Below are 56267 nucleotides of genomic sequence, written 5' to 3'. Positions count from 1 at the left end.
CTGAGACTGCGGCGACGGTTCTCACCCCGACGCGCCCTCCCGCCTCAGCTCGACGGATCGTCGGCGCGGACGGGAGAATGGATGACATGTCCGCGAGATCCCGCCGGCCGCTGCTCTCGTCGGTGCGCCGCCTGCTGCACACCGATCCCTCGGCCGTCGCGCACACCGAGGCCATGCCCGTCATCGACGAGCGAACGGTGCCGCGGGTGCTCGACCTCGCGACGCGCATCGGGGAGTCGATGTTCGCCGTCGGTGCCTCTGCGCACGAGGTCACGCTCGCCATCACCCGCGTGTGCGGTGCATACGGCATGAAAGACGTGCAGGTCGACGTCACCTACAACTCGATCACGGTGTCGTTCCACTTGAGCGGCGAGGTGTGGCCGGAGACGCTGGTCCGCGTCGTGCGGGTCGCGGCCCCCGATCACGCGAAGCTGCAGCGGGTGCAGGCTCTGGTCGCCGACATCGACGACGGTCTCGACCTCGAATCCGCGCGCTCCACTTTCCGTGCCATCCGGCGCGTGCCGTTCCGCTATCAGCAGCCGGTCGTCGTCGTCGCGCGCGCACTGCTCGCCGTCGGTGTCAGCATCATGCTCGGCGCCTCACCGATCATCGTCGGTCTCACTTTCGTCGCTGCCCTGTGCGCCGCTCTGACCCAGGCCGGCCTCGCCCGCCTTCGCGTTCCGCTGTTCTTCAGTCAGATCGCCGGAGGATTCGTGACCACGGTCGTTGCCGTGGTGGTCTCCGCGCTCGGCACCGCGGGGATCGAGCCGTTCGTCGGCATCCGTCCGTCGATCATCGTCGCCTCGGGCATCGTGCTGATGCTCGCAGGCCTCACCGTGGTCGGTGCCGCGCAGGATGCGATCGACGGCTTCGCCCTCACAGCCGGCGGCCGCATCCTCGACCTCACCATGCAGACCCTCGGCGTCGTGATCGGCATCCTCGTCGGGCTGGAACTCGGCGGCGTCCTGGGGTTCACGATGGACCTCCCCGACGATCCCGCGCCGTTCGGGCCCCTCGTCAACCAGTTCGCCGGGGCGATCATCATCGCGGTCGCCGTGGCCGTGTTCAACGGCGCCGGCATCCGGATCATCCTGGTCAGCGCCCTGCTCAGCGCCGTCACCCTCGCGGGCTACTCGACATCGATCGCCCTGAACCTGCACCCCGCGGCGGCGAGCGCGATCGGCGCGCTGCTCGCGAGCTTCCTCGGCATGCTGATCGCGCGCAACCTGCATGTGCCGTCGGTCGCCGTGACGACCGCGGCCATCGTGCCCCTGGTTCCCGGCGTCGCCGTGTTCCAGGGCCTGCTCGAGATGGTCCACGCCGCCGGCACCTCCACCGGCATGCTGCTCGCCGGCGGGTCGCTCATCGACGCCGCGGTCATCGGCATCGGCCTGGCATCCGGCGCCTCGCTCGGCCTGTACCTCGGCACCCCCGTACGCGCCACCCTCGCGAGCGTCGCGAAGACCCGCGCCCGCGTCCGCCGCTGACCCACCCCACCCATCCCCTCCCACCCCCACCCTCGCCCCGCCCCACCCTCGCTGAGTGCACGGCTTGTCGCCGAATGCACCGGACGCCTGTGTCGACAAGCCGTGCGCTCGCGGACAAGCCGTGCACTCGGCGAGTCGCACAGACCCGGGGAGCCGAGAGTCGGCTGGGGATCGCGCGGCTCGAGCCCCGGCGCCGCCTAGGCTTCAGACGTGACTCCGGCCCCACGCTCCTCTCGACGCACAGTCACATGGGTCGCGGGCGGGGTGTTCGCATTCGCCACTGCCGTCGTGTTCTGGGTGGTCACGGTGTCGGCCGCATCGTCGGGGACCGCATCCGTCCTCATCGGCCCACTCGATGAGCGCAGCCTGCTGACCCTGTCCGTGTTCCTCGCGTTCGCCGCCCTCTGCGTCGGACTGTGGAGCGTCGAAGCGCCACGATGGATGCTGCCGCTGAAGGTCATCGGCATCGTCCTCGCCTCGTGCGCCGGAGCCCTCGCGGGCCTCGCCTCGGTCCTGACCGTCGAGGTGCACGTGACGCCTGTGCTGCACGGTGGATGCGACACCGGGTACGTGGTCGTCGAGCGCGCATTCCTGATGGGGTCGAGCGGCACGGTGTACCGGCAGGACAGCGCGTTCATCGTCACCCAGGTCGCGATGACGTCGGGTGACAACGCCTACCAGCCGTTCTCGATGGGCGGCTATGCCGTGACCGAGGAGCGGGGAACGCTGACCATCGACTATGCGGTCAACCGCCCCGTCGCGAGCATGGGGGTGACCGCCGGTTCGGGGACGTCGGTCTCGCTGCCCGTTCTCGACAGTCGGACGCCGCAGTGCGGGCTGCAGCCAGGAGCCGACCCCTTTGCGGATCCGATCCCGATGCGCCCTTCCGCTGAGCCGGTGACCGTGCCGACGGTCGAGAGCGACATGCGGGAGATCATCGGCGAGTCCTTCGCGGCCGCCTCGGGAGCGGTCGTCGATGCCTCGGGCGCGCCGCTGGACGCCTCCACACTGTCGATGATCTCGACGCCGTGCTCGGAGGGCCCTGGCACGCGGCGCGAGGTGCAGATCGGGTTCCGCACCGACGACAACGCCCGATCGGTCGAGCGGATCCTCGCGGTGTGGGACCAGGCCGGCTACGAGAAGGACAGGGCGATGCACGAGGACATCCGCTACAGCGAGAGCCTCCCCGTCGCACGGTTGGGCATCAAAGACACCTCGAGCATCGACGGTCTGATCCACCTCACCTCGGCCTCGGTCTGCGTTCCCGCCGGGTAGCGAGCGTCAACATGCTTGCGGCCGCGGAGGCGCTCAGCCCTGTCCCGGTTTGCCCCAGGTCTCGCCGGGGGCGAGCGAAGGACACGTCGCGGATGCGCTGAGCGCCGCGGCCTCGGCCCGTATGGCTACACCCGAGTCGAACTTCACAACCGTGTAGACGATCCCCTGCTGCGAGTCATCGGCGGGGATATAGCCGACGGCCACCCCGTCGAGGTTCGCGTCTTCCGACCGCGGCTCGGTCCCGGTCGTGATGACGAGGTCGGCGGGCGGGTTCTCCTGCAGCCAGTTAGCGACCGCCGCGACCGTCGAGTCTGCGAGGGTCCAGTACCCCTCGAGCTCGGCGACCGGCGTGCACGGCCATCCCTGATACGAGTTGAAGGAGGCGGGGCTGTCAACCACGCGCACGGCTCCCGGCGGCACGACGGCCGCGTCCAACCACGCCTGGGCCTGCTGGGCGGCGGCGTCCAGCTCCTGTGATTCCGCGGTCGGCGACGTGGTGGCCTCGCTGGTCGGAGCGGTGGATCCACCACCGGCGACCGCTGCCGATGTGCAGCCTGTCAGGAGCAGAAGGGCAGTAAGGCTGAGGACCAGAGCGAAGCGCCGTTGCATGCCCCAACTATAGGGACCGCTCGCCGGAGCCGACCTCAGGCGAGCGGGCGCCGTGCACGCCTCAGGGGCATGAGCATGACGCCGGCGAAAGCGAGCGCGATTCCGGTGGCCGCGAGAGCTGTGCCGCCCCCGCCGGAGCGTGCGAGCTCAGGAGGAAGCGCCTGGCTGCCGTGGTCGATATCGACCGGCGGGGCGGCGGCGACGTCGCTCGTGAAGGTCTGATGGTCCACCGGCACGGCGCCGCCGCGAGCGCCGGGGCTCGTGGCCTCGACGTCGACCACGATCGCGCTGCCACCAGTGATCACCAGGGCCGAGAGCGAGACGGTGACGCTCTCTCCGGGCGCGATCACGCCCGTCCAGCGCAGCACTTCACCGTCGAGCACGGCCACACCCTTGGTCGCTCCGATCGCGCGATCGATGCGCGCCGCACGCAGCAGCGACGCCAGATCGGCCGTGAGGGTCGCATCAGTCAGGGGCACGTTCCCGGTGTTCGTGAGCGTGAACTCGTAGCCGACCCGGTCGCCCGGGCGCAGCACCGTGCCCACCGCGGGTGCCACTGCCGTGTCGAGATCGAGTCCCGGCGACGCAGCCTCGGTGACGCCGATGCCGCCACTGCGTCCGGTGTACATCAGCAGAGTCGACGTCTGGGTCGATCCCGCTGGATCGTGAAGAGCATCCGACACGGCGCCGACGGTATTGAACAGGCCGACGTATCGACCCGCCTCCGGCACCGCGGGGTTGTCTCCGGGGAAATACGTCACGGCACCCGTGGCTTCCCGCGGGGACGAGAGCACGTAGAAGGCGCCGTCGACCGGATTCGGAATCGTGGCGCTCACGACCGGGATGCCATCGAGGGAGTCGTCGCAGTTCAGGATGTAGTCGGATCCGGCGACGAGAACGGTGCCGCCGTCGACGGGGATGTTCACGGGTCCGGGGTCGGCTGCGAACTCCCGCACCTGCGCGGCGGCGCAGTCAGGGGTCGATCCGCTGAACGGCGGGCTCGGATCGGCGCCCGCGGCCACCCACTGACCACCCTGCGCGGCGAGCGCGGAATCGCCCTCCGCCTTCGCCTGCACGACGAACCTGCCGGCTGAGGATGAGGTCGCGCCGTGGACCCAGTGCCCGCCGACGCGCTCGAAGAGGTCGACGGCGATCCCGTAGTGAATTTCTGCGGTGTGGCTGACACCGTCGGCGTCGAACACGGCCTGGTAGGTTCCCCCACCGCCGTCGAGGATCCCGCTGCCGACGATCTGAAGGAAGAACGTGAAGGTGCCGCTCACCTCTCGGCTGTTCGCGGCCGTCTCGGTGAAGGTTCCGGTGACCGTATCGCCGTCGAGTCCCTGCTTCGTGACGGTGATGTCCGCGAGGGCCGATCCCGCTGCATCCACGATCGATGCCCCTTCGCTCAAGACGGCTCTGGTGCCGGCCGGAGTGCGCACTTCGAAGGTGTCGCCGGCGTCGGGGAGCTCGCGCTCCACAGTGAGAGTGACGGCGAGGAAGGGCAGCGCCGCAGACGGGACCAACGGGTTCGACGCCTCGTACGGAGCCACGGTGATGTCCGTGACCGTGGGCGTGGGGTCTGCGGCGGATGCGGGGGCATCCGCGATGAACGCAGCGCCGAGGAAGACACCGACGGCGAGCGCGACAGCGAGCGCGGGTCGGCCGAGAGAACGACGGATGGCGGACCTATCCGAGCTGATCGAGGACGAGTTCTCCTCGGGCGTTGAGGTTCTCCATCATGTGCTCGATCCGCTTCGAGTCGATCTCCGGCATCTTCGAGCCTTCGTACGCGAAGATCAGCGGAATCGCCGGGTGCATCCAGATCGTGAGACGGCCGGCAGGATTCTTCACCTCCGGCAGCCACGTCATCATGAAGCTCTCGTGGCGGCGCAGCTTCGTCCCGATCACGATCTTCAGGTGCGCCAACGTCGCATCATCGACCTCGATCGGAGGTCGTGAGCTGTTGTACTCGAGAGTTCCCATGGACTGAGGCTACTCGCCTCCGCGCGCTGCACCCCCTGTCGACGCCGGGTATCGATTCGAAGTCGAAGTGCGCCGCACCGTCTTCGGACGCGGTATCAATGAGCATGTCGTCGATGAGGAGCCGCCGCACCGCTATCGCCGTCGCCCTGTCGTTCGCCGCGCTGGTCGTGACGGGCTGCGCGGGGCAGTCGTCCGGGGCGTGCGTCGCTGCGGAGGCGACCGCGTCGCCGACGTCCACCACGGCGGATCAGACCGTCACGGTCAGCGGACGGTACTGGGGCCCCTGCAACGACACCAACCACTCGTTCGATGAGCCGTGGCCGCTGGTCTCCGTCGAATGGCGGGGGCCTGACGGCACCGTCTCGCTGGGCGACATCGCGATCGTCGACCGCGCTTTCAGCGGCCAGGTCGACATTCCTGCCTCCGCCGACCCTGGAGACGCAGCGCTCTGGATCGGCGCTCACGACTATGAGGTGGAGATCCCGATGACCGTGGTCGAGGACACCCGATGAACATCGCCGTCTGGATCGTGTCCGGTCTGCTCGCCCTCCTCTACCTGTTCACGGGCGGCGCGAAGATGCTCCGCTCGAAGGCGGAGTTGGCGCAGACGATGAGCTGGACCCGCTCGGCGTCGCCCGCGATCATCAAGGTCGTCGGCACACTCGAGATCCTGGGAGCGATCGGGCTGATCCTGCCGTGGCTCACCGGCATCGCCCCGATCCTGACGCCGATCGCCGCCATAGGACTCGTACTCCTTCAGGCGGTCGCGATCGTGATCCACATCCGCATCCGCGAGGCGAAGTCCGTACCGTTCAACGCCACTCTCCTGTTGCTCGCGGCTTTCGTCGCGGTCTTCCGTTTCATGGGCTCGTAGGCGTCAAGGTCCGAACCATCCGGGATGGCGACTGACGCTCCGCCCGCGGCGGCATGCCCCAGACCTCACCCCTCCCGCGAGTCGCGTGCGGAGATCCCGAGATCCGGCGCGAACGCCCCTTCTTCGAGGCGTTCCTTGACCGTCGCGAGGAACCGCGCGGCGTCGGCGCCGTCGATGATGCGGTGATCGTAGGAGAGCGCAAGATAGGCCAGCGAGCGCACGGCGATCGCCTCCACGCCATCGGTGGAGACGACCACCGCACGCTTCACCACTGCGCCAGTGCCGAGGATCGCCGATTGGGGCAGGAAGACGACAGGAGTGTCGAAGAGCGCTCCGCGCGATCCCGTGTTCGTGAGGGTGAAGGTGCCCCCTGAGAGCTCGTCCGGCTTCAACCGCTTGTCGCGGGTGCGCGCTGCGAGGTCGGCGATCTGCGCGGTGAGCGCCGCGATGTCGAGTTCCGCAGCGTTGCGGATAACGGGGGCCATCAGGCCACGTTCCGTGTCGACGGCGATGCTCAGGTGCTCATGATCCGGGTAGATGATGTTCTCGCCGTCGACCGTGGCGTTGATGATCGGGTGAAGGCGGAGCGCCTCGACTGCGGCCATCGCGAAGAACGGCAGGAAGCCGAGCTTGTGGCCGGTCTCGCGCAGGAACTCGGTCTTGACCCGGTCACGAAGACGAGCAATCAGGGTCACATCGACCTCGACCGTGCTCGTGACCTGCGCCATCGACGTCATCGACGCGACGGAACGTTCGGCGATCACTCTGCGCAGTCGCGTCATCGGCACCGTGGTGCCGCGCACGGGGGACGCCTCTGGCAAGACGTGGACGGATTCGCTCATGTGCTCTGTCTCCTTCGCAACGGGGGGCGTTCTGCCGCGCGGACTCCGTAGTCACACCCGAGCACCCCTACCCCCTATGGGTATAGGCTACACCGCGACCGGGTCGTCCGGCACAGCTTCACAGGAGGAAAGAACATGTCCACACCCCCACCCATGTCACGAGCGAAGCGGTGGCTCGGGCTCGTCCTGATCGCCACCGCACAGTTCGTGGTCATCATGGACACCTCGATCATCGGCGTCGCCCTCCCCGACATCCAGCGCGCCCTCGGCTTCACCCCCGAGTCGCTGTCCTGGGTCTTCAACGCCTACGTCGTGGCCTTCGGCGGCCTGCTCCTGCTGGGAGGCCGCCTGTCCGACGCCTTCGGTGCGCGGAAGATCTTCGTGCTCGGCTGGCTCGTCCTGATCGCCGGGTCGATCATGGCCGGGGCTGCCGGCAACGTCGGGGTCGAGATCGCCGGTCGCGCCATCCAGGGCGCCGGATCCGCGATGATCGCCCCCGCCGCACTCACCCTGCTGATGATGCTGTTCGGAGGCACGTCCGATCTCCCCAAGGCCTTCGCCGTCTACGGAGCCGCCGCACCGATCGGCGGCACAGCCGGCGTCTTCCTCGGCGGAGTCCTGACCGAGTACGTGAGCTGGCCGTGGGTCTTCTACGTCACGGTGCCGATCGCGCTCTTCGTGCTCGCCTTCACCGCGACCGCACTCCCCCGCACCGTCCGCAAGGCGACGGGCTCCATCGACATCGGCGGAGCCATCACGGTGACGGTGGGACTGGCCGCGGTCGTCTACGCGGTCGTCAACGCCCCCGAGGTCGGCTGGCTCACCTGGTCCACCCTGGGCATGCTGGCCGCGGGCATCGTGCTGCTGGTGATCTTCTTCGTCATCCAGGCGCGCAGCCGCAACCCGCTGCTGCGCCTGAGCCTGCTCCGCGCGCCGCTCCTGGGGGCTGCGAACGCGGCACAGCTGATGCTCGGAGCGGCCTGGGTGTCGATGTGGTTCTTCCTGAACCTGTACCTGCAGCAGGTGCTCGGCGCGAGTGCCTTCGCCGCCGGCGCCGCACTCCTTCCGATGACTGGCTTGGTCGTGATCGTCATGATCGCCCTGGCACCGCGTCTGCAGGAGCGATTCGGCGCGAAGTCCCTGATCGTCAGCGGCCTCCTGCTGCTCGCGGCCGGACTAGCGTGGCTCGCCTTCGTCCGCCCGGACGGCAACTACGCGGTCGATGTCCTGCCCGCGTCCCTGCTGGCCGCGCTCGGCATGTCGCTCGCGTTCGTGCCGTCGCTCGGCACCGCCATCAATGCGGCACCGCCCGCAGAGACCGGCGTCGCCTCCGGACTGGTCAGCACCAGCTACCAGATCGGCTCTGCACTCGGACTCGCAGTACTCACCGCGATCGTCTACGGCATCGCCGGCACAGACGCCTCCCCGGTGGAGCTCACCCAGGGGTACTCCGCCGCATTCATCGGCGCAGCGATCCTCGCTCTCCTCGGGGCGATCATCACCGCGATCACCATGACGAAGCCACGGGCCTCGGCCATGCACCCCGACAACGCCATGTCGGCCTAGCGACCACGCCATCGACACGAAGGAACCACTGATGCCCTCTCCGAAACTGCTCATCGCCTACGACGGCTCCCCCAACGCGCAGAGCGCGATGCACACCGTCGCCGGCCTCTTCCCCGGCGCGACCGCGGTGCTGTTCTACGCCCGCCAACCGCTGGAAGGCTTCGCCGCACACCTCCAAGGCCATCCGGCGCTGGAGAAGCTGCAGGGCCTCGATGCCGCCGCGCTCGACGTGTCGGAGAAGATCGCCGCCGACGGCGCGCAGCTCGCCCGAGATCTGGGCCTGCAGGCCGAGCCGCTCATCTCGTCGACGATGGCCACCGCCTCGGAGGCCATCGTCGACGCCGCCGAGGAATTGAACGTCGATCTGATCGTCCTCGGCTCCCGGGGTCTGCGCGGATTCAAGGCGACACTGCTGGGGAGCACGTCGGCGAATGTGCTCCATCACGCCACGCGCCCGACCCTCGTGATCCCGTCGGATGACGTGGCGGGGGCGCGCCGGAGCCTCCGGACGGCGACACCCTCCGAGTAAGCAGCACCCACGGCGCTCTCGTCGGATCCGTCGCGCAGAGATGTGCGTCGGATCCGACGACGGGCGCCCCTCACCCCAGCCTGACGACGGTTCGACCCGAGTCGCACAGGCCGAAATCCGGTTCGCGGAATACCCCTTATGGGTATACCGTTGAGGAAGATGAGATACCCAGTACGGGTACACCCTAACGAGATGGAGACGTGATGACCACGAACGAGTACCAGGTGACCGGCATGACGTGCGGACACTGCGAGATGTCGATCCGCGAAGAAGTCGCCGAGATCCCCGGCGTCGGCGAGATCCAGGTGAGCGCGCAGACCGGCAAGCTCGTCGTCACGAGCTCCGGCGCCGTGGACGACGCACAGGTTCTGGCCGCCGTCACGGAGGCCGGGTATTCGGCGGTGCGGACGGTATGAACGCCGGCACGCGGCTCACCCTCTACGGACTCGGCCTGGTGGTGGCGTTCGGCGGGGCCTTCGGTCTCGCGAGCGCCGTCATCCCCACGAGCATTGTCAACGACTGGACGAAAGGCACGGAAATGGACAGCCACGACGGCGGTCACGACACCGGTGCGACGACGACGGACGAATCCGCCACCGTCGCGGCGGACTCACTGAAGGGGCTCGCGCTCGGCCTGGAAGGCTACGTCCTGTCGCCGGTCGAGGCGCCCGCAGGAGTGGGCATCGCCGGAGAGCTGACCTTCCGGATCCAGGACACCGAGGGCACCCCGGTCACGGAGTATGCGACCGCGCACGACAAAGACCTGCACCTCATCGTGGTGCGATCGGACGGGAGCCAGTTCCGCCACGTCCACCCGACGCTGGATGCGAGCACGGGCACCTGGTCGCTGCCGTGGGAATGGACGGAAGCCGGGACCTATCGCGTCTTCGCGGACTTCACGCCCGCCGGCGCCGACGCCCCCTCGCTCACTCTCACCCGCACCGTCCAGGTGGCGGGCGCGTTCACCCCGGTGACACCGGAGCCGACACACATCGCACAGGTCGATGGCTTCACGGTCTCGCTCGACGGCGACCTGACGGCGGGATCGGCAGAGGATCTCACGCTCACCGTGACGAAGGACGGCACACCCGTCACCGCCCTGGAGCCCTACCTGGGGGCATTCGGTCATCTCGTCGCCCTGCGTGACGGCGACCTCGCATACCTGCACGTGCATGCCATGGGGGACGAGCCCGAGGCGGGTGAGACCTCCGGTCCGGAGATCGAGTTCGCCGCCGAGGCGCCGACCGCCGGCCGGTACTTCCTGTACCTGGACTTCCAGGTGGACGGACAGGTGCACACCGCCGAATTCGTGGTCGACGCCGCTCACGGCCAGGCCGCGGCCGACGGCGGCGCGCACGACGACGGTCACTGACCGTCGGACCTCGCCTCCGCTGCAGCCGCTCGCTGCAGTCCTCAACCACAGTCAAGAGAAGGAAAAGCACATGAGTACATCAGCACCTCCGAGCGTGGGGTCAGGCGTCGAGCTGGAGATCGGCGGAATGACCTGCGCTTCCTGCGCGATGCGCATCGAGAAGAAGCTGAACAAGCTCGAGGGCGTCGTGGCGACCGTCAACTACGCGACCGAGAAGGCGAAGGTCACGGTCCCGGACGGTTATGACACGGCGGTGCTGATCGCCGAGGTGGAGAAGACCGGATACTCCGCGGCCCTGCCCGCCCCGAAGGGGAAGAAGAAGGATGCAGGGGCGGACGGAGACGCCGGCGACGCCGACCCGGAGCTGCTCTCCCTGCGCAACCGGCTGATCGGCGCGATCGTGCTGACGGTGCCCGTGATCGCCATGGCGATGATCCCTGCACTGCAGTTCACCTACTGGCAGTGGGCCTCGCTCGCCCTGGCCGCCCCCGTGATCATCTGGGCCGCCTGGCCGTTCCACAAGGCCGCGTGGACGAACCTCAAGCACGGAACCGCCACGATGGACACGCTCATCTCGATGGGCACCTCGGCCGCGTTCCTGTGGTCGCTGTACGCGCTGTTCTTCGGCACGGCGGGCACGCCGGGCATGACGCATCCCTTCGAGTTCGCGCTGGCTCCCTCCGATGGAGCGGCGAACATCTACCTCGAGGTGGGCGCGGGGGTGACGATGTTCATCCTGGCCGGACGCTACTTCGAGAAGCGGTCGAAGAAGCAGGCCGGCGCGGCCCTGCGCGCGCTCCTCGAACTCGGCGCGAAAGAGGTCGCCGTGCTGCGCGGTGGCGTGGAGACGAAGATCCCGGTCGAAGATCTCCAGGTGGGCGACGAGTTCATCGTGCGGCCAGGGGAGAAGATCGCGACCGACGGTGTCGTCGTCTCCGGGACGTCGGCCGTGGACGCATCCATGCTCACCGGCGAAGCCGTACCGGTAGAGGTCGCCGAGGGCGACACCGTCACCGGTGCCACGACGAACGTCGGCGGTCGGCTCGTGGTCCGCGCGACCCGGATCGGCGCGGACACGCAGCTGGCGCAGATGGCTCAGCTCGTCGAGGACGCGCAGACCGGGAAGGCCGAGGTCCAGCGCCTCGCCGACAGGATCTCCGGGGTGTTCGTGCCGATCGTGATCGTGATCGCGTTCGTCGCCCTCGGCGGGTGGCTGGGCGCAGGATTCCCGGTGACCGCGGCCTTCACGGCGGCGGTTGCGGTGCTCGTGATCGCCTGCCCGTGCGCGCTGGGGCTGGCCACACCGACGGCACTGCTTGTCGGCACCGGGCGCGGGGCGCAGATGGGCGTGCTCATCAAGGGCCCGGAGGTTCTGGAATCCACCCGCAAGATCGACACCGTCGTGCTGGACAAGACCGGCACGGTCACCACCGGCAAGATGACCCTCGTCGACGTCGTCGTGGAGGCCGACACCGACCGCGCGACACTGCTGCGACTGGCCGGGGCGTTGGAGGATGCCTCGGAGCACCCGATCGCGCAGGCGATCGCCAAGGGCGCGACCCAGGAGATCGGAGCGCTGCCGACGCCGGAGGACTTCGCGAACATCGAAGGCAAGGGCGTGCAGGGCGTCGTCGAGGGCCATGCCGTTCTCGTCGGCCGCGAATCGCTCCTCGCCGAGTGGTCGCAGAAGCTGAGCCGGGAACTCGCGTCGACGAAGGCCCGCGCCGAGGGCGAGGGCAAGACCGTCGTCGCGGTGGGCTGGGACGGTCGCGCGCGAGGCATCCTGGTGGTCGCGGATACCGTCAAGCCGAGCAGCGCCGAAGCGATCGCGCAGTTCAAGGCGATCGGGTTGACCCCCATCCTGCTCACCGGTGACAACGAAGCCGTGGCACGGCAGATCGCCGCAGAGGTGGGCATCGAAGAGGTCATCGCCGAAGTCCTCCCGAAGGACAAGGTCGATGTGGTCACCCGGCTGCAGCACGACGGGAAGATCGTGGCGATGATCGGCGACGGCGTCAACGACGCACCCGCCCTCGCCCAGGCCGACCTCGGGCTCGCGATGGGAACGGGCGCGGACGTCGCGATCGAGGCATCCGACATCACGCTCGTGCGGGGCGACCTGCGCAGCGCCGTCGATGCGATCCGACTCTCGCGCAAGACCCTCGGAACCATCAAGACCAACCTGTTCTGGGCATTCGCCTACAACGTCGCGGCGATCCCCGTCGCAGCGCTCGGCATGCTCAACCCGATGCTCGCCGGCGCGGCGATGGCACTGTCCAGCGTCTTCGTCGTCGGCAACAGCCTGCGCCTGCGCGGGTTCAAGAGCGTCGCCAAGTGACGACGCACGCACCATCTCCCACCACCAGGAGAAAACGAGAAAGGAATCATCCCGCATGACGAACGACACCGAGGTGACCGCCAGCTGTTGCAGCACCAGCGCAGTGAACCCTGCTGCGGCAGGAAACGGCCGCGAGAACCTGCTCGCCGGCAGCGCCGGTGATGACCTCACCACCTGCCCGGTGATGGTCGGCAGCCCCGTGAGCAAGAAGGCCGCGGAGGCTGCGGGACTCTTCCGGGACCACGAGGGCGAGCGCTACTACTTCTGCTGCGCCGGATGCGGGCCCGCCTTCGACTCCGATCCCGCCAAGTACGCCGCCAACATGGCGTGACCCCGAGGTGGGGTTCGCGGCGCTCGACTCCCGCTGCGAACCCCACCGTCCCGCGTCATCGACCGGATGATCGACGGCCATCACCCCCTGAGAAACGGAGACCGCTGCCCATGAACCCGCACCATGCCGTGATACTCGGTGCCGGAGCAGCCGGCACCGCCGCCGCGCGCGCCCTCGCGGAGCAGACGGAGATGCAGACCACCCTGATCGGCCGGACCGGCGAGACACCGTACTCGCGAATGCTCATCAAGGGCGTCGCGTACGGGTCGGTCGATTCCGAGCTCACCCGACTCCCCCTGCCGCCGGTCGACTTCCTCGCCGACACGGTCGAGACCGTCGATCCCGGAGCTCGAGTGGTCCATCTGACCTCGGGTCGAACAGTCGTCTACGACTCCCTCATCATCGCGACCGGAAGCCGACCGCGTCGCCTCGACGCCCACATCCCGGGAATGGAGACGGCGGCGCACGCGGGAACCCTGTTCACGCTGCACTCGCTGGATGACGCCGTACGGATCAGAGAGGCGGTGATCGCGTGCGGCAGGCCCGCGCGGATCGCGATCTACGGTGCGGGACTGATCGCATCGGAGACCGCATCGGCGCTGCAGCAACAGGGGCACCGGATCAGCCTGATCGCGCGTAGCACCCTCCCCGGCGTCGCCTCTTTCGGCCGGTCCGTCGCCGCGCGGATCTCCGCGGATCACCAGCTGCACGTGACGACCTACTTCGGTCGCACCATCGATCGGATCCACCTCGACGTCGATGCGACGATCATCACGCTCGATGACGGATCCGACGTCGCCGCCGACCTCGTCATCTTCGCTCTCGGCACGACGCCCGTCGCCCCGACACCATGGCATGCCGGCGTCGATGTCGACGATCGCCTGCGCGCCCCCGAGTTCCAGGCCGTGTTCGCCGCAGGAGGCACGGCCGTGCACCACGACGACGACCTCGGAGTATGGCGGGTCGACCACTGGGACGACGGCGCAGCTCAAGGGACGCACGCCGCCCAGATGCTGCTCCATTCCCTCGCCCGTGGGGACGACCCCGGACCGTATCGACCCCGCAGCGCCCACATGGCGATGATCCATGGGCGGGTCATCGCCGGGGTGGGCCTCACCGATCGTCCGGAAGACGCCCTCATCGAAGGGGTCGAGGAATTCGTCGTCCTGCACGAACACGGAGACACCGTGGTCGGAGCCAGCGGGGTCGATGCGGTCGGCGCGGTCTATCAGTGGGGACAGCGCCTCCACGAGACGTCTCCTTGACCTGGACCGAATACCCTATTGGGGTATAGGGTAGGGGCGAGCTCGCAGACAGCCCGTGGAAGGAACACTCATGACCGATCCGCACGCGCACCACGACGCTCCGGCATACCCCGCCGGCGCCGACAGCCACCACGACCAGGCTTCGCACGGCGGTCACGAGGGTCACTCCGGTCACGAGGGTCACTCCGGGCACGAGGACCACTCCGGGCACGGAGGCCACGAGGGTCACTCCGGGCACGAGGGCCACGGCGATCACGTCGGACAGTTCCGGCGCCTGTTCTGGATCAACCTCGTCATCGCCGTGCCGGTGGTCGCGTTCTCGCCGATGTTCGCGATGATCTTCGGGTACGAGGTGCCGGCCTGGGCGACGTTCATCGCGCCGGTGTTGGGCACCGTCATGTATGTGTGGGGCGGATGGCCGTTCCTCACCGGTGCCGTCAGTGAGCTCAAGACGCGCAGACCGGGGATGATGCTCCTCATCGGTCTCGCGATCACCGTGGCCTTCTTCGCGTCGTGGGGCGCGACACTCGGGCTGCTCCACCACGAGCTCGAGTTCTGGTGGGAGCTCGCGCTCCTCATCGTCATCATGCTGCTCGGCCACTGGATCGAGATGCGTTCGCTCGCACAGACGACCTCGGCGCTCGACTCGCTCGCCGCCCTGTTGCCCGATGAAGCCGAGCGGGTCGAGGGCGACCAGATCGTCAAGGTCTCCCCCGCCGATCTGGTCGTCGGCGATGTCGTCGTGGTGCGCCCGGGCGGGACCGTCCCCGCCGACGGCCGCATCATCGACGGCACCGCCGCGATGGACGAGTCGATGGTGACCGGCGAATCGCGTCCGGTCACGCGAGCCACGGGCGACACCGTCACCGCGGGCACGGTCGCCACCGACTCCGGACTCCGGGTCGAGATCACCGCGACCGGCGACGACACCGCCCTCGCCGGCATCCAGCGCCTCGTGACCGAAGCGCAGAACTCCTCGTCCCGTGCGCAGCGGATCGCCGACCGCGCCGCCGCACTCCTCTTCTGGTTCGCGCTGCTCTCCGCCGCGCTCACCGCTGTGGTGTGGACGCTGGTGGGGAATCCGGATGCCGCCGTCGTGCGCAGCATCACCGTGCTGGTCATCGCCTGCCCCCATGCACTCGGTCTCGCGATCCCGCTGGTGGTGTCGATCGCCACGGAGCGGGCAGCGCGCGGTGGCGTGCTGATCAAGGACCGACTCGCATTGGAGAGCATGCGCACGGTCGACGCGGTCCTGTTCGACAAGACCGGCACGCTGACGAAGGGCGCCCCGACGATCACGGCGATCGAGCCGACCGGCGACATGGATGCCGAGCGCCTGCTCGTCCTCGCCGCCTCCGCGGAGGCGGACAGCGAGCACCCGCTGGCTCGTGCCATCGTGCGCGCGGCACAGGAACGAGGCCTCACGCTCGCGAAGGCCTCTGGATTCACGTCGTCTCCGGCAGTGGGCGTCACGGCGACCGTCGACGACCGAGAGGTCCGCGTCGGCGGCCCGAAGCTCCTCGACGAGATCGGCGGGCGCGAGATCGCTGCCGCTGAGGAGTGGCGCGAAGAAGGCGCCATCATCCTCCACGTCGTCCTCGACGGCGAGGTGGCCGGCGGGCTCAGGCTCGCCGACGAGGTGCGTCCCGAGTCCCGGCAGGCCGTCGATGCCCTCCACCGTCTGGGCGTCGAGGTCGTCATGATCACGGGCGACGCTCAAGCCGTCGCCGAGTCGGTGGCTGCCGAACTCGGCATCGACCGGGTCTTCGCCGGCGTGCGCCCCGAGGACAAGTCCGCGAAGGTCGCCGAGCTGCAGGCCGAAGGCAAGAAGGTGGCGATGGTCGGCGACGGCGTGAACGACGCGCCCGCCCTCGCACAGGCCGACGTGGGAATCGCCATCGGTGCCGGAACCGATGTCGCCATCGCCTCGGCCGGGGTGATCCTCGCGAGCTCCGACCCGCGTTCGGTGATCTCCGTGATCGAGCTGTCCCGCGCCGCCTACCGCAAGATGAAGCAGAACCTGTGGTGGGCGGCCGGCTACAACCTGATCTCGGTCCCGCTCGCCGCCGGCGTCCTGGCCCCGATCGGGTTCATCCTGCCGATGTCGGTCGGCGCTATCCTGATGTCGCTGTCGACCATCGTCGTCGCACTGAACGCACAGCTGCTGCGCCGCATCGACCTCACACCAGACGCGAGCACGCGCGCCGTCCTCGGCCGTTGAGAGGGCCGACCACGAGATGAAGGACCTGGACATGACCTCCGATGCGACGACCGAAGAGCACACGCACGGCTACATCACCGACAAGAGCAAGTACCTGAATCGGATGCGCCGCATCGAAGGTCAGGCGCGTGGGATCACGAAGATGGTCGACGAGGAGAAGTACTGCATCGACATCCTCACCCAGATCAGCGCGTTGACCAGTGCGCTCCAGGCTGTCGCCGTCGGCCTCCTCGATGACCACCTCAAGCACTGCGTCGTCGACGCCGCGCGGATGAGCAGTGCCGATGCGGACGCGAAGATCAAGGAAGCCACCGACGCGATCTCGCGCCTCGTGCGCTCCTGAGTCGACTCTCCGACGGGGCGAGCGGGGTCGCGTCGCTTCGGGTCACTCGGCGGTGCGACACGAATCACACAGCGGACGATCCGAGCTCGTCAGGGATCCTTCGCAGCGGACGCACCGGAATCCACGGAAGATCTCGACCATAGGAGCCTTCACGGGCGGATCGAGATGAGTGTCGAAAGTCGACTCGAACTTCTCAGCAAGCATCGGAAGCCTCGGCGCTACTTCTCGGCTGTGGATACCTGCAGGAGTCCGTGGGTCCCTAGTGCGTCCTTCAGCAAGGATCTCCATCACTCCCACATAGCTTTGCCTTTTCAGCCGCAGGCCGAGGAACAGATCAGGTATGACGACAGACATCGAGAGCTCGTCGAGATCGACGACCCCGAAGTCCTTGATGTTCTCGGTGATGACCAGACGAGCACCAGCTGCGTGGGCTGCAGCCAGGTGCGGCTGATCCTTCGGATCGGTATCGACCATGCCTGCGACATCGGCCTCCGGTATCAGGACGTCCCAGCCAAAATCAGGACGTCCCAGCCAAAGCGGCGTCGAAGGTCAGAGATCTTCGCGGCACGCTCGTGCTGGTGTCGTTCTGCCTCGGCTTCACCGAACCCAGACCAGCAGACCCGGTAATCCGAGGACACGGCGCCGATGATCAGGAGACCGCGCGTGACGGAGGGAATGAGGATATTGGCGTCCAAGTAGACCAGGCTCTTCCCCGGCACTGCGACGCTCAGAAGTCTTCCGCGAATGCCTGGCCGAGGTCCCGGACATATCCTGCACGGAAACGCTCGAAGTCCGCGACTGCGATGATGTTGCGGTTACCTTGCTTCGACGCTCGCAGTGCTCCCGAGCTGATCTTGCGTAGCACGGTCGTGCGTGAGAGGCCGAGTTCCTGAGCCACCTGCTGCGGGGTCATCGTCGGCGTCTTCGTGTCGATGGTGATGATCTTCCCGGCATCCAGCTCGGCAACGATCGTTTTGAGCAACTCCTCACGCCACTCCGTCCCGGCGGGCTTCTTCTCAAGCTTCATCAAGGTGCTCATGCTCGCGCCTCCCCGGTCAGTTTGCAGCTCTATCTGACCATTCTGACACACATGGCATCTGCAATCAGCTTCCGCGCGGAGTCCTGACCCTCTGAGCGAGTCAGACCTTCGCGGCGGCGAGCTCCTCGCGAAGCAGCGCGGCGCCCGCGCTGAGCGCGTGCAGCTTGCCGCGTGCGACGTCACGTGCCAACGGCGCCAGGCCGCAGTTCGTGCTCGGGATGAGCTTGTCAGCGTCGACGAAATGAAGCGCGTTGCGGAGGGTTTCGGCGACCTCCTCTGGGGTCTCGATCACGTCGCTGGCGACGTCGATCGCTCCGAGCATGACCTTCTTGCCTCGGATGAGCTCGACGAGCTCGAGCGGAACGTGCGAGTGGTGGCTCTCCAGCGAGATGGTGTCGATGCTCGACTGCTGCAGCAGCGGGAACGACTTCTCGTACTGCCGCCACTCCGACCCGAGAGTCGCCTTCCAGTCGGTGTTCGCCTTGATCCCGTACCCATAACAGATGTGCACCACGGTCTCTGCGCGCAATCCCTCGGCCGCCCTCTCGAGCGCCGCCACACCCCAGTCCTGCACGTCGTCGAAGAACACGTTGAATGCCGGCTCATCGAATTGGATGATGTCGACCCCGGCCGCCTCGAGCTCCTTCGCCTCCTGGTTCAGGATCGTCGCGAACTCCCAGGCCAGCTTCTCGCGGCTCTTGTAGTGGCGGTCGTAGAGAGTGTCGATCATCGTCATCGGACCGGGCAGGGCCCACTTGATCGGCTGATCCGTCTGCTGACGGAGGAACTTCGCGTCCTCGACGAACACGGGCTTCTCGCGACTCACGGCGCCGACGACAGTCGGCACGCTGGCGTCGTACCGGTCGCGGATCCGCACCGTCTCGCGCTCGTCGAAATCGACGCCGGAGAGATGCTCGATGAACGTCGTGACGAAGTGCTGGCGGGTCTGCTCGCCGTCGCTGATGATGTCGAGGCCCGCCTGACGCTGCTCCTCGACGGTGATGCGCAGCGCATCCTGGGTGCCCTCGACCAGGGCATCACCCTCCAGGTTCCACGGAGCCCAGAGAGTCTCGGGGGAAGCCAGCCAGGACGGCTTGGGCAGGCTGCCGACGATCGACGTGGGAAGAAGGGTGTTCATGATCGGCGATCTTCCGTTCGTCATCCGACGGAGACCAGGGAGGCGGCGGAGCCGGCGGCCCACTGCTCGAGCAGTTCGCCGTGCGGCTTCATGAGGTGCTCGTCTGCATACTTCCCCTGTTCGGCCGCGAGCCGACTGCGCTCGTCGCGGTCGTAGGCGATCTTCGTCACCGAGTAGTCCTGCTCCTCGAGGCTCGGCTGGTAGACGCTCGCAGCGGCCGCGTTCGCGTTGTAGATCTCCGGTCGGTAGATCTTCTGGAACGTCTCCATCGTGCTGATCGTGCCGATGAGCTGGAGGTTCGTGTAGTCGCTGAGCAGATCGCCACGGAAGTAGAACGCCAGCGGGGCCACGCTGCCGCGCGGCATGAAGTACCGGACGGAGAGCCCCATCTTGCCGAAGTACTCGTCGGTCAGTGAGGGATCCTTCTGCTCGTACTCGACACCGAGGATCGGATGGTGGTTCTCGGTGCGACGGTACGTCTTGCTCGTCGAGACGCTGATACAGATCACGGGCGACACGGCGAAGCGCTCCCGGTAGGTCTCCGAGTCGAGGAAGTGCTGGAAGAGCTTGCCGTGCAGGTCGCCGAAGTCAGCCGGAACGGTGAACCGGCCCGCAGCTTCCGCGGCAGCCGGCAGCCGTACGCTGAAGTCGAAGTCGCGCACGTAGGACGAGAAGTTGTTCCCCACGATCCCGTGACTGCGCTTTCCGGTGAGACGGTCGACGATCTGGATGTCCAGAACCTCGAGCAGCGGGAACTCCTGGTCCTCGCCTTCTGCCGCGAACTGCACCGCGACCGAGACGATCTCGAGTTCGACGGTGTAGCGATCCCCGTTCGGGTTGTCCCAGCGCGCCAGATCGTTGAACCGACGGTCGATCATCGTCAGCGCGTTGCGTAGATTCTGCTGACGGTGCTCGCCCCGCGCCAGGTTGGCGAAGTTGGTGGTGATCCGGGAGTTTTCCGACGGCGAGTAGTCCTCGTCGAAGCGGGTCGTCGTGATGCGGAACGTGAAGTCGTGCGCCATGAGGTGCCAATCGGTGAGCTGATCGGCCGGGCTCGGCCTCGCGAAAGGGGATACCTCCATGGTGCGATGTGGACGGTCCTATCGAGTAATGCGCTCCGACTATGCCGTGGCATAGGCTGACACTATGGCCAAGCGCTCGAGCGGCATCACCCTGCAGCAGCTCACCTACTACATCGAGGTCGCCGCGGAAGGGTCGATCAGCGCCGCCGCCGACCTGCTCTACGTCGCCCAGCCCACGATGTCGGCGGCGATGAAAGACCTCGAGAGCCGGGTGGGGCGCGTGCTCCTCCTCCGTTCCGCTCGCGGCGTGACCCTCACCACCGACGGCGTGGAGTTCCTCGGGTACGCCAGGCAGGTCGTCGAGCAGGTGGCACTCCTCGAACAGCGATACCTCGGTCGACCGCCCTCGCGACGCCTGCTCGGGGTGTCGACGCAGCACTACTCGTTCGCTGTCGACGCACTGGTGCGGATGGTGAAGGCGACCTCGGCCGAGCAGTATGAGTTCTCCCTTCGTGAGACGCGCACGTGGGACATCATCGAAGACGTCCGCACCCTCCGCAGCGAGCTCGGCATCCTCTACCGGAACGACTTCAACGGGAACGTCATCGACAAGCTGCTCCGCGACTCCGGGCTCGCGTTCCACCCGCTCTTCGTCGCGGAGCCGCACATCTTCATCTCCCGGAAGAACCCCCTCGCCGCTCGAGATCGCGTGACCCTCGCCGATCTCGCCGATGTGCCCAGACTCACCTTCGACCAGGGCGCGAACAACTCCTTCTACTTCGCCGAGGAGATCCTCTCCACCCTCTCGACTTCGCGCGACATCCGCGTCTCCGACCGCGCGACCATCTTCAACCTGATGATCGGACTCGACGGTTACACCATCTCGACAGGCATCATCAGCGATGACCTCGATCCGGAGATCGTCGCCATCCCGCTCGACGTCGACGAGCGCATCGAGATCGGCTGGATCGGTCACGCGGCGATCCCGCTCACCGAGCAGGCGCAGCGCTACCTCGCCGAACTGCGCACGGTCGTCTCGGGTTTCGGGGTGGAACTGCTCGGCTGAGCTCGATCCGCCCTCATCGACTCTCGAAAGCGAGGCGGCCGGCGGGAAGAACGTACGTGCCCGCGAATGTTCGTCGCAACCAGGTCATGACGCGGTGTCGTCCGATCACCTGGGTGCGCATGGATGCGGCGAAGACGCCGTAGAGCGCGAACACGGCGAACGTGAGCGCCATGAAGACGAGGCTGAGCACCGCCATCTTCCCGGCGGCATCAGCCGCACCTGCGGGAACGAACTGCGGAAGGAACGCGAAGAAGAAGACGGTCAGCTTGGGATTCAGCACGTTGATCAGCACGGCCGTGCGAATCACGCGCCACGCGGACGCCGGCTCCTGCATCTCGCGCTGCCCGATTCGGAGCGTATCGGCGACCGTGCCGGCTCCACGACGCTAGGCCCGATTCAGAGGGGTGTAGGTCGTCGCCCTCACCCCCGAGCCCCACCGAACCCTGTACACCGAAGTGCGCGCCGGTCGGCAGGAAGGTGCGACCATCGCCGCGGTTCAGCAGGCCTTCGCCGATGCCGTCGCCGCCCACGCCAACGCAGTACCGACCGCCGTGCTCGCTCCCGCCACCGCCATCTCGCCGGACGCACGGCCCCCGGCGACTAGCGCCGGGGGCCGTGACGCCTAGAGCTGACGGCGCCAGCCTCTGGCGGTCGAGGTCACCTCGCGGAACCCGAGTGCGAACAGCTGCTCGCATTCGTCGACATCGGCGGCGTCCACCGCCACGATGAGCCGCGCCACGTCGCTCAACGTGAGCCACTCGTGAAGGTCGCCGAAGAGTCGCACGAGCACGTCGGCGTCGGCCGCCTCCCAGTCGGAGAGCTCCGCGACGCGAGGTCCGGCCGAGTGACGTTCGGCACGGTTCGCGGTCAGATCGACTTCGAGGTATCCCACCGTCTCCCCGTCCCGGACCGCGGTGAAGCGGATGCCGTCAGCGCCGAGCTCGCGCGTCGTCGCGATGTCGGACGCATCCTGGAAATCCGCGATGGAGGCGAGCCCGGCGGTCGTCGCCAGGAGCACGACCTCCGTCCCTCCGTCGTGCGAGAAGCCGGCCCCTTCCAAGGACCGGCGCACATGCGGCCACGATGCCGGGATCCCGTACACGCCGGGGAACGGGAGCTGCCCGTCGGCATATGCCGTCGTCACAGCCCAAGCGCGCAGCTGCGCCAGGCACGCGCGCATCAGGGTCGCGGCGGCCGGATCTCCTCCGTCGTCCCGCGGCACCGACAGCGTCCACTGGATCAGCCCGGCCCCTCGGTAGTCGTCGCTCACGCGCGGGTGCTCGGCGAAACGCTGCAGGTGCGCCGCGGCGACGATGCGCTCATCCAGTTCCACGACGATGGTGGTGCGCTCCACCACCCAGGGATCGACGATGTACTCGTCGGGCTGGCGCTCGAGGCTGCTCAGCACGGCGTTCACCGAGACGCGAGCGCCCGGAATCACCGAGGAGAGATGAGCGTTCACCAGGTCGGTGAGCTGGTCGCGGTCGTCGCGTCGGAAGAGTCGAGCGCGGGGTACGGTATTCATGATCGGCCTCCAAATAGATCAACAGGGAAGGCCGCCACCGGATGCGGTACGCACTCACCGTATAGGCATCCGGTCCGGTGAGCAACGCCCTGGGTTCTCACCCGACGACTCAGAAATCGGTAGCAGTGCTCATGACGGACCACCTCCGCGACTTCGGTCGGGCGGGGCTCTTCTGGCTTGCCCTCGCCAACTTCTCCATGGGCATCGACGGCTACGTGCTGGCGGGTCTTCTCCCCCAGTTCGCGTCGGATCTGGGGGTGAGCTCCGCTGCGGCGGGGCAGCTCGTCGCGGTATTCGCGCTGACCGGGGCGTTCGCGGGCCCCGCGCTGAGCGCGTTCACGGGGCGATGGGAGCGCAAGGCGACGATTTCCCTCGCGTTGCTGGTCTTCATCCTCGGGAACCTCATGGTGGCCGTGGCACCCGACTACTCGTGGGCGATCGCGGGTCGGGTGGTCTCCGCGGTTGGCGGCGCCCTCCTCAATGCGGTCGTGAGCGCCTATGTGATCGCGCGCACCCCCGTGGAGCAACGCGGTCGTGCGCTTTCGTTCGTGCTGGGAGGCTGGTTGGCCGCCACGGCTCTCGGCGTGCCGCTGGGACTCGTCATCGGGCAGGCGGACTGGCGTGCGCCGTTGTTCCTGGTCGCCGGCGTCGGCGCCATCGCGCTGATCGGGATCCTGATCAAGGTTCCGCGCCTGACGCTGCCGGCGCGTCCGCTGCGCGAGAGCGTGAGGCCCCTGGGGCAGCCGCGAGTACTCGCAGCCCTCGTGATCCCGATCGGCATCATGTGCGCGAGTTACCTCTGCTTCACGTACGCCGCATTCATCCTCGACCCTCGCATCGGCGCCGGACTGCCGATGATCCTGATCATGTTCGGCTACGGCCTCATCAGTCTGCTCGGCAACGCCGTCTCCGGACGCAGCATCGACCGCATCTCCCCGGTTCGCGTTCTGGCCGTCATCATCGCCTCCCTCATCGCGGTGGCCGCGATCGGAACCGTCGGCCTGGCTCTGTCGGGCATCGCGGGTGCCGTGATCGCCATCTTCTGGTTCTTCGGCTGCGCGTTCTTCAACGGCGGGATGGGAGTGCCGCTGCAGGCACGTCTCGCCGCCATGTCTTCGGATTCCCTCACCATCCTGCTCGCTCTCAACGCGAGCGCGATCACGCTGGGAAGCGCCTTCGGCGGCATGCTGGGCGGCGCGATGCTCGCCACGGGGTTCCCACCCGAAGCACTCGTACCGTCGGCGGGGGCGATCCTCGTCGTCACCGGTGCAGTCCTCTTCCAGACGACGCGCGCTCGCACGCAGCGCACCCAGAACGCTCCGGAAGTGGCCGGCCGCGAACTCCGTCCCGACGAGGTGTGACCGCGAAGGGCACAGTGCGAACGCGGCGGGCGCCAGCCGTCATCGGTGAGCGGTCGCTCCAGCGAAAAGTTCGGCTCCGGCCATGCAATTCATCCCCGCAGTACTCCTCGGGGAGCGACCGCGTGCGGCAACGCCAGTTTCACGAGGCTCACGACGAACTTCCCCGGCTCTTCGAGCATGCACAGGTGTGCCGAGTTCTCGAACCAGACGACGTCCTTCGATGGCGCCGTCACTCGTTCGATCCAGCGCGCGACAGGACCCGTCGGCGTCGTCCAGTCATGGCGCCCGAGGAACTGCAGCATGGGCACCTCGAACGTCATCCGGTCACGAGCGTCGAAGGACAGCAGTTGAGGCAGCACCAGCGGCATCGTTGCCTGCTGTCCCACCCCGATCAGCCCCAGTTCGTCGTCCGTGTAGTACGGCGACAGCTCTTGCGATTCCATGAAATACGCGGAGTCGGATCGGTACGCGGACAGCGCCCCGTAGTGCTGTGCCCATCTCCTGCAGGTCACGATCCGCTCGGTGGTGAGCGGCTGCGTGCCGGGGTACTCGCCGAGCGCTTGGAGTTCCGCGATTGCTTCCGCGTTCTGATCCGCGATCGCGCTCCGAAGCGCGAACCCGAAACTCTCGACCTCGTTCTCTGCACCGGAGATCACCTGCCCGACACCGATGTAGCCCCAAAGCAGGTCGGGGCGCCGCTCGGCCGCCATGACGCCGATGATCGTTCCCCAGCTGTGGCCGAGCACACCGACCTTCGTCACCCCGAGCTCGTCCTGGAGCCAGGTGATCAGTTCCACGAGGTCGTCTACGTATCGCTCGACGCTCAACTCCATCCCCTCGACCGCATGTGCCGCGGACTTGCCGCTGGCACGCTGGTCGTAGTTGACGACCGTGAAGTAGTCCTCCACTCCTCGCTGCCAGATCCACGACGACGGCAGCGAAGGAAGTGCCGGACCGCCATGGCAGACGACGAGGACCGGGTTGCTCGTGTCTCGACCTCGAATCGACACGAACTGCTCCACGCCGCCGAGTTCGACGAACGCGGTGCGATCGATTGCCTCAGGGTTGGGAATGCGGCACAGATCCGCGATCACCGTCCGACCGATTTCGTCGCTCATGCGGTCAGCTTAGAAGAGCGGCCCTCCGCGCCGCCGAGAGCGAGCGTGGGCCGCCGATCTCGCGGGCGACACATCAGGAAATCGTCAATGATCGGCGGAGCGAGGGCCGCCCGTGGACTTGTAAGGGACCACCAAGGGGCCTCCGGTGATCGGGTCGGCGATGACGACGGAGTCGATGCCGAACACCTCGGCGACGATCTTCTCCGTGACGACCTCCTCCGGCGGCCCCTCGGCGACCACCTGGCCGTCCTTCATCGCGATCAGGTGGCTCGCATATCGTGCAGCGTGGTTGAGGTCGTGGAGCACCGCGACTAGCGTGTGCCCCTCTCGGTGCAGTGAGTCGAAGAGCTCCATCAGCTCGATCTGATGCGCGATGTCCAGAAAGGTCGTCGGCTCGTCGAGGAGCAGCAGGGGTGTCTGCTGGGCAAGGACCATCGCAACCCAGACGCGTTGCCGCTGCCCGCCGGAGAGTTCGTCGACCAGTCGCGCAGACAGGTCGCTCAGGTGCGTGGCCTCGAGGGCGTGCGCCACCGCAGCCTCGTCAGCCGGGGAACGCTGTTGGAGCAGCTTCTGATGGGGATATCGGCCACGAGCCACGAGGTCGGCGACCGTGATGCCATCGGGCGAGATCGAAGATTGCGGAAGCAGTCCGATCCGTCGCGCGACTTCCTTGGCGCGGTACTTCGAGATCTCCTTCCCATCGAGCAGGATCGCCCCCTCACGCGGCACAAGCAGGCGAGAGAGGGCGCGCAGCAGAGTCGATTTGCCGCAGGCGTTCGGGCCGATGATCACGGTGAATCCCCCCGGCGGAACGTTGACGTTCAGCTCAGAGGAGATGATGCGGGCGTCATAGCCGATCGTCACTCTCTCGGCGCGCAGATCGGGTGAGTCGATCGCGACCCGAGGGATGTCAGTGGAGATGCTCACGGTTGCACTTTCTTGTCGAGACATCGCTATCGTCTGCGACGATATTCGCGGATGAGAAGCCACAGGAGATAGGCGCCGCCGATGGACACGGTGACGATGCCGACGGGCAGTTGAATCGCGATGGCCACCGCATCGGCCCCGACGAGCAGGAGCGCCCCCACGAGCGCCGCCGGCATCAACCCGATTCCGGGTGCACCAGTGAGTCGGCGTGCGATCTGTGGCGCGGCGAGCGCGATGAAGGAGATCGGCCCGGCCGCCGCGGTCACGAGTGCGGTCAGTGCGACGCCGAGCACGACAGCGGCGAGGCGCAGCTTCTCGACACTCGTCCCGAGCGCCTTCGCGGTGTCGTCCCCCAGCTCCAGCTCTCGCATCCCCGGCCCGAGAGCCACCGTGAACGGCATCAGCAGAGCCAAGACGGTCAGCATGGGCCAGAACTGGTCGAAGCCGAGTCCGTTCAGAGATCCCGCACCCCACGCCGCCGCAGACATCGCGTCTTCCAGGTCTGCTTGAAGCATCAAGTACGAATTGATCGAGCCGAGCACCGCGCTGATGCCGATTCCGATGATGATCAGGCGGAACCCGTCCACACCGTCGCGGTACGCGAGCAGGTAGACGAGCGCCGCCGTGAGCATGCCGCCCACGAGCGACCCCGCAGCGACGGCGTAGTAGCCGGCGCTGCCCACGACGAGCATGACGATCAGGGCGCCGGTGTAGGAGCCTGCGGCGAACCCGATGACGTCCGGACTCCCCAGAGGGTTGCGCGTCAGGGACTGGAAGATGGCACCGCTCATACCCAGTCCCACGCCGCAGCATATGGCGAACAGCAGTCGCGGCAATCGCCACTCGATCACCAGCATCTCGGTTCGCCGGTCTGCGTTACCGAACAGGGCGGAGACCACATCGGTCAAGGGAGTATGCGCAGCGCCTGCTGTCAGCGTGTACGCGCCGATGACGAGGACCAGGATGATCACCACGACACCCACGAGCACGGTGCGGCGATCGATCGGCAGGGAGATCGGCGGGCGCGAGGAGCGCAGAAGCCATTCGGGGCGGCCGTTTCCGACCAGCGACTCGACGGGCAGCGACCGCTCGGGCGCGATGGGCGAACGTGTCACAGCCCGCTCACCTTCTTACGTCGTGCCAAGAGAATCAGGATCGGGGCGCCGACGACGGCCGTGACAAGCCCGACGCGCAGCTCCCCACTGGGCAGGACGACTCGGGCGACGATGTCGGATACCAACAACAGGATCGGCGAGATCACGAGCGTGTACGCCATGATCCAGCGCTGATCCGGCCCGACGAACCAGCGGACGATGTGCGGCACCATCAACCCGACGAACCCGATCGGGCCGGCGAGCGCCGTCGCCCCGCCTGCCATCACGGTCACGGCGACGACAGTCACCACCCGGGTTCCCACGACGCTGACGCCGAGGGACTTCCCGGCGTCGTCGCCCATCGCCAGTGCATTCAGAGGCCGCGCCACGAGAAGCGCCAACACGACGCCGATGAGGATGAGCGGACCGATCGCCGCGACGACATCCAAGGATCGTCCGGCGAGCGACCCGGCACCCCAGAAGCGCATGCTGTCGAAGACCTGCGGGTTCTTCAGGCTGATACCCGAGGCGAAGCCTCCGAGGACAGCGCTGAGCGCAACCCCCGCCAGCGTCATCTGCACCGGGGAGGCGCCGCCCCTTCCGATGGATCCGATGAGGTAGACGACGACCGTGACCACACCAGCACCGAGCAGGGCGAACCACACATAGCCGAGCGCGCCGGTGATGCCGAAGAGACCGATCGCGATGGTGACGAAGAAACCTGCACCGGCGTTGACGCCCAGGATCCCGGGGTCTGCCAAGGGGTTCCGCGTGAACGCCTGGATGAGTGCGCCCGCCAGGCCGAGCGCAGGGCCCACGACCAGGCCAACGACGGTCCGTGGAATGCGCAACTCCCAGATGATCAGCGCCTCGCTGGATGCTCGCGGATCGAGCAGAGCGGCGAGAACGGCACCAACGGTCAAACCGCGCGCACCGACCATGATGCTCGCCACAACGACGACGATCAGCACCCCGACCGAAGCGAACAAGCCGAGCGTCAGGACGCTTCGGGGACGCCTGGTCTTGACGCGAGGAGATCGGCTGGTCTGCGCCGGCGTGCTCCTGGACGTGACCGGCGTCCCGACGGTCATTTCCCCTCCCCTTCCCGGGGCGCGGACGCGCTGAGGCGGTCTGCGCTATTCAAGGTTGGCGACGGCCTCCGCGAGGGATCCCACCAGGTGGTCGAGACCCCACGGGATGCTGAGCGGACTCGGTGCGGACAGGGACATCGTCTGCGCCACGTCGTTGGTGACCACGACATCGCCGCCGGCGATCGGCCGCCAATCGGCGAAGACGCTGCTGTTCGTCAGAGCGCGTTTCCACTCGGCGTCGCCGTCGACGTTCGTCACATAGAGCTGAGGCGAGAGGCCGGAAAGCTCTTCCAAGCTCACGTTGAAGCTGGAGGATTCCTCGCCGAGTCCGGCCACTCCCGGCACGAGGGACATTCCCAGCTGCTCGATCAACTGCACTCGAGGGTCGGTCGGACCGTTGAGCAGCAGCGTCCCGTCATCCATCGGCACCGTGCCGTACGCGAAGGTGACGCCATCGAACTCCGGGTGCTCCTCCGCGACGGAGACGATCATGTCGTCGAGGCCAGCCTGCAGATCCGCGGCACGCTGCGGAACGCCGAGCGCTTCCCCGACGATCTCGATGTTGTCCCCGAGCGGTGTCGCCCACGCCTGCTCCGGGTACGCAACGGTCGGGGCGATGTCGCTGAGGCGGTCGTAGTCCTCCTCCGAGATGCCGGAGTAGGTGGCCAGAATCAGATCCGGCTCGGTGCTCAGCAGCTCCTCGAAGTCGATCTCACCGCGTTCAAGGCTCGGAAGCGCCATGGGCATCTCTCCGCCTAGCTCCTCGACCGCCTCGCGGAACCACGGGAAGTATCCCTCTGCGTCGGCTCCATAGGCATTGAAGCCGACTGCGACCGGCACCCGCCCGAGAGCCACGACCACGTCGGGCGTCGTCCAACCGATGACGACGACTCGCTCCGGCTCAGTGTCGATCTTCGTCTGGCCGAGCGCATGCTCGACCGTCACGGGGAAGGCGCCGGCTTCGGCGACGCTTTCAAAAGTCGCACCCGTCGTCGAGCCCGTGTCGGCGGCGCCTTGAGAGCACCCGGTGAGGGCGAGCGCGGCGACGAGCGCCAAGGCGGAGACTGTGCTCCGCAATGGATGCGAGCCGCCGGAGGGCATGCGAAGACTGGACATGGGGCTCCTGTGATCGAGAGGGAGGGAGGGAGAGCAGGCCGTCTACACAAGGGAAGCCTTACCTAAGTAACCAGCGTAGGCTCGACGCCTGTCGAGGTGCGGACGACCGGTGTCGCATTCGGGACAGGACCACGACGAGCCCGGTCGCCTACTCGGTGGCGAGCAGCTCACCCGGCGTGCAGCCGACGACCTTGTGGAAAGCCGCGACGAACGCACTGGTTGTGCCGTATCCGACCCTGCGGCCCGTCACCGAGACAGTTGCACCTTCGGCGAGCAGAGTGCACGCCGACGCCATCCGGGCGAGCCGGCGCCACTGGGCGAAGCTCATCGCCACGTCTGCCGAGAACGCCCGGCTGATGGTCCGGGGACTCACATTCAGGCAGTGCGCCCACTGCTCCAGGGAACGCCCGTCAGCAGGGCTCCTCAGGATGCCGTCGACGATCTTCCTGATACGAGGGTCCTGCGGAATGGGTACAGCGATCCCACGGAAGCGCAGTGGCTCGAGCAAGTCGATGCACACCTGCTGCGCGCGAAGCCGCTCGTCCTCGGGCATCCCCGTGACCGCGAGATGGATCAGTAGGTGCCGCAACGCCGCATTCAGGTCCACCGCAGTGGTTCCGTCCCACGTCGGGGTCCACGATTCGGGCGCGAACAGCGTCTCCCGAAACGCTGCTCCCCCCGCTGCCCACCCTGCGTGGACAACCCCTCGAGGTATCCAGAGGCCGCACCCGGGAAGCACCACGTGCATCCGATCGTCCACCACGACGCTCACCGCACCACGTTCGGACCAGATCAGCACGTGCTCCTCGTTGCTGTGCGGTAGCCAGCGCACCTCGAGGTCCTGTTCGAACACACCGGTCGTCAGCAGGAAGGACTCGGGGACCATACGCGGTTCGGGCACGAAATCGCCGCTGGGCGGCGCCGCCGCTTGCGGGGGCGCATCAGCCGTCAACGTCACGAAGCTCCTCCCCGGGTACGTTATTAGGCTCACCTAATCTACCAACAATGCCTGCGGGCTCACGCGCCCGGTTCGTCCCCGTCGTGCTGCCAGATCAGCTCCTCACCACATAGTTCGACGCTGTCTGCACCCACTCGGTTCTTTCCGTGGGTGCAGACTTCGCCGAAGGTGCGTGAGACATGCACCAGAAATGCACCACGCCCGACCCCAGGTACGGAAAAACCCCCGATTTCTCGGGGGTTTCCATGGCGGTGACGGTGGGATTTGAACCCACGGTAGGGGGTTACCCTACACAACTTTTCGAGAGTTGCACCTTCGGCCGCTCGGACACGTCACCGCGGAATAGCTTACGCGACGCGGGGCCTGCACGCGAATCGAGAGCTGCTCGTCACCAGGCGGTGGCGACCTCGGCGTGCGTGCGCAGGATGCCCTCGGTCGAGCCCGCGGGCGCGCGGCCGATTCCGCACTCGGTGGCAACCCCGAACTCAGGGGCGAACGGAGCCGCGGCGGCGATGCGACGAGCTGCCCCTTCCGCGCCGTCCTCCCGGTGCACGAGTCCCAGGTAGAGCTCGTCGACCGCGGCGAGTTCTGCGAGCGGGGCGAAGTACGCCTCGTCGTCGTGGTCGATCGGCACCGGCAGGTGCAGCCAGGTGAGCGGGCGGGCGGATGCCGCCACCACGGCGTTCGCGTAGCGCACGAGGTTCGTGGCATCCCTCGGCTCGAAGAAGTGCTTCTCCCCCGCGTCGCCGTAGCAGAGGTGCACGCCCACCTCGGCGTCAGCGGGCACCGCATCGACGAGCGCAGCCAGGCGCGCGACGAGACCGTCGAACGGATCACCGGGCCACCACGCCTCCATGACCGCTCCGTAGCCGACCGCGCGCTCGATGATGCCCATCTCGCTGGCGACGTCCCACTGCACCGCGAGGTCTTCGTGCGGGATGGCGGCCAGGATCTCGTCGAGGTCGCGCAGGATCGCAGCGGTGTAGACGGGCTCGATCTCGGCCCGGTCATCGCCGTGGAAGAACGAGGAGATCACGGCGAGCGGCGTCGGCAGCGACACCTGGAACCGGATGCCGGCCGGAACAGCACCCTCTGCACGGAGACGCGTGAACACGGCGTACGACTCGATCGCGGCTGCGGCGTAGCCGAGCGGAGGCAGCTCGATGCTCGCGGCATCCACTCCTTCAGCGAGCCGCAGTCCTCGGGCATCGATGCCGGCGGGGAACGGGATGGGCTCGTCGCCGACGCGCTCGATGCCCTCGGCCTGGCCGATCACGTCGGGCTGGAACATGATCCAGTGGAACCGCTTGCCCACCTCTCCGTCCGGGATGCGGCGGAGTCGGGTCCCGAGCAGATCCGCGGCGGTGCGGATCGTGGTCTCGGCGTCGTCGTAGTTCACGCTGCCCACGAGGAGGGCACCCTGCGGCTGAGTCATGTCCCCCAGAATATCGGCGCTCCCCACCGCGCTTTTCCCCGGCCACCCCTCCGCCATGAGAGGAGCATCCCGGTTAGGATGGCCTAATAACCCGCCGCCTGTGGGGGCAGCGATGACGGGAAGGGTATTCATCATGGGCTTCATCACCTCCGAGGCATTGGCCGAGACGGGCTACGTCGTCCTCGACGATCACACCTCGCCCGCCGACCCCGCCGAATGGCACGACCTCGAGTACGTCGGCTGGCGCTCCTCCGGCATCACGCGCTTCGCCCCGCTCACCAGCTACGCGGGCGACGTCGACTGCAACGGCTTCTGGAACCACACCCCGCCGCGCGCCGACAAGGACGGCATCTGGGTCGAGTCGCAGGTCGCCATCGCCCCCACGCTCCAGCGCCGGGCGCAAGAGCCGGGTGCCGGCATCGGACGCTGCCGCGTGATCGAGCTGCAGGCGAACGAATACGCCGACGCGATCTACAACCTGCATCAGGACGACAACAACCGCCTCAACGAAGAGGGCACCGGCTGGGTGGTCCGTGGGTTCTTCAACCTCTCCGACGACACCGAGTCGATGCTGATCCTGCGCGCCGACCGCTTCGACCCGGCGACCGAGATCCGCCTGCCGCTGCGCGCGGGCTCCCGCATCGTCGTCGACACCCAGCGCTTCTGGCACGCGGTCTGGCATCGCGGCACGGCACCCCGCTACGCGCTCATCACGTCGTGGACCAGCGGCCCCGAGCTCGATGCGTACATCGCCGCGAACCACGGCGACCCGAACCCGCCGACGGTCGACCTCGACCCGCAGTTCGTCGATGCCGCACAGGTCGAGCTGCACCGCCGCATCGAAGAGCGCCGTCGCGCGTTCGAGGCGCAGGGCATCGTGATGGAACCGCCCGTCGACATGAACGTCTGAGGCGCGCGGCCTCGCCGTCAGATCGTGCGGCCGTCTTCGATGCGCACCGTGCGCTCGACGGTCCCTGCAGGCGGCGCGAGGTGCGAGATCAGCAGCACCGACTGCTCGCCTGCGGCCTGCAGCAGATCGCGCAGCAGGGCATCGGATGCCTCAGGGTCGACCCCGGCGGTCGGCTCATCCAGCACCAATACCGGGAAACCCCTCAGCAGTGCGCGGGCGAGCGAGATCCGCTGCGCCTGCCCACCCGACACCAGCGCACCGCGGTCGCCGACCCGCGCGTCGAGACCGCCACGCTCGGTGACCCAGGCACCGAGACCGACTCGGTCGAGCACTTCCCGCAGCTCGGCGTCTGTCGCAGTGTCGCGTGCGAAGAGCAGGTTCTGGCGGATGTCTTCGTCGAACAGCTGAGGACTCTGCTCGCACAGCCCGATCACCCGGCGCAGTGCCGGGCCCGAAAGCTCCGCGGCATCACGGCCGTCGACCAGGTACTCGCCCTCCACCCGCAGGAAGCCGACAAGCGCCGCGGCGAGTGAGCTCTTGCCCGCCCCGCTCGGCCCCGCGACCAGCACCCTCTCACCAGGGCGGAGGTCGAGGTCGATCCCTTTCAGAGCGGGCGCACCACCCGGCCAGTTCGCCCGCACGCCGCGCATCCGCACTACCGGAGTGCCCTCGATCTCGATGTCGTCTCCCGCGTCGGAGCGCAGCTCGTCCGGCATCCGCTCCGGCAGCACGTCGACGATGCGCTCGGCGCTGGAGCGCACACTCCGCCACGATGCCGCGGCGATCGGCACCGCACCGAAGATCTCGAACACCACCATCGGCACGAGGACCGCCACGGCCAACCACGGGCCGTCGATCGCCCCGTCGACGAGTCCGGGAGCCGCAGCAGCGAGGGCCCAGACCGAGGCAGCCCCGGCGACCGCGGAGACCACGCCGGCCGCGACGGCCTGCGCGAACGAGGCGCGGTCGACCACTCGTCGCAGCACGGCATCCGCCGTACCGATCCGTGCGCGCGCCTGCTCTTCCGCCCCGTAGGCGATGAGCACGTCGAGGCTGCCGAAGTAGTCGACGAGGGCCGCAGAGAGCTCGGCGCGACGTGCCGAGACCAGCGCCTCGGCACGTGAGCCGAACACCCAGCCGAGACCGATCGCGGCGGCTGCCGCGACCAGCAGGCACACGGCGAGCGCGAGCGCGGCGGGAGGGGAGACGAAGGCGATGAAGCCGACGGCACCGACCGCGACGAGGGCTGCGACCCCGAGCGGCTGCACCACCCGCAGCGGCAGGTTCTGCAGGTTCTCGACATCGTCAACGAGGGCTGTGAGCACCTGCCCGCGGTCGGTCGAGCCGAGGCCGGCCGGAGACAGCGGGATCAGCCGCCGCACGATGTCGGCCCTGGTCGAGGCGAGCTGACGCAGTGCCGCGTCGTGGCCGCTCAGTCGCTCCAGGTAGCGGGTGACGGCGCGCGACACGGCGAAGAACCGGACCCCGACCACGGCGATCGACAGCGGCACGAGCGAGTCGACGATCGAAGCGCTCACGATCAGCCAGCCGCTGACCGCCAGCAGACTCACGGCGGCCCCGGCGGACAGCATCCCCCAGACGAGGCCGGGCACGAACCGTCCGACCGGCGGCTGCGCGAGCCGCAGGATGCCACGGACCCGCTGGCTGCGCGTCGCCCCGGTCATGCGTCCACCCCCAGCGCCACGACCTGATCGGCGATGTCACGCGCCGATCGGCGGTGCGAGACGAGCACGATCGTCGCCCCGGCATCCGCCCGCTCGCGCAGCGACCGCCACAGCCGCTCCTCGGTCTCGGGGTCGAGCGCGCTCGAAGGCTCATCGAGCGCGAGCATCCGTCCCGGAGCGGACTCCTGTCGATACAGGGCGCGGGCCACGGCCACCCGCTGCGCCTGGCCGCCCGAGAGCCCACTCCCCTGCACGCCGAGCTCGAGCCCCGCGTCGATGGTCTCGGCGCAGGCATCGTCCAGCGCGGCGCGGATGCGGTCGGCATCCGGTGCGGGGTCCCCGAGGGCGACGTTCTCCGCGACGGTGCCGCGCATCAACCCCGGCGCCTGTCCGGCCCAGGCCAGCCACGTGGCCGGGGCGAGCCCGCGAAGATCCTGCCCGGCGAATGCGGCCGCGCCCTCGAAATCGGCAGCGCCCCGGAGCGCCGCGAGGAGTGAGGACTTGCCGGACCCGCTGGGACCTTCGATCAGCGTGATCGTTCCCGGCTCGGCGGTGAAGGACACGGGCGGCAGGTCGCGCACCCGCAGGCCCTCGACCGTGAGCGCGGCGCCGTCCGCCCGTTCCACCTGCAGGACCGATGCACGGATGTCGGACCGTTCCACGGCGATTCCTCCGGCATCCGTCGAATCGTCCTGCATCCGTACGCGGGCACCCGCCGCGTCGAGCACATCGAACACATCCTCGGTCGCGGCGACACCCTCCGAGGCCGCGTGGAACTGCACCCCCACCTGACGGATCGGCAGGAACGCCTCGGGGGCGAGCAGCAGCACGAACAGCCCCACCTCGAGCGTCAGGTCGCCCGAGAGCAGCCGGAAGCCGACCGACACCGCGATCAGTGCGACCGCGATCGAGGCCAGCAGTTCCATCGCGAACCCGGACAGGAACGAGAACCGCAGCACCTTCATGGTCTCGCGGCGGTACTCCTCTGCGGTGACCTCGATGCGGTCGGCCGCGCGGCGGTCGCGCCCGAACAGTCGCAGCGTCGACAGCCCCTGGACCGTGTCGGCGAATCGGGCGGCGAGGCGCTGCAGCGTCTGCCACTGCCGCGTCTGCACCGTGCGCGTCGCCATGCCGATCAGGATCAGGAACAGCGGTATCAGCGGCAGGGTGATGACCGCGGTCAGCCCACTCGGCCAGTCCTGCCACCACATCACCGCGACCAGCACCGGAGTCGCGATCACGGTCAGCACGAGCTGCGGGATGTACCGCGCGAAGTACGCATCGAGCGCCTCGAGCCCATGTCCCGCGGTGACGGCGAGCTCGGTCTGGTTCCGCTGTGCCAGCCATCCGGGCCCCAGCTTCCCGACCGCCTTCACGAGCGCCGAGCGCAGCTGCATCCCGGTCTTCGCCGCCGCCCGCGTCCCCGCGGCATCCGATGCTGCGATCAGCAGCCCGCGCAGCAGCGCCGCGACCAGCAGCCAGATCAGGGAGGAGGTGACATCGCTACCCGCGATCGCGCCGGTGATCGCATCGGTCAGCAACCACGCGAAGGCGATCGTGACCGCGGTCTGGATGACGCCGATCACCGCGGATGCCGCGAGGAAGCCCCTCGCGGCACCCGCGTAGCGCAGCAGTCTCGGATCGACGGGTTTCACGCGTGCGCCGGAGCCCCCTCGATGGACTTGCGAGTGACACGCTTGCGGAAGACCCAGTACGTCCAGGCCTGGTACGCGATCACCAGCGGCATCGCGATCAATGCGGTCCAGCTCATGATCTGCAGCGTGTACGGCGTGCTCGACGCGTTCGCGATCGTCAGGCTGAATGCCGGGTCGATCGTCGACGGCATCACGAACGGGAACAGGGCCGAGAACAGCATGACCACCGCGAACATCACTGTGAGCATCCCTGCGAAGAACGCCCAGCCGTCACGCCGGACCAACGAGAATCCGACCGCCGCGATCAGGCTGACCGCCGCGAGCGCGCCGGCACCGATGACGAGCCAGAGCAGCGGAGCCTCACGGCCCATCGCGATCGCGACCGTCCAGATCACGGTTGCGGCCGCGACGAGGATCGTCGGGATGGCGGCCTTCTTCACCAGCTTCCGTGCGTCCTCATGCACCTGCCCGTCGGTCTTGAGCGCGACGAACAGCACCCCGTGCAGGAAGAACAGCAGCAGCGTGGTGACGCCGACCAGCAGCGAGTACGGGTTCAGCAGCGCGAAGAAGCCGCCGACGTAGATGTGGTTCTCATCGATCGCGACGCCCTGCACGATGTTGCCGAAGGCGACACCCCAGAGCAGAGCCGGCACGACCGAGCCGATCACGATCATCCGGTCGAAGCCGGCCTTCCACTTCGCGCTGTCGCGCTGGTGGCGGTACTCGAACGAGACTCCGCGCAGGATCAGTGCGAGCAGGATCAGCAGCAGCGGCAGGTAGAACCCGCTGAAGAGGGTGGCGTACCACTCGGGGAACGACGCGAACAGGCAGGCGCCGGCCACGATGACCCAGGTCTCGTTGAGATCCCAGACCGGACCGATCGTGTTGATGACCTGGCGGCGCGAGACATCGTTCTTGCCGAGGAACGGCAGCGACATGCCGACACCGAAGTCGAACCCGTCGAGCACGAAGTAGCCCACGAAGAAGAAGGCGACGATGAAGAACCAGAGTGTTGCGAGATCCATGATGCTCCTCCCTCTCAGTAGACGACCGACGGCAGCTGGGCCGTCTCGTCATGTGGCTGTTCTTCGGTGTCGGGGCCCTTCTGCGCTGCCCGGATGATGAGGCGTATCTCGACGACGGCGAGGGCCGCGTAGATCGCCGTGAACGCGATGAGCGATATGAGTACCTCGACACCGCTGACCCCTGGCGAGACGCCGTCCTGCGTGGTCATCAGTCCGAACACGATCCACGGCTGTCTGCCCATCTCGGTGAAGACCCAGCCCATGATGTTGGCCACGAGCGCGAGCGGGAACGACCAGATCGCGAGCTTCCACATCCACTGTGACGGGGGCTTCTTGGCGCTCTTGCGGGTGAGCCACAGACCGATCACGGCGACGAGCGCTGCAGCCATGCCCAGGCCGATCATCCAGCGGAACGCCCAGTACGTGATCCACAGGACCGGAGCGAAGTCGGTGAGACCGGTGGCGGCATACGTCTGGCTGTACTCGGCGTTGAGGTCGTTGATGCCGTGCACGCACGCGTCGAGCGTGTGCGTCGACAACAGCGACAGCAGATACGGCACGCGGATGGAGAACAGCTCCGAACTGCCGTCAGGTGTCCCGAGCGTGAACAGGCTGAACGAGGCGTCCGGCCCGCACACGGTGTTGAACGTGGCTTCGGCCGCCGCCATCTTCATGGGCTGCGCGGCATACATCGCCAGTCCCAGCTGGTCGCCCGTGAGCACGACACCCGCGGTGGACACGATCATCGCCCACAGGCCGAACTTGAGCGAGATGCGCATGGTGTCGAAGTGCTGACCGCGTGCGAGGTGCCAGGCCGAGACCGAGATGACGACACCGGCGGCGAACATGAACGCACCGAAGATCGTGTGCGGGAAGGCCGCGAGCGCGACCGGGTTCGTCAGCAGCGCCCAGAAGTCGGTCAACTCAGCACGGTTGGTCGCCTCGTTGAACGTGTAGCCGACCGGGTTCTGCATGAACGCGTTGGCGGCGATGATGAAGTACGCCGACAGGATGCTGCCGATCGAGACGCACCAGATGGTCGCGAGGTGCAGCTTCTGCGGGAGCTTGTCCCAGCCGAAAATCCACAACCCGATGAACGTGGCCTCGAAGAAGAAGGCGAGCAGCCCCTCGAATGCGAGCGGGGCGCCGAACACGTCGCCGACGAAGCGGGAGTAGTCCGACCAGTTCATGCCGAACTGGAACTCCTGCACGATGCCGGTGACGACACCCATCGCGAAGTTGATGAGGAAGATCTTGCCGAAGAAGCGGGTCAGATGCAGGTACTGCACCTTGCCGGTGCGCACCCAGGCGGTCTGGAAGATCGCGGCGACCAGCGCCATGCCGATCGTCAGCGGCACGAAGAGGTAGTGATAGACCGTCGTCAGCCCGAATTGCCATCGGGCGAGGACCAGTGGATCAAGCCATTCCATGCGCGACTCCTGTTCTGTGGAGGCGCTGCCTGGTGCTGTGACGCAGCCGCCCCTTTCCCTCGATCAGCGGCGCGGTGGTGTCGCGCAGCTGCACGGTGCAATCCGATGAGAGGACAGCGTCGCGCACGCACTCGGCTTCGAGTGGTCCGCCTGCCTCGTTCAGGACGCCTTGCATGAGTTCGAGGTGCACACGGCACAGCATGGGGCGGTCTTCCGAGCGACCGGCCGCGTGCGGGCACGGGCTGAGGTCGACCGTGAGCCCCTGATCGTCGACAACCGGCTCGAAGCCGCTTTCTTCGAGATGCTCCACGAGAGCGTCGAGCTGGTAGGTGGCCTCGCGTCCGAGCCCGGATGCCGTCGCGTCCGGCAGCATGCTCCGCATCAGGTCACCGCGGCGAGCGGCCGCCTTGGCCTTGTCGCGCGCGACCGGGCTGGAAGCACCCGGCGCTCCGGTGGCAGCGCTGTACAGCGTGCGCGGCCGCCCCCTCGTGGTGCGGTGCTCGATCGTCGGGATCACGTAGCCGCCCTCGATCAGTCGCTGCAGGTGTTCACGGACCGTGTTGGGGTGGAGCCCGGTGGCTTCGCACAGCTCGGTGATGGAGAGATCGGCTCGGGTCGTCGAGCTTCCCGCTTCGAAGAGCAAGTGCAGGATCTGCACCCGGGAGTAGCTCGAGATCGGCCCGCAGACGGGCCCGCCGTTGGCCATGACCCCAGTATCCCGCGCGACTGCGAGTTTGCCGAGAGGTATGGCCGTGAATAAACACCTGGCCGATAGGGATGTCTGATGCCGGCGATAGCCTGGGGGCATGGCCACCCGGAAACCCGCTCCACCCGCGTACGTGTGCACGGAATGCGGGTGGACGACCGCCAAGTGGGTCGGCAGGTGCGGGGAGTGCCAGCAGTGGGGCACGGTTCAGGAACAGGCCGCGCAGACCGGCATCCTCCGCCGCGTGGGCGCGGTCGCGCCGACCGCCGATCGAGCAGCACGGCCGATCACACAGATCACCACGCAAGATGCTCCGCGCCGTTCGAGCGGCGTCGGCGAGTTCGACCGCGTGCTCGGCGGCGGCATCGTGCCCGGGGCTGCGATCCTGCTCAGCGGCGAGCCGGGAGTCGGCAAGTCGACACTGCTGCTCGAGGTCGCAGCACAAGCGGCTCGCGGTGGGCGCCGCGTGCTCTACGCGAGCGCCGAGGAGTCTCCTGGCCAGGTGCGGCTGCGTGCTGAGCGCACGGGTGCGCTGCACGACGAGCTGTACCTCGCGAGCGAGACCGACCTGGCGACCATCCTCGGCCACATCGACGAGGTGAAGCCGCAGCTCGTCATCGTCGACTCGGTGCAGACGGTTTCGTCATCGATGATCGACGGTGCCGCCGGGCAGCCGAGCCAGGTGCGCGAGGTCGCGGCGACGCTGATCCGCATCGCGAAAGATCGCGATCTGCCGATCATCCTCGTGGGCCACGTCACGAAAGACGGCCAGGTCGCCGGCCCCCGCGTGCTCGAGCACCTGGTCGACGTCGTCTGTCATTTCGAGGGCGACCGCCAGACGTCACTGCGATTCATCCGCGCGCTCAAGAACCGCTTCGGGCCGACCGACGAGGTCGGCTGCTTCGAGATGACCGGAGACGGCATCGCCGAGGTGCCAGACCCCTCAGGTCTCTTCCTCTCCCAGGGCGCCACCGAACCGGGAACGTGCGTCGCGATCTCGCTCGAGGGCAGGCGTGCGCTGCCGGTCGAGGTGCAGGCGCTCACCGTCCCCAGCAACGCACCGAACCCGCGCCGCATCGTGCACGGCCTCGACTCTTCACGGGTCGCGATGGTGCTCGCGATCCTCGAGCGGCGCGCCGGCATCCCCACCGGCACCCTCGACGTCTACGTCTCGACCGTGGGAGGAGTGCGTTTCACGGAGCCAGCCGCCGATCTGGCGATCGCGATCGCAGTGGCCGGCTCCATCCAGCAGTTCTCGGTGCCGCGCACGATCGCCGCAGTCGGCGAGCTCAGCCTCGCGGGCGAGATCCGTCCCGTCACCCAGGCTGCTCAGCGGCGGTCCGAGGCCGCACGGCTCGGCTACGAACAGGTGGTCGACGACCGATCGAAGACACTCCGCGCGGCGCTCGGAGACGTGCGCGCACGCAACACGTCACGCCGTTCCGATCGCGACATCCCGCCGTTCTGACCGCGGCCGCAACGGGCTGGCAGGCATCGATGCTGTCAGGCGTCGAGGGCCTTGAGCAGCTCGGCCGGTTCGGCCTGCATCGGGTGGGGGCCGGCAATGTCGAGGAACACTGTCGTGATCGGGTGCGCAGCGAGGAACTTCCGCAGCCAGTCCGCCGTGTAGATCCCCACACCGGGCGGGAGGTTGGCCGGCTTGTTCTTGGCATCGCTGAACAGAAGCAGGGCGAGGTCGCCGGTCTTCGGATCGCGGTACGTCCACACCTCACCGCTGTCGAGGGGGTTGTCCCGCGCACCAGGTGCGATCAGCGGCACGACGGTGGTGCCGTGACGGAGGGCGAGAGCGACCGCAGCGACATCCTGCTTCTCCAGAGCCTGGGCCAGAGCATCCGAGCGGAAGTCTTCGGGTGCGGGCTTCTTCTTCGCGGACTTCGCCTTCTTCGCTGCCATGCCTCCAGCTTAGGCATGGAGAACAGCCACGGCATCCGCCCGGAATCGACCGCGGATACGATTGGGGCCCTCTCGAGTCCCACATTGGGGACTGGGGTACTCGAGAGGGCCCTCGGACTCTCGAGCGGCGGTGTCGAAGCGCTGGGGACGCTGTAGTTCGACGCCACTGGGGATGGCATATTGCCGCATGATGCGGAGAGTCATGTCAATGGTATCCCAAAGACTCGCAGATGTCAGCATCGCGTGCCGAAGGCGTCTGATATCGCATCATTTCGTGCGTCCGGAATCAGTTCACGACGATTTTCGAAGACGCCTGCGATGATCGCTTCGAAGTCAGCGGAGGTCAGTAGAGCAGGATCTGCGCGGTCGAGAGGCTCGTGAAGCCGCCGATCGAAACCTCGACATGGTACGAGGCTCCCCCGCCAGGAGCGCGCTGCCGGTTCTCCTGCGCGCACGTCTCGACGCTCGACCTCGTGCGATCCCAGGTGACCGGATCTTTGCTGGTGACCGTCGTCCCCGCCGTCAGAGTGGCGATCATGCTGCTCGGGTTCTCCTGGCAGTCGGTCGAACGCCACCAGACGTCTTCACCGCTGGAGACCGTGAACACCTGCGTGGTCGACCCGACGTCGATCGTGCAGTCCTTGGCGCCCTTGTTCGTCAACGAGATGGAGAGCTTCGGCATGACACCCGCCGCATACGTGGCGGCGTCGGCCACGGCCGCGACCTCGATGTCTTTCGCCTCGCACGCGACGATCGCCGGAGCCTGTTCGGTCGAGGCGTCGGGAGAGGGAGAGGGCGAGTCGGTGCCGGTCGACGGGGCCGCACTCGGCGACGTCGACGCCGAAGGCGATGGCGTCTCAGCGGTGTCGGCGGCCGCCCACGGCCGCGCGATCAGAAGCCACGCCCCGATGCCGATGGCCGCGACGACCAGGATGAGTCCGACGATGACGACCAGTCGCCGACGACGGTAGACGGCGGCGGATGGGCGACGAGACATGCCTCCAGGCTATGCGATCCCCCGCGCCCAGCCTGGGAGGCCGGACGGCGGATGCGGTCTGTGGCGCGTGCTCAGAGCACCTTGAGCATGCGGGTGTTGCCGAGCGTGTTCGGCTTGACGTGAGCGAGGTCGAGGAACTCCTCGACACCGGCGTCGCCGCTGCGCAACAGCTGGGAGTAGACGTCGGAGTCGACGACCTGCTCACCGATCGACGTGTACCCGCGGCGTCCGAAGAACTCGACCTCGAACGTGAGGCAGAACAGGCGCGACAGGCCGAGCATCCTGGCGTTTTCCTCGAGCCCGTCGACGAGCGCGCGGCCGACACCGTGGTGCAGCCAGTCGTCGCGCACGAGCAGCGTGCGCACCTCACCGAGGTCTTCCCAGAACACGTGCAGTGCACCGCATCCGATCAGCACCCCGTCGGCTTCCGCCACGACGAACTCCTGCACGGCACCGTAGAGCACAGCCAGATCCTTGCCGAGCAGGATGCGCTGCTCCACGAGCGGCTGCAGCAGGTCACGGATGCCGACGATGTCGGCGCTCCGCGCCGGCCTGACGATGTACTCGCTCACGAGACAAGCCTAGAACCCCTGGTCGGTCGGCACCTGGACCGGACACAGGAAAGGGGCGGATGCCGCAGCATCCGCCCCTTCTCTGTTCAACCGGAGGTCACTCCCCGCTGGCTACCGCCAGGTCAGGCGTGCTGGCGATCGCGCCTCCGCCGGTGTTGACACCCACTGCGACCTTCTCGCCGCGCGGGCCGTGCTCGAACAGGAACTCCCCGTCCTTCGCGTCGACCTTCACGTGGTCACCGGAGTTGAGCTCGCCGTGCAGGATCTTCTCCGACAGGCGGTCCTCGATCTCGTGCTGCATCGCGCGACGCAGCGGTCGGGCGCCGAGAGCCGGGTCGAAGCCGATCTCGATGAGACGCTCCTTGGCCGGCTGCGACAGCTCGATCGTCATGTCGCGGTCCAGCAGACGCTCGCCGAGGCGCTTGGTGAACAGATCGACGATCTGCACCAGCTCGGTCTTGGAGAGCTGCGGGAACACGATGATGTCGTCGACACGGTTCAGGAACTCGGGCTTGAAGTGCCGCTTGAGCTCTTCGTTCACCTTGCCCTTCATCCGGTCGTAGCTGGTCGAGTCGTTGCCCTCGACCTGGAAGCCGACGGGTCCGCCGGCGATGTCACGCGCACCGAGGTTGGTGGTCATGATGATGACCGTGTTCTTGAAGTCCACGATCCGACCCTGACCGTCGGTGAGACGACCTTCTTCGAGGATCTGCAGCAGCGAGTTGAAGATGTCCGGGTGGGCCTTCTCGATCTCGTCGAAGAGAACCACGCTGAACGGCTTGCGCCGCACCTTCTCGGTGAGCTGGCCACCCTCTTCGAATCCGACGAATCCGGGAGGGGCGCCGAACAGACGCGAGACGGTGTGCTTCTCACCGAACTCGCTCATGTCGAGCGAGATCAGCGCAGCCTCATCGTCGAACAGGAACTCGGCGAGCGCCTTGGCGAGCTCGGTCTTTCCGACACCCGTGGGGCCGGCGAAGATGAACGAGCCCGAGGGACGCTTCGGGTCCTTGAGACCGGCACGCTGACGACGGATCGTCTTGGAGAGGGCGGCGATCGCCTCTTCCTGACCGATGACGCGCTGGTGCAGGGCCTTCTCCATGAAGACGAGTCGCGAGGACTCCTCCTCCGTGAGCTTGAAGACGGGGATGCCGGTGGCCTGTGCGAGCACCTCGGCGATCAGACCCTCGTCGACGACCGCGGAGGTCGCGACGTCGCCCGCGCGCCACTGCTTCTCGAGACGCAGACGCTCGGCGAGGAGGCTCTTCTCCTCATCGCGGAGGGATGCCGCCTTCTCGAAGTCCTGCTCCTCGGAGGCGACTTCCTTCTGCTCGCGGACAGCGGCGATCTTCTCGTCGAACTCGCGCAGCTCGGGCGGGCTCGACAGGATCGACAGACGCAGGCGTGCGCCGGCCTCGTCGATCAGGTCGATGGCCTTGTCCGGGAGGAAGCGGTCGGAGACGTAGCGGTCGGCGAGGTTCGCCGCCGCGACGATGGCGCCGTCGGTGATCTGCACCTTGTGGTGCGCCTCGTAGCGGTCGCGCAGGCCCTTGAGGATGTTGATCGTGTGCGGCAGCGTCGGCTCGTTGACCTGCACCGACTGGAAGCGGCGCTCGAGAGCGGCATCCTTCTCGAAGTGCTTGCGGTACTCGTCGAGCGTGGTCGCACCGATCGTCTGCAGCTCACCTCGGGCGAGGAGCGGCTTCAGGATGCTGGCCGCGTCGATCGCGCCCTCGGCGGCACCCGCACCCACGAGGGTGTGGATCTCGTCGATGAAGACGATGATGTCGCCGCGCGTGCGGATCTCCTTGGTGACCTTCTTCAGGCGCTCCTCGAAGTCACCGCGGTAGCGGGAACCGGCGATGAGCGAGCCGAGGTCGAGCGAGTAGAGCTGCTTGTCCTTCAGCGTCTCGGGCACATCGCCCTTGACGATCGCCTGGGCCAGACCCTCGACCACGGCGGTCTTGCCGACGCCGGGCTCACCGATCAGGACGGGGTTGTTCTTGGAGCGGCGGGAGAGGATCTGCATGACCCGCTCCGCCTCCTTCTCGCGCCCGATCACCGGGTCGAGCTTGTTGTCACGCGCGGCCTGGGTGAGGTTACGGCCGAACTGGTCGAGCACGGCCGACCCGCCCTGGGCGCTGGCCTGCGAGTCGTTCGTCTGCGCACCGACGGATGCCGGCTCGCGGCCGGGAGCGCCGGAGAGCAGCTGGATGACCTGCTGGCGGACCTTGTTCAGGTCGGCGCCGAGCTTGACGAGCACCTGGGCTGCGACGCCCTCGCCCTCGCGGATGAGGCCGAGCAGGATGTGCTCGGTGCCGATGTAGTTGTGGCCGAGCTGGAGAGCCTCGCGGAGGCTGAGCTCGAGCACCTTCTTGGCGCGCGGGGTGAACGGGATGTGCCCGGTCGGCTGCTGCTGACCCTGGCCGATGATGTCCTGCACCTGCTCGCGCACGGCGTCGAGGGAGATGCCGAGGCTTTCGAGCGCCTTGGCGGCGACACCTTCGCCCTCGTGGATGAGGCCGAGCAGGATGTGCTCGGTTCCGATGTAATTGTGGTTGAGCATCTTCGCCTCTTCTTGGGCGAGGACGACCACTCGACGGGCTCGGTCCGTGAATCTCTCGAACATGCTGTGACTCCTTATTCGCACGGGGCGAAGCGCTGACACCTATGGCGTTCTCTGCGCCTGTACATCGAGAGTAACCACCACGCAGGGCACGTATGCCCGTGTTCGCCGTGGGCATACCGGGGGTTGACCGTGTTATCGACAGTCGTTATGTTAACGACAGTCGATAACAACGATCTCGAGAAGGCGCATCAGCGCCCAGGCAAGGAGTGGCAGATGACCTCGACAAAGCAGGGCACACTGTCCCGCGGTGACACCGGCGCGCTCATCGGCTTCTGCATCGCCGGAGTCGCGATCGCCGCGTACATCACCATCTTCTCCGTCATCCGCATCCTGAACCTCGTCAGCGGCACGACCGTTCCGGTGATGGTCGAGTTCGTGGATCAGCCGGTCGAGGCCCCGCTCGGAGCGGGCGGCGCCGACATCACCCTGGAACTGGACCGAGCGGCCATCAACGCCCCGGCCCTGCCCCCGATCGCGATCGCGACAGGGGTCATCGGGCAGATCCTCCAGATCGTCACGATCGTCGTCGTGATCGGATGCCTGCTGCTGCTCGCGCGCAGCATCCTCGCCGGCACAGTGTTCAGCCGCCGCAATACCCGCCTCGTCATGCTCGCCGGCCTCACCGGTCTGGTCGGCTACGCGGCCGTGCAGTTCTTCGACAACATGCTCGCTAACGCGGCCGTCTCGTCGGTCACCGACAACGCCGTCGACAACGCCGTCATCAGTATCGAGCCGTTCACCTTCATCCTCGCGGCGTTCGTGATCTCGATCATCGGCACGACCTTCGTGATCGGCGACCGCCTGCAGCGCGACACGGAAGGACTCGTCTGATGACCACGACGAACACGACCGCGAAAGCCACCCGCTCCGAGAAGGCGGATGCGATCACCGTGATCCTCTACGCCGCCGCGGCGCTGGTGACGGTCGCGTTCGCCACGATCCTGCGCGTCGCCAGCACGTTCCGCGAGACCGGAATCGCCTGGACGATTCCGATCGACCAGCAACCGATCTCGGCGACGACGGACTCCGGAGCGATCTCGATCGAGGGATATGCCGACGAGGCCATGATCATCGCGAACGACGTGAACGCGGTGTCGGTCGCGGCGATCATCACCGCCATCACGCTCTGGGCACTCGCTGCCGCTCTCGTCATCGCGTCGGTGACTCTGGTCGCCTGGAACTTCCTGCGCGGTCGCTTCTTCGTGCGCGGGAACGTCTGGGCGTTCAACGCGATCGGCTGGACCCTCGTCGGCGCACCGATCCTGATCGTGATGCTGGAGACCATGGGACGCAACGGAGTGACCGCCGCACTCGGTCTCGGTGACGGCGAACCGGTGCATCCGCTCGAGTTCTGGACGATCGCACCGTTCTTCGCCACCGGGGTGACGGTCGGGCTGATCGCGGTCGCGTTCCGCCGCGGCATCCGCCTGCAGCAGGAGAAGGCCGCACTCGAGAAGGAAACGGAAGGACTCGTCTGATGTTCAACGCTGCCTCAGAGGACGTCTGGACCTCACTCCTCAACATCGGTATCTGGCTGGCCGCCATCGCGGCGATCACCGGCCTGGTGTTCTGGCGCGGGCGACGCCGCGGAAGCAAGACCATCGCTCTGGATGCCGCGCTTACTCTCGCAGGGATGTGGGTCCTCCTGTCTACGATCGGGATCGTGGTCTTCGCCGCGAAAGTGTTCGTCGTCGACTGGGCCGAACTCCACGGATTCACCAACATCTGGCTTTCGTGGCCGGCCGCCCTTCCCTGTTCTCAGTTCGGCGACAGCGCGGGCACCACACTCACCTGCAGCGGCCACTCGCTGGACGACTTCACCGTCACCAACGCGTCGCTCGGCCTGCGCGCACTCGCCGGCGCTGCCCAGGCGACTTCTCTCGCCTTCTCCACGATGCCCGCGGTGCTGGTCGCCGCGATCTGCTTCCAGACGCTGCGAGGGCGCACTTTCTCCCGCATCCTGACCCGCACGCTGACGGTCGGGGCCGCTGTGGTGCTCGTGCTCGGCATCGCATCAGACCTGCTCGGCTCGATCGCCGCGACCGCCGGCCTGCGCGAGGTCTTCCCTCCTGACAGCACGTGGTACCCGCCGGTCTTTCAGCTCACCGTGACGCCCTTGCCGTTCGCCGGTGCGCTCGGGCTCCTCGCCCTCGCCGCCGTCTTCCGTCAGGGCATGCGCCTCGACCAGGAACGCGAGCGTCTGCAGCTGGAGACCGAGCGTCTGCAGAAGGACACGGAGGGTCTGGTGTGACCCCGGCCGAGAGCGATGACGAGTTCACCGGCATCCACTGCCGCCTCGACGAGCTGCTCACCGACCGGGGGATGACGCTCACCGAGCTGAGCGCCGCGGTCGGGGTGAGCATCGTGAACCTGTCGGTGCTGAAGAACGACCGCGCCCGCGCGATCCGGTACTCGACGCTGCGTGCGATCTGCGAGGCCCTCGACTGCGAGGTCGGCGACCTGTTGGTGCTCGCCCCACGCTGACGGGGAACCCTGGTTCCGGTCGCAGTTGCTGCCGCTCGTGGCGCGTTCAGGCGGCAGGAAGTGCGACCGGAATCAGGCCTGCCGGCCGCACCGAGCGGAATCCGGCTCGAGCGTCATCCTTCGTCATATCCACCCAGGGAATTCTCAGGCAGTCATAGCGTTGGGCCTCATGGCGCGCACACGGCGCGCCGCGATTCTGGAGTCCCCACCCCATGAGCACCACCGCACGCGCCCAGAAAGCGCCAGATACCCGCGGACCGGTCCGGAAGCTGCTGTCGTCATTCGGCTTCCAGATCCTCGCAGCCCTCGTTCTCGGCATCGCCGCCGGTCTGATCGGCCGCCAGCTCGGCGCCACCGCCGAGAACCCGACCGGGCTGTCCGCGACACTCGACACCATCGGCAACTCGTACGTGACGCTGCTGCGCGCCGCCGTCGTCCCGCTGATCTTCACCGCCATCGTCGCCAGCATCTCGAACCTGCGTCGCGTGCAGAACGCCGCGCGCCTGGCCGGCCAGACGATCCTGTGGTTCGCGATCACCGCGTTCATCGCCGTGATCATCGGCATCGTCCTCGGCCTCGTGATCCAGCCGGGCAACCGCGCCGGCGAGGGCCTCGAACCCGGCGACCCGTACACCGTGGGCACGTGGTGGAACTTCCTGCTGGGACTCATCCCGCAGAACTTCCTCGGCCTGACGGTCAGCACCTCGCCCGGCGCTGTCGAAGGCACCTTCTCGTCGAACGTCGGCTTCAACATCCTGCAGGTCATCGTGGTCGCTGCCGTCATCGGCATCGCAGCTCTCAAGGCCGGCAAGAAGGCCGAGCCGTTCCTCGTCTTCACCGAGTCGCTGCTGAAGGTCATCCAGCGCGTGCTGTGGTGGATCATCCGCATCGCCCCGCTCGGCACGTTCGGCCTCATCGGCTCGGCCGTGATCAAGTACGGCTGGGAGAAGCTCGCATCCCTCGGCTGGTTCGCCGCCGCGGTCTACATCGGCCTCGCGCTCGTGCTGTTCGTGGTCTACCCGATCCTGGTCAAGACGCACGGTCTGTCGATCAAGCAGTACTTCTCGGGTGTCTGGCCCGCCGTGCAGCTGGCCTTCGTCAGCCGCTCCTCGATCGGCACGTTGCCCCTCACCGAGCGCGTCACCGAGCGCAACCTCGGCGTGCCCCGCTCGTACGCCTCGTTCGCCGTGCCGCTGGGCGCGACCACGAAGATGGACGGCTGCGCTGCGATCTACCCGGCCATCGCCGCGATCTTCGTCGCACAGTTCTTCGGCATCGAACTGAACTTCGTGCAGTACCTGCTGATCGTGATCGTCTCGGTCGTGGGCTCCGCCGCCACCGCCGGCACCACGGGCGCTGTCGTCATGCTCACGCTGACGCTGTCGACCCTGGGTCTGCCGCTCGAGGGCGTCGGACTACTGCTCGCGATCGACCCGATCCTCGACATGGGCCGCACCGCGGTCAACGTCGCGGGTCAGGCACTGATCCCGACGATCGTCGCCAAGCGCGAGGGCATCCTGAACGAGGAGCTCTACAACGCGCCGCGCGAGGGCCTGCCCTTCGCCGACGACTCCGGAGACGACGAGGATGCTCCCGAGACGGATGCCGCCTCCGACAAGGAGCCGGTCGGCGCCCGCTGACCTCCCCCGCCACGCACAGAGCGCCTCGCCCCTTCTCCGGGACGAGGCGCTCTGTCGTTCAGGGCTTCAGGCGCGGCTCTGCTGGCGAGTGGCACCACGGGTGTCGAGCGCGAGCTCCTCGGCATCCATCGCGGCGATCAGCTCGCGCATGACCTCCTCGTCGAGGTTGCCCGCGTTGCGCTCGGCGAGGAGGATCTCGCGGCGCACCTGCAGCCACCCCCGCGACAGGGCGACGAGGTCTTCGTACGACGGCCGGCTCGCGGCATCCTCCACCTTCTGCGCCTCATCGGTGTCTTTCTCGACCCGGGTCATGCGCTTGGTGAACGCGTCGAACACGCTGAGATCGACATCGCCGTACTTCGCCTCCCACTCGACGCGCTTCTCGGCGAGGAACTTCTTCCCGGCCTCACGGCTTTTCGCACGAACCTCGGCGAGCGCCGCCTCGTCCTCCTCCTCGTCGACATCGCTGGCGATGCCGAGACCACGGATGAGCATCGGGAGCGTCAGCCCCTGCAACAGCAGCGTGCCGACCGTGACGATGAACGCGACGACGACGATCGCATGGGATGCCTCTGTGTCGAGCGCTGCGAGGTCGGCAGCAGCCACCGCGATGGCCAGCGTCACCACCCCGCGCATGCCGGCCCAGGAGATGACGGCGCTGTCTTTCCAGGTGAGCTTGAGTCCTGCCATCTGCTCGCGCACGATGTGGCTGCGCAGTTCGTCGGCGGTGTAGTTCTCCCAGCGGCGGGACTTGCGGTGCCGCTTGTCGAACTCTCCGGATTCGACGCCGCGGTCCCAGCGTTCGAGCCGCTTGCGGTCCTGGAAGTTCGCCCACGCACTGGTCGGGTAGATGTACAGCGGCCGCACGATCAGGACCACGAGCAGCACCGCACCGGAGAGCAGCAGGATCTGCCCGACCGACTCGCTGCCGAGATCATTGAGCACACGCGGGAACTGCAGCCCGATGTAGGCGAACACGAAGCTCTCCAGCAGCAGATCGGCCGAGAGCCACAGCGGCTTCTCCTGCTGACGCGTCGTGTAGTCGGTGCGCGGGGAGTTGTATCCGACGTACAGCCCCATCGCGACGACCGCGAGGACACCCGATCCGAGCAGGTGCTCGGCGATCGCGTAGGCGCCGAACGGAGCGAGCAGCCCGAACGTGCCGATCACGACGGGGTCGCTGATGCGCATGCGCAACTGGTGCAGGACGATGCCGAACACCAGACCGACGGCCACACCGACCCCGACCGCCACCAGGAACTGCCAGATGCCGCCCCAGATCGAGACGGTCGCGCCGGCGAGGATCGCCGCGAACACGCGGTACAGCGTCAACGAGGTCGCGTCGTTGATGAGGCTCTCGCCCGAGAGCACGGTCATGATGCGGCGCGGCAGCCCGAGCCGACGGCCGATCGCCGCAGCCGACACCGCGTCGGGCGGGGCGACGATCGCACCGAGGAGCAGTGCGCCCGGAAGCGTGAGGGACGGCAGGATCCACCACGCGACGAGGCCGACCGCGAGCGCCGTGATCAGCACGAGCCAGATGCCGAGTCGGCGGATCTGCGGCAGGCTGCGCTTGAATCCGACGAATGAGACGTCGAGTGCAGCCGAGTACAGCAGCGGCGGCAGCACGAGGCTGAGCAGCACGTGCCCGTCGATCTCCAGATTCGGCACGAACGGCAGGAACGATGCGGCGAGCGCCGCGACGGTCACCAGCAGTGGCGCCGGCCACCCGCGCCAGCGCGCCAGAGCGGCGACGGCGACGGATCCGACGAGGACGTAGAAGATGCCTGCTTCCATGCCCCAACGGTAGCGGGGGAATGGCGGCGTGCGAGCGCGCGTTGTGGTCAAGGATGTCCGATACAGCTCTCTCCGTCCTCGACCTCGTTCCGGTCCGCACCGGCCAGACCAGCGCAGAGGCCATCGCCGCCTCGCTCGCTCTCGCGGAGGTCGCCGACAAGCTCGGCTATCGCCGCTACTGGTTCGCCGAGCACCACAACATGCCGTCGGTGGCATCCACCACTCCCCCGGTGCTGATCGCCGCTGCGGCCACCCGCACCTCGCGGCTGCGTCTGGGCTCGGGCGGGGTGATGCTGCCCAACCACGCGCCTCTCATCGTCGCCGAGCAGTTCGCCGCCCTCGAGGCCATCGCCCCCGGTCGCATCGACCTGGGCCTCGGCCGCGCTCCGGGCAGCGACCCGGTGATCACACAGCTGCTACGCGGCTCCGGCACCACGAGCGACGTCGAGCAGTTCCCCCGCCACGTGCAGGACATCGCGGCGCTGCTCTCCGGTGACGGCGCCGCGCTGCGCTTCACCTCCGGCGGCGAGTACACCGTGCGTGCGACACCTGCTGCGACCGGCACCCCCGAGGTGTGGCTGCTCGGTTCGAGCGACTACTCCGCCCAGCTGGCCGCCTCGCACGGGCTGCCCTACGTCTTCGCGAACCACTTCTCCGGGCAGGGCCTCGAGCGGGCGCTCGACCTCTACCGCACCGGCTACCGCCCGAGCGAGGAGAACCCCGAGCCGCGCACCTTCCTGACCGTGAACGCGGTGGCCGCGCCCACGCAGGAGGAGGCAGAGGCCCGCGCCCTCCCGCAGCTGCGGATGATGGCGCGTCTGCGGCTCAACCAGCCCCTCGCGGCGCTCGAGACCGTGGAGCAGGCAGCCGCCGCGGTGACGGATGCCGCGACCGACGAGGTCGTGCAGGCCGCACGCTCGCGCTGGTTCGTCGGCACGGGTGAGACCGTCGCCGCCGAGGTCCGCGCGTTCGCCGAACGATACGGCGTCGACGAGGTCATGCTGTCGCCGGTCGCCGGCGCCTATGAGGCAGAACCGAACGACGCCCCGACCGGTCGCGCACAGACCCTGGAACTCATCGCCGCTGCACTCTGACCGTCTGTCAACCCCTGGGACCGTCTGTCAACCCCTGGCTTTCCGGGGGCCGCAGGCGTAGCGTCACCATCAGTGTGGCCGTCTGGTGCGCAACCGCACCGGCGGACGCACGGGCCACCGGCAGTGGAAGGAGTTCGATCATGAGCACCACCAAGACCCTCGCCCTCTGGGTGGCGTACGGCCCGAACGGAGTGGTCGGCAGCATCCGTCACGATGAGGACGGCTACACGGTCACGATGGTCGGGTCCGAAGCCTCGACCGGAACGTACCCGAGCCTGGCATCGGCCAAGGGTGCTCTGCACTCGCACATGGCGCCCGGCAGCGACTGGCCGCGATTCCAGGAGCACTGAACCACGGCACCCGCTTGACCGCGCTGGACGGTCGGGCGGGTGACGTCAGGCGTCAGGCTCGCCGGAGAGGATGCCACGCAGCCAGTCGCGCGCCTCGACGAACACATCGTCGGAGTAGCGGTCGGGGTACTGCACGATCTGACGGTCCGCACGCGGGTACGAGCCGAGGAAGACCACGCGCGGGCTGAACCGGCGGATGCCGAGCATCGCATCGGCCATGCGCTCGTGCTCGATGTGACCGTCGGCGTCGATCACGAAGCGGTAGCGGCCGAGCTCGTCGCCGATCGGCCGCGACTCGATGAGCGACAGGTTGATGCCGCGGGTCGAGAACTGCTCGAGCATCTCGAGGAGCGAGCCGGGGTGGTCGTGCGGGAGCTCGACGATCAGCGAGGTCTTGTCGGCCCCGGTCGGCTCGGGTGAACGGGTCGTGCGGGTGACCAGCACGAAGCGGGTCACGGCCTGGGCGTTGTCGCCGATGCCGTCCGCCAGCACGTCGACGTCGTAGTGGTTCACGATGCCGGGGGCTGCGATGGCGGCCTGTGCGGGGAGCGTGCCGTCGAGGACGCCGATCGCCGAGGCCACGTTGCTCGACGCGGGAACGTGCGAGTGCGATGGCAGGTGCGCCCCGAGCCAGCCGTGGCACTGGGCGTACGCGACCGGATGCGCCGCGATCACCTCGACCTGGTCGAGCGTCGTGCCCCGGGGAGCGACGAGCACGAAGTTCACCCGCACCAGGTACTCGCCGATGATGCGGAGCCCTGGGAGCGTGGCGAGAGCGTCCTGCGTCGTGGAGACACCGCCCTCGATCGAGTTCTCGATCGCGATCATCGCGGCGTCGCTGCGGCCCTCGAGCACGTCGGCCAGAGCCTCGCCCACGTTGTGCACGGGGCGCCAGTCCTGGCCGCGGGCCTCGGCCACCTGATCGAGCGCCGCCTCCGTGAAGGTTCCGGCAGGGCCGAGATAGCTGTAGGTGCGGCGTTCAGTCACGGGTTTCACCTTAGCCCTCGGCGACGGGACCGATCTCCCGGTGACTTCCCGGATGCGGTCCTGCCGATCAGGGGGCAGACTGAGGGGATGACCAGCCGTGCCGGCCTCCCCGCGGAGGAAAGTGACCTGATCGACGTCGACGAGCTGATCGCCGCCTACTACGACCGAACCCCGAACCCCGAGGTTCCGGCCGAACGGGTCGCGTTCGGCACCAGCGGCCATCGCGGATCCTCGCTCTCGAACAGCTTCAACGAGAACCACATCCTCGCCACCACGCAGGCGATCGTGGACTACCGCGACGCCCAGGGCATCACCGGTCCGCTGTTCCTCGGTCGTGACACGCACGCTCTGTCGCTGCCGGCGGAGCGGAGCGCCATCGAGGTGCTGCTCGCGAACGGCATCGACGTACGCGTCGACTCCCGCGACTCGTGGGTGCCGACGCCGGCGCTCAGTCACGCGATCCTCACCTACAACCGCGGCAAGGCGGCCGACGATCCCGGCCGCGCCGACGGCATCGTCGTCACGCCATCGCACAACCCGCCACGCGACGGCGGCTTCAAGTACAACCCGCCGCACGGAGGACCTGCCGACACCGACGCCACGGGCTGGATCGCCGACCGTGCGAACGCGCTCATCTCCGCGGGACTCGTGGGCGTGAAGCTCGAGCGCTTCGCCGACATCGACTGGGACTCCCTCACCGGCTACGACTTCCGCGATGCGTATGTGCGCGACCTGCCGACGATCATCGACATCGACGCCATCCGCAACGCCGGCGTCAGCATCGGCGCCGATCCGCTCGGCGGAGCATCGGTGGAGTACTGGGCGCTGATCGCCGAGATGCACGACCTCGACCTCACCGTCGTGAACCCCGAGGTCGACCCGACCTGGCGCTTCATGACGCTGGACTGGGACGAGAAGATCCGGATGGACCCGTCCTCCCCCTCGGCGATGGCCTCGCTGGTCGCGAAGAAGGGCTCCTACGACATCCTCACCGGGAACGATGCCGACGCCGACCGGCACGGCATCGTGACCCCGGATGCCGGACTGATGAACCCGAACCACTATCTGGCCGTCGCGATCGACTACCTGTTCTCGCATCGGGCGGACTGGCCGCGTGACGCGGCGATCGGCAAGACCCTGGTGTCGTCGATGATCATCGACCGTGTCGCCGAGTCGCTCGGCCGACGCCTGCTCGAGGTTCCGGTCGGGTTCAAGTGGTTCGTGCCCGGGCTCCTCGACGGCTCGGTCGCGTTCGGCGGCGAGGAGTCGGCCGGCGCCTCGTTCCTGCGCAGGGACGGCTCGGTGTGGTCGACCGACAAAGACGGCATCCTGCTGTGCCTGCTGGCGGCCGAGATCATCGCCGTCACCGGGAAGACCCCCTCGGAGAGGTATGCCGAGCTGGAGCAGGCGTTCGGCGCCTCGGCGTACCAGCGCGTCGACGCCCCGGCGACGCCGGAGCAGAAGGCCACTCTCGGAAAGCTCGCCCCCGAGGCCGTGACGGCGACCACTCTCGCCGGCGAGGAGATCACCGCGAAGCTGTCGCATGCACCAGGCAACGGCGCGGCGATCGGCGGGCTCAAGGTGCAGACCGAGCACGCCTGGTTCGCCGCCCGCCCGTCGGGCACCGAAGACGTCTACAAGCTCTACGCCGAGAGCCTGCGCGGCCCGGAGCACCTCGCCGAGGTGCAGGCCGAGGCCCGCGCCGTGGTGTCGGCGGCCCTCGGGGGCTGACACTCCGGCCGACTCGGCCGGCCGACTCGGCCGGCCGACTCGACCGGGTCAGGAAGCGAACGGCCGAGTCATGGATCGATCCGGATCAGGACGCGGTGCGTGCCAGTGCTGCCCCGGCCTCGCGCAACCAGCGTGCGGGCTCCGCGAGGGCGGCATCCGATGACCCGGCGAGGTCGGTGAGCGAGAAGGATGCCGTGAACAGCGCGGTGTCGGCGTCTGCGGTGATGCGGCCGGCGGCGAGCATCGCGGTGGCGCCCCCTTCTGCGGCGAGCCCGGCGAGGAACGACGGCACCTTGCCGTCACCGGACTGTCCGTCGTAGGAGCCTTCGCCCGTGATGACGACATCGGCCTCGGCGATCGCGTCGGCCAGGCCGATGAGCGCGGCCACCTCGGCAGCTCCCGGGGCGAGTGTGCCGCCCCACGCCACGAGGGCGGCTCCGGTGCCCCCTGCCGCGCCGTTTCCCTGACCCACCGGATCGATGCCGAGCAGCCCGGCGAGCCGATGCAGGCCCTCGTCGACGCGGACGATGTCGGATGCCGCGCGCAGACCCTTCTGCGGGCCGAACACCGCAGCGGCACCACGCGGGCCGGTGAGCGGGTTGGTGACGTCGGTGAGCACGCGCACCTCGGGCGCCGTGCGCAGTCGGGTCAGATCGACCGATGCGATGCCGTCGAGCCCGCGGGCGCCTCGCGCGACCGGCACACCCTCGGAATCGAGGAACCGCGCGCCGAGAGC

General features: G+C 67.8%; 54 protein-coding genes, 1 tRNA gene and 1 pseudogene (2 of these 56 cut by a window edge). 26 read left to right on the top strand and 30 right to left on the bottom strand.

Going from position 1 to position 56267, the window contains the following annotated elements; translation table 11 throughout:
- The 3 genes from ACIQTX_RS05085 to ACIQTX_RS05075 all read left to right on the top strand — a co-directional run.
- Window positions 1-4: the 3' end of a TetR/AcrR family transcriptional regulator gene (locus tag ACIQTX_RS05085; protein ID WP_028502649.1), read on the top strand. It extends 614 nt beyond the left edge of the window; the window shows 4 of its 618 coding nt (coding positions 615-618); its start codon lies off the left edge, out of view; it ends in the stop codon at window positions 2-4.
- Between the two features lie 82 nt (window positions 5-86).
- A complete protein-coding gene (locus tag ACIQTX_RS05080) occupies window positions 87-1487 on the top strand; it encodes a threonine/serine exporter ThrE family protein (RefSeq protein ID WP_402969706.1) in 1401 nt (466 codons plus the stop codon).
- A gap of 210 nt (window positions 1488-1697) precedes the next feature.
- On the top strand, window positions 1698-2762 hold the full coding sequence (locus ACIQTX_RS05075; RefSeq protein ID WP_402969703.1) for a hypothetical protein: 1065 nt from the start codon (window positions 1698-1700) through the stop codon (window positions 2760-2762).
- A gap of 33 nt (window positions 2763-2795) precedes the next feature.
- Here the strand turns inward: ACIQTX_RS05075 and ACIQTX_RS05070 are convergent, their stop codons facing one another.
- The 3 genes from ACIQTX_RS05070 to ACIQTX_RS05060 form a co-directional block, all read right to left on the bottom strand.
- Entirely contained in the window at window positions 2796-3371 is a 576-nt protein-coding gene (locus tag ACIQTX_RS05070) for a hypothetical protein (protein WP_402969700.1), read from the bottom strand.
- Between the two features lie 35 nt (window positions 3372-3406).
- Window positions 3407-4921 carry a hypothetical protein gene (locus tag ACIQTX_RS05065; protein ID WP_402969698.1) on the bottom strand — a complete coding sequence of 505 codons (1515 nt, stop codon included), beginning with the start codon at window positions 4919-4921 and terminating at the stop codon, window positions 3407-3409.
- A 136-nt stretch (window positions 4922-5057) separates the two neighbouring features.
- Window positions 5058-5354 carry a hypothetical protein gene (locus ACIQTX_RS05060; RefSeq protein WP_402969695.1) on the bottom strand — a complete coding sequence of 99 codons (297 nt, stop codon included), beginning with the start codon at window positions 5352-5354 and terminating at the stop codon, window positions 5058-5060.
- A gap of 113 nt (window positions 5355-5467) precedes the next feature.
- Between ACIQTX_RS05060 and ACIQTX_RS05055 the strand changes: the two genes are divergently transcribed.
- A complete protein-coding gene (locus ACIQTX_RS05055) occupies window positions 5468-5866 on the top strand; it encodes a hypothetical protein (protein WP_402969692.1) in 399 nt (132 codons plus the stop codon).
- Window positions 5863-6228: a DoxX family protein gene (locus tag ACIQTX_RS05050; RefSeq protein WP_402969689.1), complete on the top strand. Its 366-nt coding sequence runs from the start codon at window positions 5863-5865 to the stop codon at window positions 6226-6228. The genes ACIQTX_RS05055 and ACIQTX_RS05050 overlap by 4 nt, the downstream gene beginning before the upstream one ends.
- A gap of 65 nt (window positions 6229-6293) precedes the next feature.
- Here ACIQTX_RS05050 and ACIQTX_RS05045 read toward each other — a convergent pair.
- A pseudogene (locus ACIQTX_RS05045) lies at window positions 6294-7043 on the bottom strand (2-oxo acid dehydrogenase subunit E2); the annotation flags it as partial.
- Between the two features lie 162 nt (window positions 7044-7205).
- Between ACIQTX_RS05045 and ACIQTX_RS05040 the strand changes: the two are divergent.
- The 9 genes from ACIQTX_RS05040 (at window position 7206) to ACIQTX_RS05000 (ending at window position 17035) form a co-directional block, all read left to right on the top strand.
- Entirely contained in the window at window positions 7206-8636 is a 1431-nt protein-coding gene (locus tag ACIQTX_RS05040; protein WP_402969686.1) for an MFS transporter, read from the top strand.
- A 31-nt stretch (window positions 8637-8667) separates the two neighbouring features.
- The gene (locus ACIQTX_RS05035; RefSeq protein WP_028502656.1) at window positions 8668-9165 is read left to right on the top strand and encodes a universal stress protein; all 498 of its coding nucleotides are present in this window, start codon (window positions 8668-8670) and stop codon (window positions 9163-9165) included.
- Window positions 9166-9368: 203 nt separating this feature from the next.
- Window positions 9369-9581, top strand: a complete 213-nt coding sequence (locus ACIQTX_RS05030; protein WP_105528214.1) for a heavy-metal-associated domain-containing protein — start codon at window positions 9369-9371, stop codon at window positions 9579-9581.
- Complete coding sequence (locus ACIQTX_RS05025; protein WP_402969681.1) at window positions 9578-10537, top strand: heavy-metal-associated domain-containing protein; 960 nt, start codon at window positions 9578-9580, stop codon at window positions 10535-10537. Before ACIQTX_RS05030 ends, ACIQTX_RS05025 begins: the two co-directional genes overlap by 4 nt.
- 70 nt (window positions 10538-10607) lie before the next feature.
- Window positions 10608-12875, top strand: a complete 2268-nt coding sequence (locus ACIQTX_RS05020; RefSeq protein WP_402969678.1) for a heavy metal translocating P-type ATPase — start codon at window positions 10608-10610, stop codon at window positions 12873-12875.
- Between the two features lie 55 nt (window positions 12876-12930).
- Window positions 12931-13206 carry a YHS domain-containing protein gene (locus tag ACIQTX_RS05015; protein ID WP_402969676.1) on the top strand — a complete coding sequence of 92 codons (276 nt, stop codon included), beginning with the start codon at window positions 12931-12933 and terminating at the stop codon, window positions 13204-13206.
- Between the two features lie 110 nt (window positions 13207-13316).
- A complete protein-coding gene (locus tag ACIQTX_RS05010) occupies window positions 13317-14471 on the top strand; it encodes an FAD-dependent oxidoreductase (protein WP_402969673.1) in 1155 nt (384 codons plus the stop codon).
- A gap of 70 nt (window positions 14472-14541) precedes the next feature.
- Window positions 14542-16692, top strand: a complete 2151-nt coding sequence (locus tag ACIQTX_RS05005; RefSeq protein WP_402969670.1) for a heavy metal translocating P-type ATPase — start codon at window positions 14542-14544, stop codon at window positions 16690-16692.
- Window positions 16693-16708: 16 nt separating this feature from the next.
- Window positions 16709-17035 carry a metal-sensitive transcriptional regulator gene (locus tag ACIQTX_RS05000; RefSeq protein ID WP_402969667.1) on the top strand — a complete coding sequence of 109 codons (327 nt, stop codon included), beginning with the start codon at window positions 16709-16711 and terminating at the stop codon, window positions 17033-17035.
- Window positions 17036-17077: 42 nt separating this feature from the next.
- Here the strand turns inward: ACIQTX_RS05000 and ACIQTX_RS04995 are convergent, their stop codons facing one another.
- The 4 genes from ACIQTX_RS04995 to ACIQTX_RS04980 all read right to left on the bottom strand — a co-directional run bounded on the left by ACIQTX_RS04995 (window position 17078) and on the right by ACIQTX_RS04980 (window position 20234).
- The gene (locus ACIQTX_RS04995; protein ID WP_402969664.1) at window positions 17078-17509 is read right to left on the bottom strand and encodes a hypothetical protein; all 432 of its coding nucleotides are present in this window, start codon (window positions 17507-17509) and stop codon (window positions 17078-17080) included.
- 253 nt (window positions 17510-17762) lie between these two features.
- Window positions 17763-18074 carry a helix-turn-helix domain-containing protein gene (locus tag ACIQTX_RS04990; RefSeq protein ID WP_402969661.1) on the bottom strand — a complete coding sequence of 104 codons (312 nt, stop codon included), beginning with the start codon at window positions 18072-18074 and terminating at the stop codon, window positions 17763-17765.
- Between the two features lie 100 nt (window positions 18075-18174).
- On the bottom strand, window positions 18175-19212 hold the full coding sequence (locus ACIQTX_RS04985; protein WP_402969658.1) for a methionine synthase: 1038 nt from the start codon (window positions 19210-19212) through the stop codon (window positions 18175-18177).
- A gap of 20 nt (window positions 19213-19232) precedes the next feature.
- Complete coding sequence (locus ACIQTX_RS04980; RefSeq protein WP_402972962.1) at window positions 19233-20234, bottom strand: DUF1852 domain-containing protein; 1002 nt, start codon at window positions 20232-20234, stop codon at window positions 19233-19235.
- A 124-nt stretch (window positions 20235-20358) separates the two neighbouring features.
- Here ACIQTX_RS04980 and ACIQTX_RS04975 point away from each other — a divergent pair, with 124 nt between their 5' ends.
- A complete protein-coding gene (locus ACIQTX_RS04975) occupies window positions 20359-21300 on the top strand; it encodes a LysR family transcriptional regulator (RefSeq protein ID WP_402969655.1) in 942 nt (313 codons plus the stop codon).
- Between the two features lie 13 nt (window positions 21301-21313).
- Here ACIQTX_RS04975 and ACIQTX_RS04970 read toward each other — a convergent pair whose 3' ends face one another.
- A complete protein-coding gene (locus tag ACIQTX_RS04970) occupies window positions 21314-21634 on the bottom strand; it encodes a LysE family translocator (RefSeq protein WP_402969652.1) in 321 nt (106 codons plus the stop codon).
- Window positions 21635-21922: 288 nt separating this feature from the next.
- A complete protein-coding gene (locus ACIQTX_RS04965; RefSeq protein WP_402969649.1) occupies window positions 21923-22825 on the bottom strand; it encodes a hypothetical protein in 903 nt (300 codons plus the stop codon).
- Between the two features lie 131 nt (window positions 22826-22956).
- On the opposite strand from ACIQTX_RS04965, the gene ACIQTX_RS04960 reads away from it, so the two are divergent.
- A complete protein-coding gene (locus ACIQTX_RS04960) occupies window positions 22957-24186 on the top strand; it encodes an MFS transporter (protein WP_402969646.1) in 1230 nt (409 codons plus the stop codon).
- An 89-nt stretch (window positions 24187-24275) separates the two neighbouring features.
- Here the strand turns inward: ACIQTX_RS04960 and ACIQTX_RS04955 are convergent, their stop codons facing one another.
- The 8 genes from ACIQTX_RS04955 to ACIQTX_RS04920 all read right to left on the bottom strand — a co-directional run bounded on the left by ACIQTX_RS04955 (window position 24276) and on the right by ACIQTX_RS04920 (window position 31925).
- Window positions 24276-25304, bottom strand: a complete 1029-nt coding sequence (locus tag ACIQTX_RS04955; RefSeq protein ID WP_402969643.1) for an alpha/beta fold hydrolase — start codon at window positions 25302-25304, stop codon at window positions 24276-24278.
- 84 nt (window positions 25305-25388) lie between these two features.
- A complete protein-coding gene (locus ACIQTX_RS04950; protein ID WP_402969640.1) occupies window positions 25389-26255 on the bottom strand; it encodes an ABC transporter ATP-binding protein in 867 nt (288 codons plus the stop codon).
- Window positions 26256-26257: 2 nt separating this feature from the next.
- Complete coding sequence (locus ACIQTX_RS04945) at window positions 26258-27346, bottom strand: FecCD family ABC transporter permease (RefSeq protein ID WP_402969637.1); 1089 nt, start codon at window positions 27344-27346, stop codon at window positions 26258-26260.
- Window positions 27343-28416, bottom strand: a complete 1074-nt coding sequence (locus ACIQTX_RS04940; RefSeq protein ID WP_402969634.1) for a FecCD family ABC transporter permease — start codon at window positions 28414-28416, stop codon at window positions 27343-27345. The genes ACIQTX_RS04945 and ACIQTX_RS04940 overlap by 4 nt, the downstream gene beginning before the upstream one ends.
- A gap of 45 nt (window positions 28417-28461) precedes the next feature.
- Window positions 28462-29532, bottom strand: a complete 1071-nt coding sequence (locus ACIQTX_RS04935) for an ABC transporter substrate-binding protein (RefSeq protein ID WP_402969631.1) — start codon at window positions 29530-29532, stop codon at window positions 28462-28464.
- Window positions 29533-29680: 148 nt separating this feature from the next.
- Window positions 29681-30490: a helix-turn-helix domain-containing protein gene (locus ACIQTX_RS04930; protein WP_402969628.1), complete on the bottom strand. Its 810-nt coding sequence runs from the start codon at window positions 30488-30490 to the stop codon at window positions 29681-29683.
- 246 nt (window positions 30491-30736) lie between these two features.
- Window positions 30737-30827: transfer RNA gene (locus ACIQTX_RS04925), tRNA-Ser, on the bottom strand.
- Window positions 30828-30878: 51 nt separating this feature from the next.
- On the bottom strand, window positions 30879-31925 hold the full coding sequence (locus ACIQTX_RS04920) for a hypothetical protein (RefSeq protein ID WP_402969625.1): 1047 nt from the start codon (window positions 31923-31925) through the stop codon (window positions 30879-30881).
- A gap of 133 nt (window positions 31926-32058) precedes the next feature.
- Between ACIQTX_RS04920 and ACIQTX_RS04915 the strand changes: the two genes are divergently transcribed.
- Window positions 32059-32835: a hypothetical protein gene (locus tag ACIQTX_RS04915; protein ID WP_402969622.1), complete on the top strand. Its 777-nt coding sequence runs from the start codon at window positions 32059-32061 to the stop codon at window positions 32833-32835.
- A 17-nt stretch (window positions 32836-32852) separates the two neighbouring features.
- On the opposite strand, the gene cydC is transcribed toward ACIQTX_RS04915, so the two are convergent.
- From cydC to ACIQTX_RS04890, 5 genes are read right to left on the bottom strand one after another with little or no spacing between them, the layout of a single operon-like run.
- The gene (gene cydC / locus ACIQTX_RS04910) at window positions 32853-34520 is read right to left on the bottom strand and encodes a thiol reductant ABC exporter subunit CydC (RefSeq protein ID WP_402969619.1); all 1668 of its coding nucleotides are present in this window, start codon (window positions 34518-34520) and stop codon (window positions 32853-32855) included.
- Window positions 34517-36175 carry a thiol reductant ABC exporter subunit CydD gene (gene cydD / locus ACIQTX_RS04905; protein ID WP_402969616.1) on the bottom strand — a complete coding sequence of 553 codons (1659 nt, stop codon included), beginning with the start codon at window positions 36173-36175 and terminating at the stop codon, window positions 34517-34519. The genes cydC and cydD overlap by 4 nt, the downstream gene beginning before the upstream one ends.
- Window positions 36172-37200 (bottom strand): cytochrome d ubiquinol oxidase subunit II, encoded by a 1029-nt coding sequence (gene cydB, locus ACIQTX_RS04900; RefSeq protein ID WP_402969613.1) that lies wholly within the window; start codon window positions 37198-37200, stop codon window positions 36172-36174. The genes cydD and cydB overlap by 4 nt, the downstream gene beginning before the upstream one ends.
- A 14-nt stretch (window positions 37201-37214) precedes the next feature.
- Window positions 37215-38630: a cytochrome ubiquinol oxidase subunit I gene (locus ACIQTX_RS04895; RefSeq protein ID WP_402969610.1), complete on the bottom strand. Its 1416-nt coding sequence runs from the start codon at window positions 38628-38630 to the stop codon at window positions 37215-37217.
- Complete coding sequence (locus ACIQTX_RS04890) at window positions 38617-39336, bottom strand: helix-turn-helix transcriptional regulator (protein ID WP_402969607.1); 720 nt, start codon at window positions 39334-39336, stop codon at window positions 38617-38619. Before ACIQTX_RS04890 ends, ACIQTX_RS04895 begins: the two co-directional genes overlap by 14 nt.
- 100 nt (window positions 39337-39436) lie before the next feature.
- Here ACIQTX_RS04890 and radA point away from each other — a divergent pair, with 100 nt between their 5' ends.
- Window positions 39437-40804 (top strand): DNA repair protein RadA, encoded by a 1368-nt coding sequence (gene radA / locus ACIQTX_RS04885; protein WP_105528231.1) that lies wholly within the window; start codon window positions 39437-39439, stop codon window positions 40802-40804.
- A 35-nt stretch (window positions 40805-40839) separates the two neighbouring features.
- Here radA and ACIQTX_RS04880 read toward each other — a convergent pair whose 3' ends face one another.
- The 4 genes from ACIQTX_RS04880 to ACIQTX_RS04865 all read right to left on the bottom strand — a co-directional run bounded on the left by ACIQTX_RS04880 (window position 40840) and on the right by ACIQTX_RS04865 (window position 45448).
- Entirely contained in the window at window positions 40840-41250 is a 411-nt protein-coding gene (locus ACIQTX_RS04880) for a dehydrogenase (RefSeq protein ID WP_402969603.1), read from the bottom strand.
- Window positions 41251-41593: 343 nt separating this feature from the next.
- The gene (locus ACIQTX_RS04875; RefSeq protein ID WP_402969600.1) at window positions 41594-42247 is read right to left on the bottom strand and encodes a hypothetical protein; all 654 of its coding nucleotides are present in this window, start codon (window positions 42245-42247) and stop codon (window positions 41594-41596) included.
- 71 nt (window positions 42248-42318) lie between these two features.
- Entirely contained in the window at window positions 42319-42819 is a 501-nt protein-coding gene (locus ACIQTX_RS04870) for an amino-acid N-acetyltransferase (protein ID WP_028503887.1), read from the bottom strand.
- Between the two features lie 97 nt (window positions 42820-42916).
- On the bottom strand, window positions 42917-45448 hold the full coding sequence (locus ACIQTX_RS04865) for an ATP-dependent Clp protease ATP-binding subunit (RefSeq protein ID WP_028503888.1): 2532 nt from the start codon (window positions 45446-45448) through the stop codon (window positions 42917-42919).
- A gap of 213 nt (window positions 45449-45661) precedes the next feature.
- On the opposite strand from ACIQTX_RS04865, the gene ACIQTX_RS04860 reads away from it, so the two are divergent.
- From ACIQTX_RS04860 to ACIQTX_RS04840, 5 genes are all read left to right on the top strand, one after another.
- Window positions 45662-46279, top strand: a complete 618-nt coding sequence (locus ACIQTX_RS04860; protein ID WP_402969596.1) for a hypothetical protein — start codon at window positions 45662-45664, stop codon at window positions 46277-46279.
- Window positions 46279-46926 carry a hypothetical protein gene (locus tag ACIQTX_RS04855; protein ID WP_402969593.1) on the top strand — a complete coding sequence of 216 codons (648 nt, stop codon included), beginning with the start codon at window positions 46279-46281 and terminating at the stop codon, window positions 46924-46926. The genes ACIQTX_RS04860 and ACIQTX_RS04855 overlap by 1 nt, the downstream gene beginning before the upstream one ends.
- Complete coding sequence (locus ACIQTX_RS04850; protein WP_028503891.1) at window positions 46926-47699, top strand: hypothetical protein; 774 nt, start codon at window positions 46926-46928, stop codon at window positions 47697-47699. Before ACIQTX_RS04855 ends, ACIQTX_RS04850 begins: the two co-directional genes overlap by 1 nt.
- Complete coding sequence (locus ACIQTX_RS04845) at window positions 47696-47932, top strand: helix-turn-helix domain-containing protein (protein WP_402969591.1); 237 nt, start codon at window positions 47696-47698, stop codon at window positions 47930-47932. The genes ACIQTX_RS04850 and ACIQTX_RS04845 overlap by 4 nt, the downstream gene beginning before the upstream one ends.
- Before the next feature lie 212 nt (window positions 47933-48144).
- The gene (locus ACIQTX_RS04840) at window positions 48145-49572 is read left to right on the top strand and encodes a dicarboxylate/amino acid:cation symporter (RefSeq protein ID WP_028503893.1); all 1428 of its coding nucleotides are present in this window, start codon (window positions 48145-48147) and stop codon (window positions 49570-49572) included.
- Between the two features lie 66 nt (window positions 49573-49638).
- Here ACIQTX_RS04840 and ACIQTX_RS04835 read toward each other — a convergent pair whose 3' ends face one another.
- Window positions 49639-51369, bottom strand: coding sequence for a sodium:proton antiporter (locus ACIQTX_RS04835; protein ID WP_105528237.1), 1731 nt, complete (start codon window positions 51367-51369; stop codon window positions 49639-49641).
- Window positions 51370-51422: 53 nt separating this feature from the next.
- On the opposite strand from ACIQTX_RS04835, the gene ACIQTX_RS04830 reads away from it, so the two are divergent.
- Together ACIQTX_RS04830 and ACIQTX_RS04825 are read left to right on the top strand one after the other, a co-directional pair.
- Entirely contained in the window at window positions 51423-52463 is a 1041-nt protein-coding gene (locus ACIQTX_RS04830) for an LLM class flavin-dependent oxidoreductase (protein WP_105528238.1), read from the top strand.
- Between the two features lie 140 nt (window positions 52464-52603).
- Entirely contained in the window at window positions 52604-52813 is a 210-nt protein-coding gene (locus tag ACIQTX_RS04825) for a hypothetical protein (protein WP_028503896.1), read from the top strand.
- A gap of 45 nt (window positions 52814-52858) precedes the next feature.
- On the opposite strand, the gene pheA is transcribed toward ACIQTX_RS04825, so the two are convergent.
- The gene (gene pheA, locus ACIQTX_RS04820) at window positions 52859-53809 is read right to left on the bottom strand and encodes a prephenate dehydratase (RefSeq protein WP_028503897.1); all 951 of its coding nucleotides are present in this window, start codon (window positions 53807-53809) and stop codon (window positions 52859-52861) included.
- A gap of 78 nt (window positions 53810-53887) precedes the next feature.
- Here pheA and pgm point away from each other — a divergent pair, with 78 nt between their 5' ends.
- Window positions 53888-55531 (top strand): phosphoglucomutase (alpha-D-glucose-1,6-bisphosphate-dependent), encoded by a 1644-nt coding sequence (pgm, locus tag ACIQTX_RS04815; protein WP_402969586.1) that lies wholly within the window; start codon window positions 53888-53890, stop codon window positions 55529-55531.
- Window positions 55532-55616: 85 nt separating this feature from the next.
- On the opposite strand, the gene ACIQTX_RS04810 is transcribed toward pgm, so the two are convergent.
- Window positions 55617-56267, bottom strand: the 3' portion of a protein-coding gene (locus tag ACIQTX_RS04810) for a glycerate kinase (protein ID WP_402969583.1). The gene runs 456 nt beyond the window's last position; 651 of the gene's 1107 nt are visible here — the last part of the coding sequence; its start codon lies off the right edge, out of view; it ends in the stop codon at window positions 55617-55619.

The sequence above is a fragment of the Microbacterium sp. NPDC090281 genome, assembly GCF_044769635.1.
In the GTDB taxonomy this organism is placed as follows: domain Bacteria; phylum Actinomycetota; class Actinomycetes; order Actinomycetales; family Microbacteriaceae; genus Microbacterium.
The sequence above is the reverse complement of the archived record's forward strand: the minus strand, read 5'-3'. Positions and strand labels throughout refer to the sequence as shown.

Bases quoted from the DNA above. Each gene is read 5' to 3' on its own strand.
- ACIQTX_RS05030 (WP_105528214.1), top strand. From the start codon at position 9,369: ATGACCACGAACGAGTACCAGGTGACCGGCATGACGTGCGGACACTGC.
- ACIQTX_RS05040 (WP_402969686.1), top strand. From the start codon at position 7,206: ATGTCCACACCCCCACCCATGTCACGAGCGAAGCGGTGGCTCGGGCTC.
- ACIQTX_RS05000 (WP_402969667.1), top strand. From the start codon at position 16,709: ATGAAGGACCTGGACATGACCTCCGATGCGACGACCGAAGAGCACACG.
- ACIQTX_RS04855 (WP_402969593.1), top strand. From the start codon at position 46,279: ATGACCACGACGAACACGACCGCGAAAGCCACCCGCTCCGAGAAGGCG.
- ACIQTX_RS05025 (WP_402969681.1), top strand. From the start codon at position 9,578: ATGAACGCCGGCACGCGGCTCACCCTCTACGGACTCGGCCTGGTGGTG.
- ACIQTX_RS05060 (WP_402969695.1), bottom strand. From the start codon at position 5,354: ATGGGAACTCTCGAGTACAACAGCTCACGACCTCCGATCGAGGTCGAT.
- ACIQTX_RS04990 (WP_402969661.1), bottom strand. From the start codon at position 18,074: ATGAGCACCTTGATGAAGCTTGAGAAGAAGCCCGCCGGGACGGAGTGG.
- ACIQTX_RS04970 (WP_402969652.1), bottom strand. From the start codon at position 21,634: ATGCAGGAGCCGGCGTCCGCGTGGCGCGTGATTCGCACGGCCGTGCTG.
- ACIQTX_RS04890 (WP_402969607.1), bottom strand. From the start codon at position 39,336: ATGGCCAACGGCGGGCCCGTCTGCGGGCCGATCTCGAGCTACTCCCGG.
- ACIQTX_RS04920 (WP_402969625.1), bottom strand. From the start codon at position 31,925: ATGACTCAGCCGCAGGGTGCCCTCCTCGTGGGCAGCGTGAACTACGAC.
- ACIQTX_RS05050 (WP_402969689.1), top strand. From the start codon at position 5,863: ATGAACATCGCCGTCTGGATCGTGTCCGGTCTGCTCGCCCTCCTCTAC.
- ACIQTX_RS05010 (WP_402969673.1), top strand. From the start codon at position 13,317: ATGAACCCGCACCATGCCGTGATACTCGGTGCCGGAGCAGCCGGCACC.
- ACIQTX_RS04935 (WP_402969631.1), bottom strand. From the start codon at position 29,532: ATGTCCAGTCTTCGCATGCCCTCCGGCGGCTCGCATCCATTGCGGAGC.
- ACIQTX_RS05080 (WP_402969706.1), top strand. From the start codon at position 87: ATGTCCGCGAGATCCCGCCGGCCGCTGCTCTCGTCGGTGCGCCGCCTG.
- radA (WP_105528231.1), top strand. From the start codon at position 39,437: ATGGCCACCCGGAAACCCGCTCCACCCGCGTACGTGTGCACGGAATGC.
- ACIQTX_RS04830 (WP_105528238.1), top strand. From the start codon at position 51,423: ATGTCCGATACAGCTCTCTCCGTCCTCGACCTCGTTCCGGTCCGCACC.
- ACIQTX_RS05070 (WP_402969700.1), bottom strand. From the start codon at position 3,371: ATGCAACGGCGCTTCGCTCTGGTCCTCAGCCTTACTGCCCTTCTGCTC.
- cydB (WP_402969613.1), bottom strand. From the start codon at position 37,200: ATGGATCTCGCAACACTCTGGTTCTTCATCGTCGCCTTCTTCTTCGTG.
- cydC (WP_402969619.1), bottom strand. From the start codon at position 34,520: ATGACCGGGGCGACGCGCAGCCAGCGGGTCCGTGGCATCCTGCGGCTC.
- ACIQTX_RS05055 (WP_402969692.1), top strand. From the start codon at position 5,468: ATGAGGAGCCGCCGCACCGCTATCGCCGTCGCCCTGTCGTTCGCCGCG.
- ACIQTX_RS04825 (WP_028503896.1), top strand. From the start codon at position 52,604: ATGAGCACCACCAAGACCCTCGCCCTCTGGGTGGCGTACGGCCCGAAC.
- ACIQTX_RS05035 (WP_028502656.1), top strand. From the start codon at position 8,668: ATGCCCTCTCCGAAACTGCTCATCGCCTACGACGGCTCCCCCAACGCG.
- ACIQTX_RS04985 (WP_402969658.1), bottom strand. From the start codon at position 19,212: ATGAACACCCTTCTTCCCACGTCGATCGTCGGCAGCCTGCCCAAGCCG.
- ACIQTX_RS04980 (WP_402972962.1), bottom strand. From the start codon at position 20,234: ATGGCGCACGACTTCACGTTCCGCATCACGACGACCCGCTTCGACGAG.
- ACIQTX_RS04995 (WP_402969664.1), bottom strand. From the start codon at position 17,509: ATGGTCGATACCGATCCGAAGGATCAGCCGCACCTGGCTGCAGCCCAC.
- ACIQTX_RS04975 (WP_402969655.1), top strand. From the start codon at position 20,359: ATGGCCAAGCGCTCGAGCGGCATCACCCTGCAGCAGCTCACCTACTAC.
- ACIQTX_RS04865 (WP_028503888.1), bottom strand. From the start codon at position 45,448: ATGTTCGAGAGATTCACGGACCGAGCCCGTCGAGTGGTCGTCCTCGCC.
- ACIQTX_RS04955 (WP_402969643.1), bottom strand. From the start codon at position 25,304: ATGAGCGACGAAATCGGTCGGACGGTGATCGCGGATCTGTGCCGCATT.
- ACIQTX_RS04850 (WP_028503891.1), top strand. From the start codon at position 46,926: ATGTTCAACGCTGCCTCAGAGGACGTCTGGACCTCACTCCTCAACATC.
- ACIQTX_RS04880 (WP_402969603.1), bottom strand. From the start codon at position 41,250: ATGGCAGCGAAGAAGGCGAAGTCCGCGAAGAAGAAGCCCGCACCCGAA.
- ACIQTX_RS05020 (WP_402969678.1), top strand. From the start codon at position 10,608: ATGAGTACATCAGCACCTCCGAGCGTGGGGTCAGGCGTCGAGCTGGAG.
- ACIQTX_RS04940 (WP_402969634.1), bottom strand. From the start codon at position 28,416: ATGACCGTCGGGACGCCGGTCACGTCCAGGAGCACGCCGGCGCAGACC.
- ACIQTX_RS04950 (WP_402969640.1), bottom strand. From the start codon at position 26,255: ATGTCTCGACAAGAAAGTGCAACCGTGAGCATCTCCACTGACATCCCT.
- ACIQTX_RS04965 (WP_402969649.1), bottom strand. From the start codon at position 22,825: ATGAATACCGTACCCCGCGCTCGACTCTTCCGACGCGACGACCGCGAC.
- ACIQTX_RS04840 (WP_028503893.1), top strand. From the start codon at position 48,145: ATGAGCACCACCGCACGCGCCCAGAAAGCGCCAGATACCCGCGGACCG.
- ACIQTX_RS04835 (WP_105528237.1), bottom strand. From the start codon at position 51,369: ATGGAAGCAGGCATCTTCTACGTCCTCGTCGGATCCGTCGCCGTCGCC.
- ACIQTX_RS04860 (WP_402969596.1), top strand. From the start codon at position 45,662: ATGACCTCGACAAAGCAGGGCACACTGTCCCGCGGTGACACCGGCGCG.
- ACIQTX_RS04915 (WP_402969622.1), top strand. From the start codon at position 32,059: ATGGGCTTCATCACCTCCGAGGCATTGGCCGAGACGGGCTACGTCGTC.
- pgm (WP_402969586.1), top strand. From the start codon at position 53,888: ATGACCAGCCGTGCCGGCCTCCCCGCGGAGGAAAGTGACCTGATCGAC.
- ACIQTX_RS05005 (WP_402969670.1), top strand. From the start codon at position 14,542: ATGACCGATCCGCACGCGCACCACGACGCTCCGGCATACCCCGCCGGC.
- ACIQTX_RS04960 (WP_402969646.1), top strand. From the start codon at position 22,957: ATGACGGACCACCTCCGCGACTTCGGTCGGGCGGGGCTCTTCTGGCTT.
- ACIQTX_RS04895 (WP_402969610.1), bottom strand. From the start codon at position 38,630: ATGGAATGGCTTGATCCACTGGTCCTCGCCCGATGGCAATTCGGGCTG.
- ACIQTX_RS05015 (WP_402969676.1), top strand. From the start codon at position 12,931: ATGACGAACGACACCGAGGTGACCGCCAGCTGTTGCAGCACCAGCGCA.
- ACIQTX_RS04875 (WP_402969600.1), bottom strand. From the start codon at position 42,247: ATGTCTCGTCGCCCATCCGCCGCCGTCTACCGTCGTCGGCGACTGGTC.